This is a genomic window from Paenibacillus sp. Y859, assembly GCF_056786405.1.
The window spans coordinates 1-57,671 of sequence record NZ_JBXCIZ010000008.1 but is presented as its reverse complement, the minus strand read 5'-3'; the positions used below and the strand labels follow the sequence as shown (position 1 = coordinate 57,671).

General features: G+C 40.5%; 55 protein-coding genes and 1 riboswitch (1 of these 56 running past the window's edge). Of the genes, 46 read left to right on the top strand and 9 right to left on the bottom strand.

Features of this window, described 5'->3' with window-relative positions:
* The 3 genes from AC1TO8_RS16460 to AC1TO8_RS16450 all read left to right on the top strand — a co-directional run.
* A protein-coding gene (locus AC1TO8_RS16460) for a DUF2178 domain-containing protein (protein WP_482056722.1) crosses the window boundary here: on the top strand, nucleotides 1-145 show its 3' end. It extends 206 nt beyond the left edge of the window; only the last 145 of its 351 coding nucleotides appear in the window; the start codon falls outside the window, past its left edge; the stop codon is at nucleotides 143-145.
* Nucleotides 146-191: 46 nt separating this feature from the next.
* Nucleotides 192-467 (top strand): ATP-binding cassette domain-containing protein, encoded by a 276-nt coding sequence (locus AC1TO8_RS16455; protein ID WP_482056721.1) that lies wholly within the window; start codon nucleotides 192-194, stop codon nucleotides 465-467.
* Nucleotides 468-640: 173 nt separating this feature from the next.
* The gene (locus tag AC1TO8_RS16450; RefSeq protein ID WP_482056720.1) at nucleotides 641-1,411 is read left to right on the top strand and encodes a hypothetical protein; all 771 of its coding nucleotides are present in this window, start codon (nucleotides 641-643) and stop codon (nucleotides 1,409-1,411) included.
* A gap of 240 nt (nucleotides 1,412-1,651) precedes the next feature.
* Here AC1TO8_RS16450 and AC1TO8_RS16445 read toward each other — a convergent pair whose 3' ends face one another.
* Nucleotides 1,652-1,996 carry a helix-turn-helix domain-containing protein gene (locus tag AC1TO8_RS16445; protein ID WP_482056719.1) on the bottom strand — a complete coding sequence of 115 codons (345 nt, stop codon included), beginning with the start codon at nucleotides 1,994-1,996 and terminating at the stop codon, nucleotides 1,652-1,654.
* 216 nt (nucleotides 1,997-2,212) lie between these two features.
* Between AC1TO8_RS16445 and AC1TO8_RS16440 the strand changes: the two genes are divergently transcribed.
* Together AC1TO8_RS16440 and AC1TO8_RS16435 are read left to right on the top strand one after the other, a co-directional pair.
* Nucleotides 2,213-2,656 carry a hypothetical protein gene (locus AC1TO8_RS16440; RefSeq protein WP_482056718.1) on the top strand — a complete coding sequence of 148 codons (444 nt, stop codon included), beginning with the start codon at nucleotides 2,213-2,215 and terminating at the stop codon, nucleotides 2,654-2,656.
* Between the two features lie 147 nt (nucleotides 2,657-2,803).
* The gene (locus AC1TO8_RS16435; RefSeq protein ID WP_482056717.1) at nucleotides 2,804-3,136 is read left to right on the top strand and encodes a nucleoside triphosphate pyrophosphohydrolase; all 333 of its coding nucleotides are present in this window, start codon (nucleotides 2,804-2,806) and stop codon (nucleotides 3,134-3,136) included.
* A 6-nt stretch (nucleotides 3,137-3,142) separates the two neighbouring features.
* Here the strand turns inward: AC1TO8_RS16435 and AC1TO8_RS16430 are convergent, their stop codons facing one another.
* Both AC1TO8_RS16430 and AC1TO8_RS16425 read right to left on the bottom strand, forming a co-directional pair.
* Nucleotides 3,143-3,877, bottom strand: a complete 735-nt coding sequence (locus tag AC1TO8_RS16430) for a YqjF family protein (protein WP_482056716.1) — start codon at nucleotides 3,875-3,877, stop codon at nucleotides 3,143-3,145.
* 90 nt (nucleotides 3,878-3,967) lie between these two features.
* Nucleotides 3,968-5,080: a hypothetical protein gene (locus tag AC1TO8_RS16425; protein ID WP_482056715.1), complete on the bottom strand. Its 1,113-nt coding sequence runs from the start codon at nucleotides 5,078-5,080 to the stop codon at nucleotides 3,968-3,970.
* Nucleotides 5,081-5,753: 673 nt separating this feature from the next.
* Between AC1TO8_RS16425 and AC1TO8_RS16420 the strand changes: the two genes are divergently transcribed.
* Complete coding sequence (locus AC1TO8_RS16420) at nucleotides 5,754-6,278, top strand: DUF4241 domain-containing protein (protein ID WP_482056714.1); 525 nt, start codon at nucleotides 5,754-5,756, stop codon at nucleotides 6,276-6,278.
* A 16-nt stretch (nucleotides 6,279-6,294) separates the two neighbouring features.
* Here AC1TO8_RS16420 and AC1TO8_RS16415 read toward each other — a convergent pair whose 3' ends face one another.
* The gene (locus AC1TO8_RS16415; protein WP_482056713.1) at nucleotides 6,295-6,417 is read right to left on the bottom strand and encodes a DUF418 domain-containing protein; all 123 of its coding nucleotides are present in this window, start codon (nucleotides 6,415-6,417) and stop codon (nucleotides 6,295-6,297) included.
* 54 nt (nucleotides 6,418-6,471) lie between these two features.
* Entirely contained in the window at nucleotides 6,472-6,978 is a 507-nt protein-coding gene (locus AC1TO8_RS16410; protein ID WP_482056712.1) for a DUF3231 family protein, read from the bottom strand.
* A gap of 195 nt (nucleotides 6,979-7,173) precedes the next feature.
* Here AC1TO8_RS16410 and AC1TO8_RS16405 point away from each other — a divergent pair, with 195 nt between their 5' ends.
* The 21 genes from AC1TO8_RS16405 to AC1TO8_RS16305 all read left to right on the top strand — a co-directional run bounded on the left by AC1TO8_RS16405 (nucleotide 7,174) and on the right by AC1TO8_RS16305 (nucleotide 30,789).
* Entirely contained in the window at nucleotides 7,174-7,959 is a 786-nt protein-coding gene (locus tag AC1TO8_RS16405; protein ID WP_482056711.1) for a tyrosine-protein phosphatase, read from the top strand.
* A gap of 584 nt (nucleotides 7,960-8,543) precedes the next feature.
* Complete coding sequence (locus tag AC1TO8_RS16400) at nucleotides 8,544-8,831, top strand: hypothetical protein (RefSeq protein ID WP_482056710.1); 288 nt, start codon at nucleotides 8,544-8,546, stop codon at nucleotides 8,829-8,831.
* 257 nt (nucleotides 8,832-9,088) lie between these two features.
* The gene (locus AC1TO8_RS16395) at nucleotides 9,089-9,838 is read left to right on the top strand and encodes a YveK family protein (protein WP_482056709.1); all 750 of its coding nucleotides are present in this window, start codon (nucleotides 9,089-9,091) and stop codon (nucleotides 9,836-9,838) included.
* A complete protein-coding gene (locus AC1TO8_RS16390; protein ID WP_482056708.1) occupies nucleotides 9,819-10,511 on the top strand; it encodes a CpsD/CapB family tyrosine-protein kinase in 693 nt (230 codons plus the stop codon). The genes AC1TO8_RS16395 and AC1TO8_RS16390 overlap by 20 nt, the downstream gene beginning before the upstream one ends.
* Before the next feature lie 380 nt (nucleotides 10,512-10,891).
* The gene (galU, locus tag AC1TO8_RS16385) at nucleotides 10,892-11,794 is read left to right on the top strand and encodes a UTP--glucose-1-phosphate uridylyltransferase GalU (RefSeq protein WP_482056707.1); all 903 of its coding nucleotides are present in this window, start codon (nucleotides 10,892-10,894) and stop codon (nucleotides 11,792-11,794) included.
* 1 nt (nucleotide 11,795) lies between these two features.
* The gene (locus AC1TO8_RS16380) at nucleotides 11,796-12,485 is read left to right on the top strand and encodes a sugar transferase (RefSeq protein ID WP_482056706.1); all 690 of its coding nucleotides are present in this window, start codon (nucleotides 11,796-11,798) and stop codon (nucleotides 12,483-12,485) included.
* A 22-nt stretch (nucleotides 12,486-12,507) separates the two neighbouring features.
* Entirely contained in the window at nucleotides 12,508-13,623 is a 1,116-nt protein-coding gene (locus AC1TO8_RS16375) for a glycosyltransferase (RefSeq protein WP_482056705.1), read from the top strand.
* Nucleotides 13,616-15,040 (top strand): hypothetical protein, encoded by a 1,425-nt coding sequence (locus AC1TO8_RS16370; RefSeq protein WP_482056704.1) that lies wholly within the window; start codon nucleotides 13,616-13,618, stop codon nucleotides 15,038-15,040. Before AC1TO8_RS16375 ends, AC1TO8_RS16370 begins: the two co-directional genes overlap by 8 nt.
* Entirely contained in the window at nucleotides 15,037-16,206 is a 1,170-nt protein-coding gene (locus AC1TO8_RS16365; protein ID WP_482056703.1) for a glycosyltransferase family 4 protein, read from the top strand. Before AC1TO8_RS16370 ends, AC1TO8_RS16365 begins: the two co-directional genes overlap by 4 nt.
* A complete protein-coding gene (locus tag AC1TO8_RS16360; protein WP_482056702.1) occupies nucleotides 16,207-17,328 on the top strand; it encodes a glycosyltransferase in 1,122 nt (373 codons plus the stop codon).
* A gap of 4 nt (nucleotides 17,329-17,332) precedes the next feature.
* The gene (locus AC1TO8_RS16355) at nucleotides 17,333-17,905 is read left to right on the top strand and encodes an LbetaH domain-containing protein (RefSeq protein WP_482056701.1); all 573 of its coding nucleotides are present in this window, start codon (nucleotides 17,333-17,335) and stop codon (nucleotides 17,903-17,905) included.
* A gap of 81 nt (nucleotides 17,906-17,986) precedes the next feature.
* Entirely contained in the window at nucleotides 17,987-18,136 is a 150-nt protein-coding gene (locus AC1TO8_RS16350; protein WP_482056700.1) for a hypothetical protein, read from the top strand.
* Nucleotides 18,133-19,161, top strand: a complete 1,029-nt coding sequence (locus AC1TO8_RS16345) for a glycosyltransferase family 4 protein (protein WP_482056699.1) — start codon at nucleotides 18,133-18,135, stop codon at nucleotides 19,159-19,161. Before AC1TO8_RS16350 ends, AC1TO8_RS16345 begins: the two co-directional genes overlap by 4 nt.
* A 6-nt stretch (nucleotides 19,162-19,167) precedes the next feature.
* Nucleotides 19,168-20,067, top strand: coding sequence for a glycosyltransferase (locus AC1TO8_RS16340; protein WP_482056698.1), 900 nt, complete (start codon nucleotides 19,168-19,170; stop codon nucleotides 20,065-20,067).
* 9 nt (nucleotides 20,068-20,076) lie between these two features.
* Nucleotides 20,077-21,429, top strand: a complete 1,353-nt coding sequence (locus tag AC1TO8_RS16335; protein ID WP_482056697.1) for a lipopolysaccharide biosynthesis protein — start codon at nucleotides 20,077-20,079, stop codon at nucleotides 21,427-21,429.
* A gap of 7 nt (nucleotides 21,430-21,436) precedes the next feature.
* Nucleotides 21,437-22,465, top strand: coding sequence for a polysaccharide pyruvyl transferase family protein (locus tag AC1TO8_RS16330; RefSeq protein ID WP_482056817.1), 1,029 nt, complete (start codon nucleotides 21,437-21,439; stop codon nucleotides 22,463-22,465).
* A 297-nt stretch (nucleotides 22,466-22,762) separates the two neighbouring features.
* The gene (locus AC1TO8_RS16325; RefSeq protein ID WP_482056696.1) at nucleotides 22,763-24,133 is read left to right on the top strand and encodes a sugar phosphate nucleotidyltransferase; all 1,371 of its coding nucleotides are present in this window, start codon (nucleotides 22,763-22,765) and stop codon (nucleotides 24,131-24,133) included.
* Between the two features lie 34 nt (nucleotides 24,134-24,167).
* Complete coding sequence (locus tag AC1TO8_RS16320) at nucleotides 24,168-25,502, top strand: UDP-glucose dehydrogenase family protein (protein WP_482056695.1); 1,335 nt, start codon at nucleotides 24,168-24,170, stop codon at nucleotides 25,500-25,502.
* 39 nt (nucleotides 25,503-25,541) lie between these two features.
* Nucleotides 25,542-29,069, top strand: coding sequence for a hypothetical protein (locus AC1TO8_RS16315; RefSeq protein WP_482056694.1), 3,528 nt, complete (start codon nucleotides 25,542-25,544; stop codon nucleotides 29,067-29,069).
* 74 nt (nucleotides 29,070-29,143) lie between these two features.
* The gene (locus tag AC1TO8_RS16310) at nucleotides 29,144-29,752 is read left to right on the top strand and encodes a hypothetical protein (RefSeq protein WP_482056693.1); all 609 of its coding nucleotides are present in this window, start codon (nucleotides 29,144-29,146) and stop codon (nucleotides 29,750-29,752) included.
* A 59-nt stretch (nucleotides 29,753-29,811) separates the two neighbouring features.
* The gene (locus AC1TO8_RS16305) at nucleotides 29,812-30,789 is read left to right on the top strand and encodes a hypothetical protein (RefSeq protein WP_482056692.1); all 978 of its coding nucleotides are present in this window, start codon (nucleotides 29,812-29,814) and stop codon (nucleotides 30,787-30,789) included.
* A 1-nt stretch (nucleotide 30,790) separates the two neighbouring features.
* Here the strand turns inward: AC1TO8_RS16305 and AC1TO8_RS16300 are convergent, their stop codons facing one another.
* Nucleotides 30,791-31,150, bottom strand: coding sequence for a helix-turn-helix domain-containing protein (locus AC1TO8_RS16300; protein WP_482056691.1), 360 nt, complete (start codon nucleotides 31,148-31,150; stop codon nucleotides 30,791-30,793).
* 332 nt (nucleotides 31,151-31,482) lie between these two features.
* Here AC1TO8_RS16300 and AC1TO8_RS16295 point away from each other — a divergent pair, with 332 nt between their 5' ends.
* From AC1TO8_RS16295 to AC1TO8_RS16255, 9 genes are all read left to right on the top strand, one after another.
* The gene (locus AC1TO8_RS16295; RefSeq protein WP_482056690.1) at nucleotides 31,483-32,859 is read left to right on the top strand and encodes an ABC transporter substrate-binding protein; all 1,377 of its coding nucleotides are present in this window, start codon (nucleotides 31,483-31,485) and stop codon (nucleotides 32,857-32,859) included.
* Between the two features lie 136 nt (nucleotides 32,860-32,995).
* Nucleotides 32,996-33,838, top strand: coding sequence for a carbohydrate ABC transporter permease (locus AC1TO8_RS16290; protein ID WP_482056689.1), 843 nt, complete (start codon nucleotides 32,996-32,998; stop codon nucleotides 33,836-33,838).
* The gene (locus AC1TO8_RS16285; protein ID WP_482056688.1) at nucleotides 33,838-34,677 is read left to right on the top strand and encodes a carbohydrate ABC transporter permease; all 840 of its coding nucleotides are present in this window, start codon (nucleotides 33,838-33,840) and stop codon (nucleotides 34,675-34,677) included. Before AC1TO8_RS16290 ends, AC1TO8_RS16285 begins: the two co-directional genes overlap by 1 nt.
* A gap of 38 nt (nucleotides 34,678-34,715) precedes the next feature.
* Complete coding sequence (locus AC1TO8_RS16280) at nucleotides 34,716-35,747, top strand: LacI family DNA-binding transcriptional regulator (RefSeq protein ID WP_482056687.1); 1,032 nt, start codon at nucleotides 34,716-34,718, stop codon at nucleotides 35,745-35,747.
* A 209-nt stretch (nucleotides 35,748-35,956) separates the two neighbouring features.
* The gene (locus AC1TO8_RS16275; protein ID WP_482056816.1) at nucleotides 35,957-37,222 is read left to right on the top strand and encodes an extracellular solute-binding protein; all 1,266 of its coding nucleotides are present in this window, start codon (nucleotides 35,957-35,959) and stop codon (nucleotides 37,220-37,222) included.
* A 71-nt stretch (nucleotides 37,223-37,293) separates the two neighbouring features.
* The gene (locus AC1TO8_RS16270; RefSeq protein WP_482056686.1) at nucleotides 37,294-38,169 is read left to right on the top strand and encodes a carbohydrate ABC transporter permease; all 876 of its coding nucleotides are present in this window, start codon (nucleotides 37,294-37,296) and stop codon (nucleotides 38,167-38,169) included.
* Nucleotides 38,170-38,190: 21 nt separating this feature from the next.
* A complete protein-coding gene (locus AC1TO8_RS16265) occupies nucleotides 38,191-39,018 on the top strand; it encodes a carbohydrate ABC transporter permease (protein WP_482056685.1) in 828 nt (275 codons plus the stop codon).
* A 58-nt stretch (nucleotides 39,019-39,076) separates the two neighbouring features.
* Nucleotides 39,077-40,828, top strand: a complete 1,752-nt coding sequence (locus AC1TO8_RS16260) for a sensor histidine kinase (protein ID WP_482056684.1) — start codon at nucleotides 39,077-39,079, stop codon at nucleotides 40,826-40,828.
* Between the two features lies 1 nt (nucleotide 40,829).
* Nucleotides 40,830-42,422, top strand: coding sequence for an AraC family transcriptional regulator (locus AC1TO8_RS16255; protein ID WP_482056683.1), 1,593 nt, complete (start codon nucleotides 40,830-40,832; stop codon nucleotides 42,420-42,422).
* A gap of 33 nt (nucleotides 42,423-42,455) precedes the next feature.
* Here AC1TO8_RS16255 and AC1TO8_RS16250 read toward each other — a convergent pair whose 3' ends face one another.
* Genes AC1TO8_RS16250 through AC1TO8_RS16240 form a run of 3 tightly spaced genes read right to left on the bottom strand, consistent with a single transcriptional unit; the run spans nucleotide 42,456 to nucleotide 46,865 of the window.
* Entirely contained in the window at nucleotides 42,456-43,421 is a 966-nt protein-coding gene (locus tag AC1TO8_RS16250; RefSeq protein WP_482056682.1) for a sugar ABC transporter substrate-binding protein, read from the bottom strand.
* Nucleotide 43,422: 1 nt separating this feature from the next.
* Entirely contained in the window at nucleotides 43,423-45,042 is a 1,620-nt protein-coding gene (locus tag AC1TO8_RS16245; RefSeq protein ID WP_482056681.1) for a response regulator, read from the bottom strand.
* The gene (locus AC1TO8_RS16240) at nucleotides 45,039-46,865 is read right to left on the bottom strand and encodes a histidine kinase (protein ID WP_482056680.1); all 1,827 of its coding nucleotides are present in this window, start codon (nucleotides 46,863-46,865) and stop codon (nucleotides 45,039-45,041) included. Before AC1TO8_RS16240 ends, AC1TO8_RS16245 begins: the two co-directional genes overlap by 4 nt.
* Nucleotides 46,866-47,128: 263 nt before the next feature.
* Here AC1TO8_RS16240 and AC1TO8_RS16235 point away from each other — a divergent pair, with 263 nt between their 5' ends.
* The 10 genes from AC1TO8_RS16235 (at nucleotide 47,129) to AC1TO8_RS16190 (ending at nucleotide 57,309) form a co-directional block, all read left to right on the top strand.
* Nucleotides 47,129-48,172 carry an ABC transporter substrate-binding protein gene (locus tag AC1TO8_RS16235; RefSeq protein ID WP_482056679.1) on the top strand — a complete coding sequence of 348 codons (1,044 nt, stop codon included), beginning with the start codon at nucleotides 47,129-47,131 and terminating at the stop codon, nucleotides 48,170-48,172.
* Between the two features lie 94 nt (nucleotides 48,173-48,266).
* Nucleotides 48,267-49,793 (top strand): sugar ABC transporter ATP-binding protein, encoded by a 1,527-nt coding sequence (locus AC1TO8_RS16230; RefSeq protein ID WP_482056678.1) that lies wholly within the window; start codon nucleotides 48,267-48,269, stop codon nucleotides 49,791-49,793.
* Nucleotides 49,786-50,823, top strand: a complete 1,038-nt coding sequence (locus tag AC1TO8_RS16225; protein WP_482056677.1) for an ABC transporter permease — start codon at nucleotides 49,786-49,788, stop codon at nucleotides 50,821-50,823. The genes AC1TO8_RS16230 and AC1TO8_RS16225 overlap by 8 nt, the downstream gene beginning before the upstream one ends.
* Nucleotides 50,816-51,781 carry a galactofuranose ABC transporter, permease protein YjfF gene (yjfF, locus tag AC1TO8_RS16220; RefSeq protein ID WP_482056676.1) on the top strand — a complete coding sequence of 322 codons (966 nt, stop codon included), beginning with the start codon at nucleotides 50,816-50,818 and terminating at the stop codon, nucleotides 51,779-51,781. The genes AC1TO8_RS16225 and yjfF overlap by 8 nt, the downstream gene beginning before the upstream one ends.
* A gap of 196 nt (nucleotides 51,782-51,977) precedes the next feature.
* Entirely contained in the window at nucleotides 51,978-53,006 is a 1,029-nt protein-coding gene (locus AC1TO8_RS16215; RefSeq protein WP_482056675.1) for an ABC transporter substrate-binding protein, read from the top strand.
* 89 nt (nucleotides 53,007-53,095) lie between these two features.
* A complete protein-coding gene (locus tag AC1TO8_RS16210) occupies nucleotides 53,096-53,317 on the top strand; it encodes a hypothetical protein (RefSeq protein WP_482056674.1) in 222 nt (73 codons plus the stop codon).
* A 260-nt stretch (nucleotides 53,318-53,577) separates the two neighbouring features.
* A complete protein-coding gene (locus AC1TO8_RS16205) occupies nucleotides 53,578-53,730 on the top strand; it encodes a hypothetical protein (RefSeq protein WP_482056673.1) in 153 nt (50 codons plus the stop codon).
* Between the two features lie 96 nt (nucleotides 53,731-53,826).
* A complete protein-coding gene (locus tag AC1TO8_RS16200; RefSeq protein ID WP_482056672.1) occupies nucleotides 53,827-54,192 on the top strand; it encodes an IDEAL domain-containing protein in 366 nt (121 codons plus the stop codon).
* Nucleotides 54,193-54,673: 481 nt separating this feature from the next.
* A complete protein-coding gene (gene hflX, locus AC1TO8_RS16195) occupies nucleotides 54,674-55,933 on the top strand; it encodes a GTPase HflX (protein ID WP_482056671.1) in 1,260 nt (419 codons plus the stop codon).
* A 92-nt stretch (nucleotides 55,934-56,025) separates the two neighbouring features.
* Nucleotides 56,026-56,220, top strand: a riboswitch (FMN riboswitch).
* 129 nt (nucleotides 56,221-56,349) lie between these two features.
* Complete coding sequence (locus AC1TO8_RS16190) at nucleotides 56,350-57,309, top strand: DMT family transporter (RefSeq protein WP_482056670.1); 960 nt, start codon at nucleotides 56,350-56,352, stop codon at nucleotides 57,307-57,309.
* Nucleotides 57,310-57,671: the final 362 nt, after the last annotated feature.

Genomic DNA, 57,671 nt, shown 5'->3' with positions numbered 1-57,671 from the left:
CTATATGCTGGTGGTAATTGTTCTATGTGACATAATTTTTCCGAAAGAATATATGTGGAACATCTTTTTCTTGTTCAAATATACGCTAGCATTTTTCGCTGGTGGAATTTATTTGGCCGTCCAATATAAAAAGGATTTTTCATAAGGAAAGGTCGAGACGCGAGGCCCAGCCATGGATGGAGGATTAGATAATGCTGATAAATATGCTAACTAAGCGATATGGAAATTCAATAGTTATAAAAGATCTCTCTTTGAATTTCAACCAAGGAGAAATCGTTGGTCTGATTGGAAGAAACAGCGCTGGAAAAAGTACCCTGATGAAGATTATAACGCAAAACATTCCGACCGATGATGGAGCAGTTGCGGACAATCATCAGGTAAGTTACTTGATCGAGGAACCAAAGCTATTCAATAATAAGTCAGGATTATTCCACTTAACTTATTTTTCAGGAATTTACTTACACTAATCGTTTTGTTTGTGATTGTCCCTATAAAAAGAAAAAAATCGAAGTATACGAATCGTTTACTTGTTCTGGGGAGGAAATCGAATAATCGATTAGAGGAGGGGCAAAACATTAGGATAGTAATCAAAAGTCAATCGCCAAAAACGGTTCTTATCATTCTTTTTTTCCTGTTTTTAGTGTCGATATACGGGTACCATCGACTAGAGAAAGACTTAGTATATTCGATTGTGCCTGTAGAGATCAAGGCCGATTTTTTATCGGAGGCATACTTTTCTGAACTCTCAGAGCAGTATGATCAAATTCGCTCTGAGCATCAAAAATGGTATATATTTGATACAACCAAAGCGATTGCATCACACGCAATCCTAACGCATATGATGCATGATTTGGTGGTAAATCAAAAGCTTCTGAACGGACATAAGCAATTTGATATGTTTTTTGAGACATTTGATCAACATGTCAAACAACTCCCTTATATCACGGAAGAGATTCATTATTTTCGCAATGAACTGAATCGATATGGAGAGGCGCCTGAACAATTAGAAGAAATAATTGAACTAGTGGCATGCGGCAAATGGCAGCTATTCACTGCTAGATATCACCGATATGAAGTAAGCGAATATGACGCTGCTTATAATGTGAAGTTTATATCATCAAATGGTCGCTTTGAAGTTGTCTATCATGCTGAGACGGGTCAGATGGTAAACGATCTGGTAAACATGGGCACGTATAATTATGCGCCGGGGAGTATCCATCCATGGAAGTATTACCAGCACCATAAATACGATAAAGTTCCCTGGAAGAAATGGGGTAATGCTAATCAGATTTCATACAAGGAAATTACAAAGAGGCAGTCAAGGCATGGCTCAACGGAGCAAAGGAAAAGTACAAAAGAACTCCATAACTTAATCAAAAACAAAATGTCAGATTCACAGAAGTGTCGATAAGGATCTATACTGTAGGATTAATTATAAAAGGACTGTTCCCCTTTTATAATTAATCCTATCTTACTACCATATCTCCGCATTATATAGATGATCGCATATCCTGATCGTTTATTGGATGAACTAGATGGAAAATACGAAGGTCTCTATCCAGAACACAACAAACAGAAAAGACACTGATGAATACAAATCAGTGTCTTTTTGCTATATAGATTGTTTAATAGATCTGTCAGTTACAGTAGATCACTTATTATTAAATATCTCTCTCAACACATTCTTTGCCATAGCAATTTGCTGAGGATCTGATTTTCTGAGCATCATTATAATTTCATTAACATTTGCATCTGATTCTGTCTGCTCGTATTCTTCATTTACGTAGGTAAACAGCTGAGTAACATTTACATCTAATGCGTTTGCAATTTTATCAAGATTCAACAAGGCTACGTTTTTTTCTCCTCGTTCAATCTGTCCTATATATGAAAAATGAAACCCTCCTTTTTCTCCAAGGGATTCTTGTGACATTCCTCTTTCTTTTCTCAAGACTCTAATTCGGGCACCAACTAGTTTAAGAATTTCTTTCTCCTTCATTTACTACACCCCTCTATAATCAAAAGTGTAGTCAAGTTTTGGAGTGATAAACATTGTATTATGAATATCATTGATATTTATAGGTATCAATATGGTGTATAATGATGGTAATGTTAGATTTTATCAAATGTAACAAGTGTTTGATGATATAGGTTTGGAAAATACAAAGTTTAGTATTAGGTCTCTATTTTTAAAATAATTCAAGAAGGTGATTCTATGAACAGTATTCCCAACAGTTCGGACTTCAAATCCAACCAATCCTCCAAGGTCCGTAGTTATTATGAACTTTCCAAGTTTTATATGGACATTGGCTTAGTGTTTCTTGAAGGGGGATTGACTTCGCATTGTTTGAACATAGGTTATATGTCCATAAAGGCTATGCTAAACGCAGTTTATTTACATAGTGGTGGAAGGGAAATGTATATGAATCAGATCTCTTTCGATGAACTGTTATTGTTCACACGGGAGAGGAATATCATTGATCTGGATGCAGAATTATTCTTAAGCAAAATATATTTCTTAACGAGCCAAGAAAACATATTAACTACACAGAATTTAGGGGAAGAGCATGCCATTAGTATTTTAAATAGAATAGAACTATTATTATGTACTTTGTCTGAGAGAATAGTTGATTGTGAGACATACCAACCCATATTCTAAGCAACAATGACGATAACCTCCCTAACTTTTTTCATAATGATATAATTACATAAAGGAATTACGAGTATAGAGCAGTAATAGATATGTTTTGGACAAACACTCATCTACCTGCGCACTATTAGCCATACAACCGGAAAGGGTGTTCCTATGTCTACATATAATAAGTTGGTTCGTGATCGCATTCCATTTATTATTACATCGCAGGGGAAAGAGTGCAGAACTCGCATTCTGGATCCTGAAGAATATACAGAGGAATTGAAAGTGAAGCTTAGTGAAGAAGTTGAGGAGTATACCAAGGCGGATAATGATCAAGACGCTCTGGAAGAGCTAGCAGATATGCTAGAAGTAATAAGGGCATTGGCTGAAGCTCACGGGTCGGACTGGATGGAACTTGAAAGCATACGGGCAGATAAGGCGGAAGCACGGGGCGGGTTCCAGGAAAGAGTCTATCTAATCGATGTCGATGATGATTTGTTTTGAGAGGTATTATTCCTGACGATCCTTCTCAAGCGCCTTCAACGGCCAGACATGTACATCGATTCTCTTGCAATAATGCGCATACAATGGTTCTGACACTTCGATGCCCGGCATTTGAATCATCGAATTTTCGCTAATTTCATACGATGCCTTTTGCAAATTCCACGGTGCATGATTAATTTCAGACATGAATATTTGACCGCGATGCTCGCTGTATAAACAATATCTTTCAACTAACCAATAATCCAGTGTTCCCTCTAACGCCTGATAGACTTCAGATGTGGGGTGATAGCTTCCTTTAAACTTGAAATCACCCTCATTTCTCGAGCTTTCATATACAATATGGTCTGCCTGATGAACAATGCTCATATCGGAATAGAAATAAGGTAATTTAAAAAATATTCTTCCAAAAAATACTCCCAACAAACTCTTCGCATCCAAACTGAAAAAATACACACCAGGTTTGTCACCGACGGTAACATAAGTTCTGACGTTCAGTTCTGGGAATTTTGACAAATAAGGTGCAGATGGGGTTCCTTTAAAACGGATCCCGCTCATCCAAAAGGGTACAATGCTTATCCAAGCATCTCCATTAATCGTATCTAATTCCATTCCAGAAGGCACATGGGGTCTAAGAGCATCTGGGTTTATGGGGTAATGTAAGAACAATAGATCGCGCCAGCTTTGCTTAATAATCCATGGGCTACTTGGTGCAGACCAAGGTCTTTGTGAATTGGTGATCATTTGCTCTCTTCCTTTCATCTCATGATAACTAATCAGCTACTGCAATTAGCTCATTGGAGTATATTCATTATTTAGTATGAACAGAAACGGTTAGAACTGATTCGTTACTTTTCCGGTGGAACGATCAATCTCGTACCATTGGATGGTTGAGGTATGCTCATCGGTCTCGTCGTTTCGTACAAGTTCATAGTGATGGATGGTCACGAACTGGTCATCCATGTGATCAACTTCATAAATGAAGACAGAACCCATATTGTGCTGATCACGTTGGTTATCCTGTACACGAGTTACGCCTTGGGTACCCGTTAAGATGTATAATGCATCAACATCTGTGAGTTGGAGTTCATCCCAGTTATTGTTCGGAACTTCACCATCGTCAAATTTCTGCATTTGGACTTCTCTATATCGATCAGCAATATCTTTGTTCAAGAGTTCATAGATGAGATCAGGATCTGTCTTCAGTTCCTCAAGCTTACGATATTGTTCTGGAGAATCGAAGCCTATGATCTTACCCAAGACATTGAAATGTTGAAGGTTAGGGTCATAAATGACAAGATGCTGTTGAGCTACTGCCGTGCTGTCTACATGACTCTTAGATCTTACCAATAGAGCTAGAGAAGACTCATCGAATGGATAGCTTAAGACATCGGTGAGACCGTGACGATAGGCATCATCGAGTTGAAGTTGATCATATAGAGTGGAGAGGAAAGGAGCGTCCGTGTGACCTGAGTTCTGTAAGTAAAAGATTCCTCTCGGTTCTGCATTCATGCCACCAAAATGTTGATCATCTGAATAATCGATGGTTAGAGAATGATCCGTAAAGGATAGTTGAATATCTTGATATTCCTCATCCGAATATACAGCATTTTTGCCATCATAGTTGAAATTAACTTCGATCTGACCCGTATGGTGAGTAACTCCAGAATGAATATTCACACTTAGGTGATATTGATTACCTTGTAATTGAGTTACTTCTGCAATGCCTGAGTACATCGGATTGGCATTAGGACGACTGAAGGTTCCTATAATGACAGAACTGTCTTCAGATGGGTGTTCCACGGATGGCTTTTCTGTTGCTGGCGATTGAGTCTCGACAATGGGAGTAGAGGAAGTAGGTGAATCTCCGTTACCGTTCGATGACGATTCATTTGAACAACTATTAGTGAGTAACAGTATACTCATTAAGATGAATAATTTATTCACAATAAGACCTCCACAAGTTAGTATAATTGGATGATGCAAGGTTTAAAAAGGAAACAACAAACTCAAGTATACTTCTCATAATGGGTTTATTATACCGGTATACGGTTAAATTTCAGTAATCTTTGAAGAAGCTTGCATGGAAAGAGACATTACTCCAACAAATCGTCATAAAGAAATTGATTTTGGAAAACCAGAGGGGAATGAAGTTTATTGAGTATTCCAGACCGTGGAGATTTTTAATCAAGCTCCCATTTCAGTTACACAAGAAGTTTTAGACAAATTCCACACTTTTCTGGGGTGAATATTCGGATGTCATTCACTTGAATAGGCATAGAATGACGACGTTAGAGTTACGAACAATGCTTCGCGCATGTACGTAGTGAAGGTGAGGCTAGATTAGCTGTATAAAGTACATTTAAATAGCAGGAAAAGTTGGAAAACAGATAATTAGTTGTAAAAATACACTTAAAAGTGGCGAAAACGGTGAAAAGCGAGGGTTCCAGCAATCTAGATGTACTTTATGCAACTAAAATTAGTGTAAAAGAGGATTGACCAAATCTAAGTGTACTTTTTGCACCTAAAAGTGAATGATGGAGGCGGAAGGTGATGAATGGTGATCGTGGATGGTGTTACAGCCCAATCCGCGAAATGAACTTATATCGGAGGAACTCTTATGTTAATTCAATTAGGTAATTTTGAAGTTGCGTCTGGCCAATTGGTCGTATCGGATCCTTGTTATGAACTAGATACGGCAACCATTATTATGGGTGTGTTAGACAATGTGTTAAATGGGACTTGGATTGGTCAAGTGGAGAAGACGGAAGTGAGAGATTGGGGCGAAGCTTGTTCTAAATTAACGGCATGTCATAGTTCAGTCGTGGAACAAGAAGAATATTTGGAATGGGTGAAGTGTTCATTTATCGTAGGAGTGGATAGTGGACAAGCAGGGATCTTTGATATTAACAAGTATCGAATCCCTGATTCCAATACTCAGGATAGAGGTACGGATACAGATAGTGAGTGGTATTTATCTTGTTGTAACATAACCGAGAGTGGTCATGAAGCTGGAGTTCTAGATGGCGGTGTCGTGTCACATACAGGTATGGGAGATGGTGCTTATGGGGCATATATCGCCACAAATAAGCAGGATCAGATTGTCGGTGTAAAGATTGTATTCCTAAAGTCTTCAGAATTCTAGAATCCAGTCAAGTTGCCTACAATTTAATCCTACCGTATGTTCCCACACGCCATATATATTCAACAGGTCCCATTGAGAAGTGTCGTAACCAGATAATTCCTAGAAGCGCGAATCCGCGCAGAATATCAAGAGTAATCATTACAAGAAATCCCACTCCATGAGTGGGATTTCTTGAATGGTATCCAATTGGAGATTACTCTGGTCTCTTTACTTGTAGTGGGGGAGGAATGAGCCATCCCTTTTCTTTATTCATTTTAAGTATTCTAGCTCCTAATGCAGCCATAGTAAGCTGATATTTGGCATATAATGCGGCGACATCTTCTCGAATACATTGTCCCATCGCTTGGCTACAAGCGACCAAACCAATAGCAGTGTCTGCTGCAATTTTAGCAGCTATTTCTGGGTCAGTAAATCTTGCCCCTACAGGGATGTCTTCAATCTTCACTTGAGGGCGATCTGGCAGAATTGGAGCGGGAGCAACGCCATTATCTGTGAGCAATTTATCTAATTCCTTAATTTCCAGCTTGGCTTGATCAATTAGAGCTTCTAACACTTTCTTAAGATCCTTGTCTCCAGCATGATTTAAATAGGCTTGATAGCAGGATACAGCTCCTTTAGCAACCGTCGAAGCAGACCAAATGCTGAATATCTCACCATAATGTAACGGTTCATCTTTTGGATTGCCATTCAAAATACCCATGTATGCACACACCTTTTCCTTTATTTCACTTCTACTTTATGATGTCCAAACAATAAGTGAATATGTATCTTGAATGAAATTTATTAAAAATGTTGGTACATCTCATGCGATCTATTAGGGAGTGCTTGACTAGATATACTTAATGAAATACGTTTAAGAGAAAATTATGAATTCTTCTAGGAAATGAGGGCTGATATGATAGACATTCATACACATATACTCCCCTTCGTTGATGATGGGGCTGCGAATTGGGATGATACATTGAATATGGCTAAAGCGGCTGTAGCTGAAGGTATTACTACGATTATCGCAACACCGCATCATGCGAATGGGAAATATATGAATGTGGCAGAGAAAGTTGTAGAGCATACCCGTCAACTGAATGAGAGGTTAATAGCAGAAGGTGTTCCAGTTACTATTTTGGCCGGACAAGAAATTCGGATACATAGCGATTTACTAGAAGCTTGGTTCAGAAAGGAATTACTTCCGCTGGGAAACTCTCATTATGTGCTGATTGAATTGCCATCCTCTGTCATTCCGAAGGAGATGGATGAGTTGATTTACGAGTTGAATATTATGAAATTAAAACCGATCATTGCTCACCCTGAACGAAATGCAGAAATTGTTAAGCATCCAGAGAGGCTGGCTAAGCTCATTGAGAGAGGCGCCTTCGCGCAGGTTACAACGCATTCCTTGCTTGGCAAATTTGGCAAACGAATTGAGAAATCAGCATGGTCATTATGCAGAAGCGGACTCATTCATATCGTTTCATCGGATGCTCATCATGTTGAACGCAGAGGATTTCAACTGCGGGAAGCTTATGATGTTATCCGGGATCGTATGGGGGAGCCATGGGAGAACTATCTTCTAAACAATGCGCAGTGTGTGATTGAAGATAAGCCTTTTGGTCGAATGCCAGAATTAAAGTCTTCGTCGGAGCGAATTATATACCGTTTATTACCCTTTTTCATAAAAAAATAACATTTTATGACCAATAAAGCCGATTTTTTCGGATATTTTTGGTCATTTTTTTATTTATGAGTTGCAAAAAATGTCGAAAAACATCATTTAATTCTTCTTTTTTGGGACGGTGACCAATAGTCCCTGTTTTCGATATTATAAACAACTAAAGAGAGCATGAATAGAGCTTAATTTGCTCTAACTTCTAAATTTCAACAAGATAATTGGTAGGGAACATCCTAGATATCATAAGGATGTAAGCGAATTATGGTGGCATTTGAATGAGTCAGAATAAAGAACTACCAAAAAAAAACTGAATAAAAACTAATTCTTACAATATTGCCCACTTTATGACCTGAAAATTGAAAAAAAATATTTATAATTCGACAATGATTAGGAACACGTACCTATGGTAAAGTTTTGAAGATGAGCAAGATTATCTAAATGCTTCTATGTCTTTATTCTCTCAAGAATTAATTGGATTTGTGGCATACTGTTTATACAATAGTTAAGATTTTGTCATATGTTGAATGGGTAGCAGACAAGAATGGTTAAGTTCCATGAATCAATGTAGATAAACGCCACTTGATGAATGGAGGATGTAAATGAAGACAGACACGAATCTAAGTCAGAAGAAGATCAAGTTGAAGAGATTTTTGGCCAAACTATCGGAAGACCCTGCACTACTGAAACAGGATGATGTTGTAGAATCTAGGGCAATATCTGAATATCTGATATTAACAGGTTATCGCCCGAAGGACGGACTTATTAATATGGCAGAACTAGTATCATTAATGCTGAGGAAGATTGATCTTGAAGCCGATTCAGAAGACTTGATGGAATCCGTTATGAAGGGCGGGTCAGTCGATCATTTCATGAACACAAGGAAGTAAGAAGCTAAATCGTCGTCATTATTGATCTGGTATTGACCTAAATGTTTCTATGAAAAACTATGCCCGAATATTCGCGAATTGAATAATTATATACATATATCAATTCATTAGGAATAGTTATTCATAGAGATTTACACATTTATGGGTAAACCACGCCCTCATGTTCGCGAATTGAATAACTATTATTATTTGTTATTCGAAATGAGTAGGGCGTATTGAGAATACATACAAAATTGAATGAGTTCGGAGGAAATAATGTGGAATTGAAACAATACTGGTTCATCATCAAAAGAAGGCTGTTATTGATTGTATTGATTATTGTAGTAAGTTGTCTATCCATCGGCATCTATTCCTATTACCTCATTACACCACAGTACGATGCTTCAGCTAAATTAATCGTCAACCAGACCAAGGATAGTAGCTCATTAATACCGAGTATAGACCTTGGCTCCATAAACACGACGATCGGGCTGATCAAAACTTATAAAGAAATTATCAAAACACCTCGATTGATGAAGATTGTCGTCAAGGAATATCCAGAGCTCGGTGTGACACATGGTGAACTCATCGGCAAAGTAAGCGTAAGTTCTGTTAATGAAACGCAAGTGATGTCCATATCTGTCAGGGATAATTCCTATGAGAAGGCAGCGAATATCGCCAACGCGGTAGCAGTCGTATTTCAACAGAAGATCCCTGAACTGATGAAAGTCGATAATGTTTCAGTTCTAGATAAAGCTGATCCAACAGAATCTCATAACCCAGTAGCACCCAATGTGAAGCTCAATATTGCTGTGGCATTCATGTTGGCATTGATGTTTGGAGTAGGTATTGCCTTTCTACTCGATTATTTAGATGACACGGTGAAGACCGAGGAAGATATTGAGAAACTGCTTGGAGTTCCTGTATTAACTTCAATTCCAGGATTTAAAGAAAGTGATTTCACGGATCGGAACAATAACACTCCGATACCGGTTGGGAGGGAAAACAATGTCTCACTTGATGCCTAAATGGAACCTTATTACGGAGAGCAATCCGATATCTCCAATCTCTGAAGGATACCGAATGCTACGGACCAATATCGAGTTCTCGACATTAGATCGACAGCTACAAGTCATAATGATCACTTCTTCTAATCCGAATGAGGGGAAGAGTACGACCAGTGCTAATATAGCCGTGTCTTTCGCTCAAGCTAATAAACAAGTACTGCTCATTGATGCGGATCTACGGAAACCATCGCAGCATCATATCTTTGGGAAGTCCAATCGGAGTGGCTTGACCACCGCTTTATTTAAACAGAAGGAGTTAAGTGAGATCATCCAACAGTCCAATACGGAGAACCTTTCTATCCTTCAAGCTGGGCCTACTCCACCTAATCCATCAGAGTTACTGTCTTCTAAACAAATGGCTACTCTGCTTAACACAATTAGGGGAATGTACGATGTGATCATTATCGATACCCCACCTATCTTGTCCGTAACAGACGCTCAAATTGTAGCGACTTTAAGTGATGGTGTTGTGCTTGTCATTGAATCGGGGAAAGTGAAGAAAGAAGTGGTGCTTAAAGCGAAAGCATCCCTTATGCATGTGAATGCCAAGTTAATCGGTGTAGTTCTTAATAATGTTAATCGAAAACAATCAGATTCCTATACCTACTACTACGGAGAAGAAAACGACGGTTAACGTCAATTCATCCTAATGTGCGAGTTCAAAAAGTCGACTTTTCAGCACCGAGAAGATTGGATGAAGCCAAGGGAGTGAGGAGCGGAGCGTAGGCAGTACCTACGTGAGCACCGGAAGGACCGGCTGAATTCAATCTTCGAAGTCGAGTAATCCTCTTGATATGCTTCGTGATCAAAAGGTGACTTTTTGAACAACCTCTTAATGGTAGGCGAGATAAATAGGAAGGTAATGTCTCCTGCACCTTTATCACTGGAGACACTCGGTCATACTGTGGGTCAGCCGACCTTAGACGTACTTCGTCAAGGGTGTGATGTGAGGAAGGGTTCAATGCCCTTGTATATTTTGTTTGTACATAATAAAAAAGATAGGGTGAAATCAAAATGAAAAAAGTAACGAAAGCTATTATTCCTGCTGCTGGACTAGGTACACGCTTCTTACCTGCAACAAAAGCAATGCCCAAAGAAATGCTTCCCATTGTTGATAAGCCAACCATTCAGTATATCGTGGAAGAAGCTATTGAATCGGGAGTCGAGGATATCATCGTTGTAACAGGTAAAGGGAAGCGGGCGATTGAGGACCACTTTGATATCGCATTTGAGCTCGAACATATTTTACAGGAAAAAGGGAAACTCGACATCCTTGAGAAAGTCAGAAAGTCATCCAATGTGAACCTTCATTATATAAGGCAAAAAGAAGCGAGAGGATTAGGACATGCCGTCTGGTGTGCACGTAATTTCATCGGCAACGAACCGTTCGCTGTTCTCCTTGGAGATGATATTGTGGAGGCCGAGGTTCCATGTATTAGGCAACTGATAGAGCAGTATGAGCGTACTGGACGTTCAGTCATCGGTGTTCAGACGGTAGGTGTAGATCAGACGCATCGTTATGGAATTGTAGATCCGGGTGAAAGAATGGATAACTTGTATCAGGTTAATCGTTTCGTCGAGAAACCACCGAAGGGACAAGCTCCTTCTAATCTAGCAATTATGGGTCGTTATGTGCTTACACCTGATATCTTTGAATATTTAGGGAGACATGAGTTAGGCGCAGGTGGTGAGATTCAGCTTACCGACGCGATTCAAAAGCTAAATGAGGATAAAGGTGTCTACGCCTACGATTTCCAAGGGACTCGGTATGATGTTGGAGAGAAGCTCGGTTTCATTATGACGACCATCGACTTTGCACTCCGAAATAATGAACTTAGGCACGAACTGTTGTCAGGCCTTCAGGAAGTAATGGATCGTGAGGTTGGTAAACAATTGATTGCTGGAAGGAGAGATTAAGATGACTTATACACAATATCGGGATGAATATGTTAGAGGTGTCTCAGATTACTATTCGAATAAATGGGCTGAGCAAGAAGGTCTATCGTTGTATTCGATACTCAAACGTACGATTGATATCATCGGAGCGTTGGTAGGTTTAATTTTATTAAGTCCGCTGATGGCCTTTATCATTATTCTAATTAAATGGGAAGACCCTTCAGGCTCAGCTTTCTTCTATCAGACGAGGGTCGGCAAGAATGAGAGATTGTTTCGGATGTACAAGCTTCGTTCCATGTATAGTGATGCCGAAGATAAACTGAAAGATCTTCTGGATCAGAATGAGATAAGCGGTGCTATGTTCAAAATGAGAGAAGATCCTCGTGTGACGAAGGTCGGAAAATTTATTCGAAAAATGAGTATTGATGAACTTCCACAATTAATCAATGTACTTAGAGGAGAAATGTCATTAGTAGGTCCGAGACCTCCTCTTACGAGAGAAGTTGCGGAATATACGTCTTATGACAAGAAGCGATTGTCTGTTATACCAGGCTGCACAGGGCTGTGGCAAGTTAGTGGAAGGAATAATCTCTGCTTCAAAGAGATGGTTGATCTCGATATTTCTTATATTGAGAAAAAATGTATATGGTTCGATATTAAAATTATGTTCCGAACGGTGAAGGCCGTGGTTGGCTCCCAGGATGCATTCTAACTAAGAAATGGAGGGGGAGGGAATGGCAAGAATCCTTCATATTTCAGAGTTTACAAAGGGCGGTATTGAGACCCATCTTCATGAAGTATTGAAGTACCAATCTGATAATCATGATATTTATTTGATGGCATCGCATCAGGATTCGAACTTAGATTCACTTTCGCTCGATCCTGATCGATTGCTTCTATACCCTTATAAAAGAAGCCCGAAATATTTCCTCAAAACGATGCAAAGTATTCAAAGAATGATCAAAGAAGTTAATCCAGAGATCGTACATGTGCATGGAACGTTTGCAGGATTCTTCCTACGAACGTTATTTTTGTTGAGAAAGAAACGTCCCATTGTCATTTATTGTTCACATGGTTGGGCTTTTCTAATGGACACACAGTCATGGAAGAAGAAGGTGTTTGCAGGAATAGAGAGGTTCCTGTCATTGCGGACAGATTACATTATTAACATATCGCAGTATGAATATCAGATGTCGATGAACTACGGCTTGTCTTCCAAGAAATCGGTCGTTGTCTATAACGGGGTATCTGATGCGCCAGATAATCACTTATTGCCCTTCAGTGTCAATAAGGACAAGATTAATCTGCTTTATGTAGGTCGCTTTGATCGGCAAAAGGGTTTTGATTTGTTACTCGAGGTATTTAACGATTATCAATTCATGGAAGTTACTCTGTATTTAGTGGGTGATACCGTATTGAAGGAATTTGATTATGATTATCCGAGTAATGCTGTAAAGATCGGTTGGGTGGACAATTCAGAGATCGACCGTTATATAAGGGCATGTGATGCTGTTATCGTTCCATCACGCTGGGAAGGATTCGGTATCGTTGCCATCGAGGCATTGCGGAATAAGAAGCCGGTTATCGCAAGCAACCGGGGGGCACTTCCTGAAATTATCCAGCATGGTGTCAACGGGTATATCTTTGACTTCGACAACAAGGAAGAGTTGGCGAATATTATTCAAGGTCTGAACAAAAACAAGCTAGAAATGATGGGGCAAACGGGAGAGAAGATCTTTTATGAGAAATTTCATTCGGATAAGATGAACAAACAAATCGAGCGAATATATGTAGACGCTTTGAAGAAACAAGGCGATTTGTATCCCGTAACCGTCAATAAATATGTCTAGTTATATGGGGATGAAAGGAATGATGAATGTAAGTTTAATTGGAAATCAGGGGATCCATACCAATAAAGAGTTACCCAAGAAATCGAGTGGGAATCAAGTTGTTCTCGCATGTTATCTTATTTTCTTACTAATTCTGACGGTCTATCAGGATTTCCCACTCGTTAATATTATTGGTGAAATAGGAAGATCACCTATTATATTGCTATTTCCTCTTTTTATATTTTGTGAGATTGCGATGTTATCTAAATATAAGAAGCTGATGAATGTGACCAAGCTCCAGAAGCACTTGTTCGCTTTTATTATCTATTTAAGCTTTATCAGTATGGTCTATATTCTCATTCAATTCCTGCAGGGTAATTACAGTTTTGCGTCCGAGAACCTCCTTGGTAAGGCGATAAAGGTGTTGACTTATTTCGTTGTTATCTTGCTGTATATCAGGCATATGCAACTTGTCTTCACGAGAATCAACAGTTTTAAGTTACTATATAGCTGTTTTTTTGTGGTGATGAGCCTTTTGATAGCCATTATGATTGTGGAATTGGTCAGTATGCCGAATGCCCTTACTTTCTTGCATTCTGGAAATCACCCCTATTGGAGGGTGAGGTTACTTACTTCAGAGAGTAGCACAACGGGATCTATTATCGTCGTGTACTGCTCAATTCTTATTTATCTGTCTCAATATTTAAACCGCGTTGCTAAGACGCTGTCCATTGTATATGCCACTAGTTTTTTTCTGTATTGTTTATTCGTTACAGGATCGAAAGGTTTCTTGATCGTCATTCTGCTAACGTTGGTCGTGACCATGATTAAATTTCTCGATTTCAAGAAGAAAAGAAACTTTATTGTGCTTATAACGGTTGTCGTGGCGATGTACTTGTTTATTGCTTATTTCTCGGCAGGTTTGCTTAGTTCTTTTAGTAACGATATTCAGAATTACACCTCATCCTACACGCGAATGGGCACGATCATTATCTCACTTGCGACCGTCTTTCATCATCCACTGGGGGTTGGTACTGGAGCCTATCTCATCTATTTCGATGAATATATAGCTTACTCTATTCAACTGATGTCTCGTTTCTATTATAACGTTTTCGGAATGAGTCAGATTAATGTGGGAGAGTTAATGCAATACTCAGGTTCAGATAAGAATTTGGGTGTTAAATCGGGTTTCTTCCAATGGGTGATGTTTGGAGGGATTTTCTCTGTCGTATTCTTTTATCTGTTAGCTAAAGATCTTATCGTGAAAGTGAAATCGAACTCTATCCTGTTTCTGTCACTCGTGTTTGTCCTATTATCACTACTCTTTGTAGTACTTGAGATTAAATATGAAGTATGGCTACTATTTGCCTTTATCAGTTCCTTTCTAGGAAAGAATGAAGTAAACCAATCCAATATATCGGGGGTTATTAACGAATGAAAATGCTTGTTGTATGCAGTGATTTTCCATATCCCGCCGATCATGGCGGCAGGGTGGATACATGGGGGAGAATTAAGGTTCTAGCCGAGCTTGGATGGAAGATCCATCTCGTCGTTTGCGGCAAACAAATGCCTTTGGATGAGGATATGAAAGTGGTATATCGCTATGTCGAAGACATCAAGCTGTGTGAGAGAAGAAGCAAACTCGTCGATTTGCTATATGCTATCCCTATGCAGGTGCAATCAAGAAACGAGCTTCGATACGTTAATATCGATCAGGACTATGATTATGTGCTGCTTGAAGGTGATTATGTGTATCCCATTCTAAGTAACCCACATATCAATCATAACAATGTGATTCTACGGGTTCATAACGATGAGGAAGTCTACTTCAAGGCGCTAGCTAGAAGTACCAAGAATAGAATTCACAAGCTCTATTACCATATGGAAAGTTGGAAGTTCAAGACATTGCAAAAGAGAATGATGCGGAAGGTAGACAAGTATTTGTTTATCTCCAATAAAGAGTTTGAAATCTTTCAAAGTCTACATCCTGCAACAAAAAGCTTATTTCTACCTCCACCAGTCACAAGAGATGCCTTTCTTGAGAACACGTTTCAAAGTAAAAACGTCATATTTATTGGATCATTGTTCATGCCAAATAATCGTGAAGCGATTGAATGGTATCTTGCACATATTCATCCGTTGATGTTGAAGGAGCCCGATTACAAATTCATTGTGGCTGGGAATAGTCGGAAACAAAGTTTAAGTTGGCTCGATCCTTATGATATGACGAATGTAGTTGTATATGATACGCCGGAGAGTCTGGACGATATATACAGCAGTGGTTATCTATTCGTTAATCCGATGCGCAATGGTGCTGGTGTGAAGCTCAAGACCATCGAAGCAATACAGAATGGCTTACCGGTCATCTCGACGTCCATTGGCTATGAAGGTACGGGGCTTGTTCATAATAAGCACATTATGGTTGCCGACAAGCCAACGGAATTCTATCACAGCATGAAGCAGTTATTCGATAATCCTGCTCAGGCGCAAGCATTGCTAGAGTCGTCCCAGAAATATATTAGGAATCATTATGATCATAAAAAGGTGCTAAAAGGCTACATAAATTCGTTGAATGTTAGTGTTCAAATGGAGCAGGTGTTGTGAATGGTTAAAGAGAGAATCCGTGTCTTATTTGTTACCCACGCGGAGAAAAAAGGTGGGGCTGAGCAAAGTTTGATTCATTTAATAAATTATTTGGATACGTCAGAATATCAGATATTTTTATTAAGTCCCAAGAATGCCGAATATCTAGATGAAATTAGAACCAAGTATGAGCACTTTCCGCTCCAACTAAATAGCATTAAGAAGAAACTAGGTTTTGGCTATTTGGAAACTGTATTTCGCATCAGGGCATTCGTGAAGCGACATCAGATTGATATTATTCATGCCAATGGCTGGCGGGCACCCTGGTATACTGCACCACTCAAGTTTCTAACCGATTGCACATTGGTTTGGCATCATCGTGACTATACCCATTTGCGGATGTTCAACTATGTGTTGCCGCGATTTTTCGATCAAGTTATTTGTATCTCACATTTTGTGGCGAATTCGATTCAAGGCTACAATAAGACGATTATATATAATGGTGTTGATCCCGAACTTTCCTTGACGATGAAAAGCCGGGGGTTCATGGAAGACGATACACTTATTATGGGAACATTCGGGCGCATCGTAGAGTGGAAGAGATATGATCTTGTGATCGAGGCTGTGAAGAAGTTGGCTGATCATAAGAAGTATAATTGGAAACTGCTGATTGTGGGTGATACATCTGTTGATGGATCAGAGAAGTATTACAACGATATGGTCCAGAAGGTCATTGAATATGGCTTGGAAGAGAATATTATCTTTTATGGATATAGTAAAAAGCCACTTGATCTGATGAAGGAATGCGATCTGACGATTAACTTCTCTTTGAATGAGCCATTTGGAAGAGTGATTATTGAATCTCTGCTCGTCCAAACGCCTGTCATCGTATCAGATTCTGGCGGAGCACCTGAAATTATTCATCTAACGGGTGGTGGATTTATTGTGAAGGATGGGGATGTGGACGAGCTGTATCAGACGATTCAGCGTGTCTATGACAATGCTATTAACCATAAGGAGCTTTCAATTCAGGGACATACGAACGTAATCAATGACTTCAATATGAATACAATCGCTCGAAAGGTAGAGCACACCTACCAATTGTTAATAGCAAAAAAGTTAAAGTCGGAAGTGGTGAGATGATTCTATGGGGTTCTCATACAAGCAATTGAGTATTGGTAAGATACTCGCTGTTCTGAAGGGAGCAGCCATGTTGCCAATCATGACTAATTCTGTAGGTCGATTAGGACGGATAGCAGGTAGGCTAACTGTGAGCAATAAAGGCGAATTCATCGTTGGAAGGAATGTGTCCTTTCATGCTAAGCCATTTCCATCTTCCATTTCTGTCGATAAGCAGGCCAAGCTGTGGGTGGGAGATAACGTATTTTTCAACTACGGTTTAGATATTGGTTGTACGCAATCCATTGTGATTGGTAGCAATACGATCATAGGCCCAATGGTTAACATTATTGATACGAACTTTCATCCTGTAGATACGGAGGATCGTTCCCATAGTAAAGACATTGTTATTTCCGATAATGTTTGGATTGGTAGGGGTGTGCTTATCTTACCTGGTGTAACGATTGGACATAATGCGGTGATTGCAGCAGGTAGTGTCGTAACACGTGATATTCCAGCCAATGTATTGGTCGGGGGTACACCAGCGAAGGTTATCCGTGAGATCAATGTTCCGAGTAAATGGATTCGCAGATACAACTGAAGTATTAAGGTGGGATAGAATACCGGTTCTCATATTATTTCGAAATGCAGTCATACGAAGCTGATTATTAGCAACACGGTCATGCTCTATGACAAAGTAAATTTCTATCTGAATCAGCCAGGGGCAGAAATCGTTATTGGCGAAGAAGTATGGATCGGCTATAAATCTACCATTCTAAAAGGAATATCCGGTGGACTTGATTCTAGAAAGGGTAGGAGAGTAAAGAGATGAAAGTATGGATGTGGCCTAAATCAAGTGATTTGAATTTCTACAATGATTTATTAACCGATTCGTTATGTGATGCAGGTATGGACATTATGGACTTGAGGCATGGCAAGCTGATGTTGAAGGTCGGTCAAGTGAAGTCCGGGGATATTGTCCACATTCACTGGATGCATCATGCTTATCAGAATCGAAATCTGCTGGTGTTCATCTTGAAGTCATTCATCTTTATTTGGACGATGCTGTATTTGAAGATAAGGAACGTACAGTTGGTATGGACGATACATAATCTGTATCCGCATCATGTGAAGTACCCTAGAATGGAGAGGTTCATTAGAACGATCATATGCCTATTCTGCAACAAGTTGATCGTTGCCTCTGAATCCATCAAGAGGAAGGTCATGAAGGAGTTCAATGTTCCAGAAAGCAAGCTGTTCGTGGTGAAGCATGGTCATTATTTGGGCGTGTATAAGTCGAAGGGAATAGACTTTCGGCTCAAATATAATATTAGTGAGAACGCAGAAATATATTTATTTCTTGGTGCAATCATTGCGTATAAAGGCATCGAGGATTTAATACAAGCCTTTAATACAATCAAGACGAAGCGAACATACCTGATCATAGCTGGGAAAGCGGACAGTGAGATGAAGTCCTATTTGGAGCAGGTAAAGGATACTGGGAATATCATTCTGGACATACGTTTCGTCCCCAATGATGAGGTTGCTGATTTGATTAACACCGTGGATGTGATGGTGATGCCCTATAAAGAAATTACGACTTCCGGTTCAGCGATACTTGGACTGTCTTTCCAGAAGTTGATTGTTATGCCAGACAATGATTTCATCCATGAATATTTCAAAGAAAACATGGTTGTCCACTATGATCCAATGAGTGAGAACGGACTCGGCAACGCGATGAAAGAAGCTTTAAATGTTAAGAACAAACAAGAAACTCCAAAGTACGATGAGGTGCTAAAGGAATTAGAGTGGAGCGCCATTGCGCAAAAGATCAAAAACGTTTATCGGGGAGGGTGATGAACGATGAAGGTGACAGTGGCCATTTGTACTCATAACCGCGCAAAGGATACAGGAGAGGCAATTGAAAGTGTGATTGCTCAGAAGTTCGCTAAAAGTGACATTGAAATTGTCGTTATTGACAATCAATCAAGTGATCATACGGCTGAGGTGGTGCAAGATCTACAGCATCAACACGGACCAAGGATACGATATATTCTCGAAGAAAAGCTCGGACTATCCGTTGCCCGTAACAGAGCGATTAAGGAAGCACAAGGAGATTATATTCTATTTCTAGATGATGATGCATTGGCCTCAAGTCAGTGGGTGCAGGAAATTGTGGACGTATTTGAAAGCGATCCGACTATTGGGTGTGTCGGTGGACGAATTGATCCAATCTGGGAGAGTCAGGAACCGGACTGGGTTCCGGAGGAGTACCGTTCTGTATTCACGATTCTCGATTATTCGAATGTAGTGAAGGAAATGCCATCTCCTTCGATTCCATATGGAGCAAATGTAGCCTTTCGGATAAGTGTATTTCATCATATGAAGCCATTTCGCGAGGATTTGGGACGGGTTGGTACCAACCTATTGTCAAGTGAAGAAAGTGAGCTGATCGCAAGGCTCCGCGAGAATTATAAGGTGTACTACACACCGTTTGCATCTGTTCAGCACAAAATTGCGAAGGGGCGAACGACCAAGAAGTGGTTCCTGAAACGAATGTTCTGGCAAGGTGTAAGCGATGCGGTGAAACGTCAGGATAGAAGCCTGTTGGTAGTTGTGAAGCATACGGTTCGAATGCTGATGGCGATTCTATCATCTCTGCTTACCATCTTCCATTTCAAAACATGTATTCGGCAGATCATGAAAATTTGTTACCGCAATGGAGCACTTATGGGCATTCTGCGCTATAACATTAGGAGTTGAACATAAACCATGGCACAACTCGCATTTCAAAAAGCATGGAGGGGGAATGGACTTCTACAAACGATTCTTCGCACGAGCGCGACTAATCTTCTAGTTATGGTCATTAGTACTTTGACCTCTATTGTGACAGCGCGCATGTTCGGAGTGGTTGGTAAAGGGGAGTTCTCGGCCATCCTATTTTGGCCAACGCTACTCGCAGGGCTCGTCGGGTTCGGACTTCCTACCTCTCTTATTTATAATATGAAGCAACGCCAAGATCATGGGGCACATTTCGTAAGAGCGGGCTTCCTGTTTCAAATACCCGTCAGCCTGATCGTCGGCATTGTTGCTTGGATTTACTTACCGACATGGCTCGGAAATTATCCTGAATCGGTTATCCAAACCGCTAGATGGTATACAGTAATCATGCTACCTATATTGCTCGCGGTCAATTTAATCCAGGCTCTTGCGCAGAGCACAGGTAAATTCAATGTCTACAACGGTGTTAGATTGTATTTCCCATTACTGAATTTAACGGGACTGATTGTACTTTGGGCTATTGGTAATCTAAGTCTCCATTCTGCTGCACTGGTATTTCTAATAACCAGTGTATTTGTCATAGTATGGGCCTTGTACAGCGTAAGAGATGAGATGCGAATTAATTGGTTTAAGGGTCTAGGGAATAGGCTAGCGGCCAAGGCGTTGTTCGGTTACGGAAGTAAAGTATTCGGTGTAGAACTACTTGGGACATTATATTCTCAATTCGATAAACTAATCATTCTCTCTATGCTGACAGCAAGAGATTTAGGGTTGTATACGGTTGTTTATGCCTTGTCTCGTGTATTCAACGTCGTACAGACGGCGATTACGAATGTCATATTTCCTAAGGTAACGGGTATGGACAAGGACAAGATTATTGCAACTGTCGGTCGGGCATTTCGATTGTCCATGCTTCTGATGACGATCGTGGTCATTCCAAGCATGTTCGTGGGTCGTTATCTAATGGGGGTACTGTTCGGTGCACCCTTTCTTGAGGCAAGTGGTGCATTCTATTTGTTGTCGTTCGAGTGCATTCTCGGAGGAGGGTCTTGGATTCTAGCCTCTTCGTTTAATGCAATGGGGCGACCCGGACTTGTGCTAGTCAGACAGCTTATCGCATTAGCAGTAACCATCGGATTATTCTTTGTGCTCACTCCGCTGTATGGACTGAACGGTATTGCGCTTGCTTTACTAATCGGTGCGATTATCCGTTTGGTGGTTACAATGGCGGCGATGCGAATTGTCTTTCAGGTGAAGCTGAGAGGGATGTTGTTTGATAAGAACGATTTTCAATTTCTAATAGAGCGGATTAAAGATAGAACAAAAACTAAAGGAGTGAGATGACTTGGCAATGAAACCGAATGTTCATCCCATGGACGGATTGAAAAATGAGCTTCGTAAAATTCTGAATGTGATATCTCCGGGATCGAGTATTTGTTATATAGATTACCCTGTCTACAACAACGGCGGGGATTTACTGATTATGAAGGGTACGGAAGCATTTTTCAGAGATAATAATATCCACGTTAAAGCACGATACAGTGTCCTAGATTTTCCTGATAAGCTAATCATTCCGAAAGATCAAATTATCGTTCTTCAGGGAGGAGGGAATTTCGGAGATCTGTATCCGGTGCATCAGAAATTACGCGAGAAAGTCGTTGCCGAGTATGGTGACAATCGGATTGTTTTACTTCCGCAGACGATCTTTTATAAGGATGAATTGAGATATGATGCCACGGCACAACTTTTTAATAGGCATAAGGATGTTCATCTCTTTGTAAGAGATACATTGACTTATGAGACTGCCATCCAGAAATTTAATAGCTGTAACGTCTATTTATCACCTGATATGGCGCATCATTTATGGCCGATTTTACCGAAAAGAAGCCCAGACAAAGATTTACTATGTTTCTTACGCACAGATATCGAGAAAACAAGAGAGCAGTTGCAGTTCGAATTGGAAGGACAGGGGGATCATCTGGACTGGGCTACCTTATACAACCGGTTCGAGAAAAAGTCGATTAGTCTAATCGCTAAAATGATGGAAAATGGTAACAGGATCTTGCCATTACATGCAATATGGGATAAGTATAGCGATTACTTGGTAAACAAAGCGGTCATTCGATTTAGTTACTATCGTAATGTGCAGACATCAAGATTACATGGTCATATACTAGCCTGCTTGATGGATATGCCTAATGAGCTACTGGATAATTCATACGGAAAGAACTCCAACTACTTCCATACATGGACCAGCAGAATCGAATCCGCTCAACTTGTCGTGAATAACCAATCCTATGAAGCGAAGCCTCAGGGGGTAAGCTTTGTATCAAAAATATATCAAGAACAGTTGATCCACAAGGTTAACTCTATGCTTTGAGGTGATGATAGATGACCGCTACGTGGACGGATTATCCTTACGATCGCTGTTGTCCTCAGATTTCCTGATTATATACCGCTTATAGCGGTAGAAATCCGAGGACAAGCGTATGCTTTCGAAGTAGTTTCCTACGGAAACTTGTAGCGAACGCTAACGCTTCTTCAGGACAATTCCGTCCTCTTCGCTAGTATCTGCATAATCAATATACAAAACTTAAGCATATGCTTCCGAAGCGAGTTTTGTATGAAGTTGTATCAGGAAGTAAATCATCATCCAAAACTTTTAGGAGGGTTCCATATGAAAATTGTTCTTCTATCAGGAGGATCAGGCAAGCGGTTATGGCCTTTGTCGAATGAGTCACGTTCCAAGCAGTTTCTGAAAGTGCTGCGAAATGAAGTTGGTGAGCGGGAGTCGATGGTCCAGCGAGTCTGGGGCCAAATAACCAAGGCGGGCCTAAGAGAGCATGCATATATCGCAACTAGTAAACCACAAGTTGAGATGATTCAGAGCCAGCTAGGTAATGAGATTGAAATTATCGTCGAACCGGAAAGAAGAGATACCTTTCCAGCGATTGCACTGGCAGCTACCTATCTATATTCAATACAAGGAGTCAGCTTAAATGAGACGATTGTCGTTATGCCGGTCGATCCTTACGTGAATGAATCCTTCTTCCATAAGACGAAGGAGCTTGAGCTGATTCTGAACGAATCTGGAGCAGACTTGGCGCTTATGGGTGTGAAGCCGACGTATCCATCAGAGAAATACGGTTATATCGTTCCGAATAAAGGGACCCAAGTTGAAGATCCTTTTGTAACCGTTCATAGCTTCAGAGAGAAACCCCGCGAGGAAGAAGCGGTAGCCATGATACAGCAGGCTGCACTTTGGAACTGCGGTGTTTTTGCGTTTAAGCTCGATTTCCTCATTAACATATTGATTGAGAATAATTATCCGATTCATTACGACGAGATGACCAGACATTATAGTAAACTTCCGAAGAATAGCTTCGACTATGAGGTTGTGGAGAAAGCGGGCCATATTGTGGCGCTTCCTTATGCTGGTGAATGGAAGGATCTTGGAACGTGGAATACACTAACGGAGGAGATCGAGACTTCGTTAATCGGTAAAGGGATTATTGCTGGTGACTCTCATAATACACATGTCATTAATGAACTTGATATTCCGATTACACTGATTAACTTATCTAACGTAGTCGTCGCGGCGAGTCCGGATGGTATTCTGGTGTCGGACAAGGCATCAAGCCCGATGATCAAAGAAGTAATGAAACATTCGGATCAAAGACCTATGTATGAGGAGCGGCGCTGGGGGCGTTATCGTGTGCTTGATTATTTGAAGTATCCGGATGGAAAAGAAGTGTTAACGAAACGAATCTGTGTCTCCCCTGGTCAGAATTTGAGCTACCAATACCACTTGCTTAGGGATGAAGTGTGGACGGTCGTATCCGGTCACGGTGAAATGGTTCTAGACGGCAAGCATTTATTAGTAAATTCCGGAGATGTCTTGGTGATATCCAAGGACAGTCGGCATAGCCTGCGGGCGGAGACAGAAATGGACATTATCGAAGTACAGACTGGAACAGAGCTTATTGAAGAGGATATCGTCCGGCTTGCGTTTGATTGGAACGAGATCATGCAATTATGCAGCGTATGAATAAATGAATGAATTTCATGAAGGAGCGAAGAGAATGAAGATTACGGTTATCGGAACCGGTTATGTCGGGCTTGTATCAGGCATCTGTTATGCAGAGCTCGGGAATCAGGTTATTTGTGTGGATAAGGATATTTCCAAGATTGAAATGTTGAACGCCGGAGGCATTCCCATCTATGAACCAGGTCTGAAGGAATTGGCTGCGGCGAATCGCACGAAGGGCAGACTTTCCTTTACGACCGATATATTCAGCGCTGTAACACAATCGGATATTATTATACTAGCTGTTGGAACACCCCCATTGCCTAATGGTGAAGCGAATCTCGAATATATCGATCAAGCAGTTCTTGAAGTTGCGCAAGCAATGAACAATTATAAGATCATTGCTGTGAAGAGCACGGTGCCAGTCGGAACGAATGAGCGATTGGCAGCATTGATTCGAACCCAAAGTAATAAACCATTTGACTCTATCTCACTGCCGGAGTTTCTACGAGAAGGCTCAGCAATACAAGATACATTATATCCCGATCGAATCATTATCGGAGCTGACTCTCAGGATGCAGCGAACACCATGACTCAGTTGCATAAGCCATTGACAGAACAGATTGTCGTGACGGATATTCGGAGCGCAGAAATGATTAAATATGCATCGAACGCTTTTCTTGCAACGAAGATTTCATTCATTAACGAGATTGCTAACATCTGTGAGAAAGTTGGTGCAGATGTGACGAAGGTCGCGGAAGGAATGGGCCATGACAAACGGATAGGACCGTCATTTTTGAAGGCCGGTATTGGATATGGAGGTTCTTGCTTTCCCAAGGATACAAGTGCACTTATTCAAATCGCTGGTAATGTCGATTACGAATTCAAGCTACTACGTTCGGTTGTTGAAGTAAATCGGGATCAGCGATTTAACGTTATTAGAAAGCTTGGGGCGATTTTTGAGGGTGAGTTGAAAGGGAAGACGGTCGCTGTGTGGGGATTAGCATTCAAGCCGAATACCGATGACGTACGCGATTCGCCAGCTTTGGAGATTATTCAGCATTTGGTTGATAACGGCGTTGAAGTAAAGGCTTATGACCCGATTGCAATGGACAACTTCCGTGCTCTATTTGGTAAGGATGGGGTGGAATGGTGCAATAATGCGATGGAAACCGCTCAAGGTGCGGATGCACTTTGTTTGCTCACAGAGTGGGAAGAATTTACTGAGGTTGATCTCGCACAGCTCCAATCGGTACTGAAGAGTCCTATACTTATCGATGGACGAAATGTATTTAACGAAGAGGATTTACTAGGCACGGATTTCATTTATTATTCAGTTGGCCGTCCTAGCTTAAATAAAGGCGTGAAACAGCCCATGCCCGTTCTTTAATGTAATGTAAGACCCAAATCTATGATAGAGGTGAAAAACATGACGTTTAGAAAAAAAATGACCGTATCTGCTCTTACCGTATCTATGATTACTGCATCGCTTGGAGGATTACCACTTAGTCAGAAGGGTTTAGCACAAAACTTGGGCATAGTTCATGTTGCTAATGCAGCGGATTCGGGTCTACCACCGAGCTTATTCGAAGAGCTTATGAATGAACTGAACGCGGCGGAATCAAAGTTGCCGCCAAGTGTATTCTTAGACTTTAAGAGTAGGCTGGAAGCTGCAAGAACGGAACTGCAACCAGGCATTTACTTAGAGCTTATGGATGAGTTGCGCGCCGCACAGTCGGTATTGCCACCGAGCCTTTTTGAAGATCTTAAGGATAGATTGGAAGCTGCGGAAGATGTGTTGTCGCCTAATGTTCCTATCGAGGATCCGGATGAGTCGAACGCTGTGCAATCGGATCTTCCGTCGAGTGTCTTCTTAGAGCGTATGAATGCGCTAAATGCGGCACTCGCAGCGGGTGATCCGGCAGATGTGCAGGACGTAAGAGATCTACGGGATGAAATTAGAGGGCTCGATGAATCTACAAATTTGCATCTGATTGATCCAATATGGAATAAAATAAGCTTGAAGCTTCCGGAATCTGTAAATCAAGCAGAGCTTAAGGTCAACTTATTCCGTATTGTCAAAGATGTAGGTTCATTGCGCTATGACTCAGGGGCGACGGAACTGGAAGCAATACGTACGAATCCTGAATATCGTTCAACGCTAAATACGATCGCTGCCGCATCTGGCGCTGGTGAGACTGTAAATATAGTTGATCTTCTCGTGTTTATGTTCGGTGATGGTAATAGCCGCAAGGGTATAGAAGGGACCATAAGCAGTGAGATTCAAAAGATGTCGTTACAGGACTTAATAATCATGCTAGGTAATAAACAAGGAATTACTGCGGTCCTCCTTCAATCAACAGACAAGTTGCTAAGTGCAACGGATGATTACACAATCAGCTCGATATTTAATAAATTAAATATTACACCGCAAGATATTAGATCGATGGTTCTAGGCTTCCAAGTTACATTGCAAAAGGATGAACCAGCTATCAATGCTATGACCGTAGCCTATCTACGCACGGTCACGAAGGAAACAGCTAAGATAAGTGAGGATGGACTTCAACATACGTATAGCTTAAGGGTCTCCAACGTGGACGTTCCGGGTATGGTGTTGCAGTGGAGTAAAGTGTCCGGTAGCAACGATGTAAAGGTAACTACCGCTGGTGTTGTGACCATTCCAGAGGGTATTGAAAGTGCCTCAGCTGTGATCCAAGCGAAGCTGATGAATCCCTATGGAGGAGCAGCTAAAGTTATTTTTGAGAAAGAAGTGACTTTGACCGCAACGGTTAAAGAAGGAGAAACACAGTTCCCTGTAGAGCAGTTCCTTGAGCGTATGAACAAGTTACATGAGGCGCTTAGAGCAGGAGATCCGACGGATCTTAAGGCAGTTCAAAGCTTGCGGGATGAAATTCGAGGGCTTGATGTCGTCTTAGATCAAGCGTTGATTGACCCGATATGGAATAAAATCGCGACCAAACTTCCGGATTCTGTTGATAAGACGAAGCTGAAGGCGAGTTTCTTCCAGTTGATTAAGGCTGTGGGATCGATCCAATATGATCCAATGGCGACGGAGCTTGAGGAAATTCGGACGAACCCTGAATATCGAGCGACGTTGAAGACAATTGCAGCAGCTAGTGGCAATTCTAATCTAGTCATAGATGATTTTCTGATGTTTATGTTCGGTGACGGGGAGACCCATAAAGGTATTGAAGGTATCGTTCGGGATAAACTTGCGAGCATGAGCTCTATCGAACTGCTTAGTCTACTTAGTAGTAAGCAAGAAATGGCAGCACTGAAGCTTCAAGTGGTGAAGGAGTTGCTTAGCAATACCGAGGATTATAAGCTGAGTGCTATTCTAAGCTCTCTAGGTGTTACGCCGCAGGAACTAGGAATGACCATACTGGGCTTCCAAGTTAAGTTGCAGAATTATGAGCCTGCTAGTTACGCTATGACGATTGCCTATATCCGTGCAGAAGCAATTGCAACGGAACAGATAAGCGAGAATGGTCGTCAGCATGATTATAGCCTGAAGGTATTGGGAGTAGATGTTCCAGCGTTTGTACTGACATGGAGCAAGGTATCGGGAAGTGAAGATGTGACTGTGCTGCCGAATGGTTCAGTTACGATTCCACGAGGTGTAGCAAATGCTACAGCAGTTATTCAGGCAAAGCTTGTGAATGGAACATCTGCCAAAGTTATTTTTGAGAATGAAGTGACGTTAACAGCTCTGGAGGAGGAAGGGAATATCTTCCCGGCTGAGCAGTTCCTAGAGCGGATGAATCTGCTGCGTGCTGCACTTGTTGAAGGAGGCGCTTCGGATGTAAAGGATGTTCGTAAGCTTCGGGATGAGATTGCGGGACTTAGGGTTACGAAAGATCTATCGTTAATCGACCCAATATGGAAGCCTATTGAGGCTAATCTTCCGGGTACAACGAATAAAGCAGAATTGAAGAAAGGCTTATTCGAGATTATGAAAGCCGTTGGTTCGATTCAATACGATCCTGATGCATCGCAACTTGAAGCGATTCGGACAAATCCGAAATTCCAAGCGACACTAGAAACGATCGGGAAGGCTGGCGGAATTTCAACACTTGCGATCGATGACTTCCTCATTCTAATGTTCGGTGATGCCGGCGAGAACCGAGGAGTTGAAGGGACGATGCTTGATCATATCGCAGCTATGGATTCTAATGAATTTACTAAGTTATTAAAGAATAAGAATGGGCTGACAGGTGTCAGAAGTGAAGCGTTGGCTACTATTCTATCCGATACGCAAGGCTATGCGTTGAGTGAAGTCATGTACAATCTTGGCGTCAATCCTGTAGATATGGCCTCTATGGTTCTTAAATTTAAGTCGAAACTAAAGCATGATGAACCGGCCATCAAAGCAATGTCTACAGCCTATATTCGAATGAGTGCTGAAGCAACCGTGGAAATTACAGATAGCGGACGCCAGCATGTGTATGGTTTGGCAGTGCTTGGGGTAGAACTTCCTTCATCTAGCTTGAAATGGAAGAAGGTATCTGGCAGTAAGGATGTTAAGGTAGACTCAAATGGGAAAGTAACCATTTCGAAAAAGGTATTGGAAGGAACGGTTGTTATTCAAGCCACACTCAACAATTATTTCGGAGGTAGTTCTAAAGTGATCTTCAAGCAAGAGATCAAGCTTGTTAATGGAGATGGAGTTATTGACCCAGAAGCTGATGTGAAAAGAATTGTTGAGTCTCTAAAGGAACAAATGGATGATATCTCAATAAGACTTACTTCTGCTACGGATGATTTTGTGAAAATAGATCTATTAACAGAGGTAATCAAAGCTCGTAATGAAAGTATCGAGGAAATTAACAAAGTAGAGAATGTTTCTAAAGCAGTCAAGACAAAAGCGATTAACAACGCGAAAAGTTATGCTAAAAAGATAATGAATCAAATTTTTAACGATTTACGTAATTTTTAAATAGAGACCAGCCCTCTTTCTAACTTTAGAAGGGGGCTGGTTTATTTCTATTGGTATGGAAAGGTGGATCATTCATGAAGCGTAGAAAACGCCTGAAATGGATCATATGGTGCTTGGGGATTGTCCTTGTCATAGGCATTTGCGGTTTGTTTGTAGTTGATTATACAGTTCTGAAATTGATGAACGTCCTTACTTCTGAATCAGAGGAGACACGGACACCTCTTAATACTTTACAAGAAGATCCTCTACCTCTGAAGGAATTAGATGAGGCCGTTGCTAGTCGTGACAATCAACCCGTGATGGAGAGTGGGAAAGATTCGCCTGAACAGCGGACAGATGTCACACAAGAGAATGACAAAGGCCAGGTTAATAACTTTAGTCAGCCTACTGGGACCGTAACAGATCAACAGGTGAATCAAGTGCAGGAAAGCTTAACTGCAGGAGATAAAACCAACATTATTTCCATCATGGCAAGTAATTTAGACAAATCAAGTTCGGAGAAACTGTGGAATCTAGCCAAAGGAGGTCTGACTGTAGCAGAAAAACGAGAAGCAAAAGAGCTACTTCTAGCAACCCTATCTTCTGAAGACTATAATAAACTATCGAAAATGGCTCAGAAATATGGGATTAGTAAAGGGAAAACATACGATGAGGCCAAACGTGAATTGAACTTGCAACCATAACCCTATGCTTATGAAGTTACAGCCCATATATTTCATGAAAAGGTGGTGTCACAATAACGATGGAAAAACAAAATAAAGGCCGGAAGAGAAGACGTCGATTCTATAAAAAAGATGCTCCCGTAGTAATTTTAGCATCCCTTACTCTCATATTACTTTGTGTGTGGGGAGGCTTGTATTGGAGTGAATCCTCAGAGAAAGCACTCATTGCAGACGGGAATGTGAAGGAGCCGAGCCAGCAGATATTGCAGAATGAAGAGGTACTCTCTATCGGAGATACTGAAGGAACAATAGATATACAGGCGAACGAACAGCCGTCAGTGATAGACGAGATGGAGCCCATGGATTCTACAGTGACAGCTAATGAGGAACGGGAGATCAACACAGAATTGTCGCCATCTGCAGATGTTCCGAACAAAGCGGAGCAAACGGTCACGAAATCTGACAAACAATCTGTAACGAAACCAGATCTTTCAAGCACGATGCGCTCGAACACACAAAGCTCAACGAAGTTAGATGAGCAGAGCCCAACGAAGTCAGATGAGCAGATCTCAACGAAGTCAAATGAGCAGAGCCCAACGAAGTTAGATGAGCAGAGCCCAACGAAGTTAGATGAGCAGATCTCAACGAAGTCAGATGAGCAAAGTCCGCCGATGTCAAATACACAGACTCCGATGACGAGCGTGAATCAAGTTGAACCTGCAGTAAATGTAGCACAGAAATATGAACAAGAGATCATAACGATTCATGCGAAGTGTACGAAGGATATGAATGTGGTGCTAAGTGGAGCGGATGTGAGTTTTCGGCAACTCGATTTGGGGAATCCCCTCAACGTTCATGAATGGAGAGAGAAACTAACGAAGGAGATTGCAACTGCAGAATCCAAGTGTGGAGATGCATTTCAAGAACAAATAAACAACGCCAATGATGATTCAGTATCAGAAAAGGTTATTGAGGAGTGGAGAAACTCATACAACTCTTTAAAGGCGAATCTTAAAAAAGAGTCCGAAGCGAAGCTACAGCAATTAATGGGAGGATAAGTCATTCATCCTTTGACAAAGGGCGGTCTCGGAGCACACGTTCAAGTAAGTTACGTATTAATTCGAGATCGTCCTGCTCCAAAGGAACACCGTCCCAGTGAAGCTTCTCGTAATTTAAATATTCTTTTGCATTATGATTTAGTTTCTCAGGTGGTTCAGGGTAATCCGTAAGCCCCAAAAGATAATCTGCAGATGTGCGCAATTTTCGAGATATGGTATGAATGGATTCTAACGTCGGTTGGCGGTATCCAGATTCATACCCTGCATATGTACTCTTTGCAACCCCCACGTAATCGGCAACTTCCTGCATGGTTAATTTCCTCTGTTTGCGCAACTGCTTTAGTCGCTTTGCGAACATCATCCGCCCCCCCCTTCCAACGTTATAGTGTATTTTTTTCGTTAAGGTAAGATACGCTTATATCCACTCCTAGTAATTGGAATCATAAGTATAGCATGTTCATCAATTGTGTGCACAATGTAAAAATGGAATTAATATAATAAAGAGATAATGATTAATATAAAAATATATTGCAAACAATATAACGGTATGTTACTCTATAACCACAGATTGGAAACGTTACCGATAACGCTTCCGATGATTAAAGTAAGCGTTACCACAATCTTATTTTGAGTATTAGGGGTTATACGAAGAAAGAAGAAGTACAAATCTCAAAGAAAAGAAGGGGAACAACAATGAAAGTAAAAAAGATATTAGGACTTGCTTTAGCAGCAACACTAGTTATTGGCGCACTAAGCGCATGTGGCACTAACAACGATAAGAATGCTACAGATACAAATACCGCACCAGGTAAAGCAGGAGAAATTTATTTCTTGAACTTTAAACCTGAAATTGCAGAAACATACAAAGCGATCGCTAAAGATTATGAAGCGGAAACAGGCGTTAAAGTAAAAGTTGTAACAGCCGCGGCAGGTACGTATGAAACAACATTGAAGTCTGAAGTTGCGAAATCAGACGCTCCTACCATTTTCCAAATCAATGGTCCAGTTGGTTATGATGCTTGGAAAGACTACACTTTAGATCTAAAGGATACTAAGCTTTACAGCTACTTGTCAGATCAAAGTCTAGCAGTATCTAGTGAAGATGGTGTGTATGGTATCCCTTATGTTGTAGAAGGATATGGTATCATTTACAATGACGCTATTATGCAGAAATACTTTGCATCAGCAGATAAAGCGGTTACAATTTCTTCAGCAGCTGAAATCAATAACTTCGCTACATTACAAGCGGTTGTTGAAGATATGACTGCTAAGAAAGACCAACTTGGAATTAAAGGTGTATTCTCATCTACTTCTTTAGGAGCTGGTGAGCAATGGAGATGGCAGTCTCACTTAGCTAACATTCCTTTGCACTATGAGTTCAATGATAATACTGAATTTGATAACAGCACTTTAGCTGGTTTAGCAAGTGATGAAATTTCGTTTAAATACGGCGAGAACTTCAAGAATCTTTTTGACTTATACATCAATAATTCTGTTACTACTGGTAAACTTCTAGGAAGTAAAACAGTGACAGATTCTATGGCTGAATTTGCTCTTGGTCAATCGGCTATGGTTCAGAATGGTAACTGGGCATGGGGACAAATCGGTGAAGTAGATGGTAACACAGTAGAGGCTGATAATATTAAGTATCTACCAATGTACACAGGTATGCCTGGTGAAGAGAAACAAGGTCTAGCTATTGGAACAGAGAACTACTTCTCCATCAATAGTAAAGTATCTCCTGAGAAACAAGCGGCATCTGTGGCTTTCTTGGAATGGTTATTCTCAAGTGAAAAAGGGAAGAGCTATGTAACGAATGACCTAGGATTCATTGCTCCATTCAATACATTTACAGATGCTGAGAAGCCAGCGGATCCGCTAGCTAAAGAAGTATCCACTTGGATGGAAAAAGATCTTGTATCCGTACCTTGGACATTCGCAGCATTTCCAAGTGAAGAGTTCAAGAATTACTTCGGTGATGCATTGCTAGAATATGCTCAAGGTAATAAAGCTTGGGATGATGTTACGAAGATCGTAGTAGATTCATGGAAGTCTGAAAGAACGAAATAATAATTTGTAAATACAATTGAATGAATGCTTTGCAAATTTCAATTGTTATGCTAGTGAAATTTATGCCACTGAGTACCACGTTTTAGGTGCTCAGTGGCATGCACTATTTTCGCATACTGAGATAGGAGAAGACCAAATGCAAAAATCATATAAAAAATACTTTGCACTGTTTGCATTGCCAACGCTACTAGCCTTTTCGGTAGTATTTATTATACCTTTTCTAATGGGAATATTTCTGTCTTTCACGGAGTTCACTACGGTAACGGATGCCAAATGGGTTGGCTTCGATAATTACGTAAAGGCTTTTTCTAACCCGGAATTCATAAATGCTCTTTGGTTTACAGTTAAATTTACAGTATTATCTGTCCTCACTGTTAACGTATTTGCATTCTTGATTGCAACGCTACTAACAAAAGGAATCAAAGGTACGAACCTTTTCAGAACGATATTTTTTATGCCGAACTTAATCGGCGGTATTGTACTAGGTTATATTTGGCAGTTAATTCTTAATGGTGCTTTATTGTACTTCGGGGTTACTTTGACTTTTGATGCTCAGTATGGATTCTGGGGATTGGTCATACTTATGAATTGGCAATTAATAGGGTATATGATGATTATCTATATAGCAGGTATTCAGAATGTTCCTAAAGATATAGTAGAAGCAGCGAAGATCGATGGTGCAACACGTTTTCAGGTGTTACGTAATGTGACCCTACCGTTAGTTATGCCAGCAATCACCATATGTTTATTTCTTACACTATCTAACTCATTCAAATTATTTGATCAGAACTTAGCTTTAACGGCAGGTGCTCCCTCCAAACAAACAGCGATGTTGGCACTCGATATTTTCAATACCTTCTACAGTAGAACAGGTTATGAGGGTGTAGGCCAAGCCAAAGCAGTTGTGTTCTTCCTTCTGGTCGCAGCTATTGCGTTAATACAACTTGTCCTTACTAGAAGAAAGGAGATTGAGAGCTAATGGAGACTAACACAAGGAAACTAAAGAATGGAATTTTAACCATATTCCTATCCATTCTATCCTTAGCATTTTTGGCACCTATATTAATCGTGTTTATGAACTCTTTCAAAGGGAAGTTCTATATTAGTGATGCTCCATTCCGTTTTCCTGACAGCACAACATTCGCAGGGATGAAGAACTACGTTAGTGGGATTGCGAAGACGAACTTCATGAGTGCATTTGGAATGTCTTTGTTCATCACAGTATGTTCTGTAGCTGTTATTATTTTATTAACTTCGATGACAGCATGGTACATTACAAGGGTGAAATCGAAGTTCAATAATGCGTTGTACTATGTATTCGTGTTCTCAATGATCGTCCCTTTCCAAATGGTCATGTTCACGATGACTAAGGTAGCTAACGTGTTACATCTGGACAATCCGTTTGGGATTATACTAATATATCTAGGATTCGGTGCAGGATTATCCGTATTTATGTTCAGCGGGTTCGTGAAATCAATTCCTATTGAGATCGAAGAAGCTGTTATGATGGACGGATGTAATCCGGTTCAGGCATTCTTCAAGGTTGTATTACCTATTCTTAAGCCGACAGCTATAACGATATCGATTCTAAATGTGATGTGGGTATGGAATGATTACTTACTCCCAGCGTTAGTTATTGGTAATGAATATAAAACAATTCCTGTTGCTATTCAGTATCTTAAGGGTGGATTCGGGTCTATAGATATGGGAGCAATGATGGCTATGCTCGTACTTGCAATTGTGCCTATTATCATATTCTATCTAACAAGCCAGAAGTATATTATTGAAGGCGTTGTTGCTGGTGCTGTTAAGGGTTAAAGGATTTATTATTATCCAGACTGCGGGGAAGAGTGACTATGGATAGAATTACAATTATCGATATTGCAAAGATGTGTGGCGTTGGTGTAACCACTGTATCTAGAGCGATCAATAATCATCCAGATATTAATGTAGAGACCAAAACAATGATCATGCAGGTCATTAAAGAAAATCATTATGTTCCCAACAATAGCGCTAGAAATCTGAAACGTGCTGCTTCAAAGACGATAGCTGTATTGATCAAAGGGATCACGAATCCCTTTTTCAATCATATTATTAAGGTGTTTGAAGAAGAGATTAAAAGGAAGAAGTATTCATTCATATTGCAACGAGTGGACGAGAATCAAGATGAGATCGATGTTGCTATTGAACTCGTGAAAGAGAAAAGGCTGAAAGGCATTGTATTTCTCGGGGGGTATTTCTCACATTCAAAGGAGAAACTAACCCAGTTAACGGTTCCATTCGTGCTAAGTACGATAGGGATGACAGAAGAGTTTGAACCGAATGCTTATTCTTCGGTGTCCGTTGATGACTTCAAAGAAAGCTATAAGATGGTAGATTATTTATGTAATCAAGGACATCGGAAAATTGCTATCATTACCGCGCATATGGAAGATGCGAGTATTGGTAAACTAAGATATGAAGGCTATAAGAAAGCTTTAAGTGATCATAGCATAGAGTTGGACTTAGAATTGGTACGTATTATGAAAGAACAAATTGAAAGTTATACGATGGAAAACGGGTATATCGTTACGAAAGAATTATTAGAGTCAAATAAAGAATTTACAGCTATATATGCCCTTTCGGATAGCCTGGCGGTTGGAGCATGTAAAGCTATTTTTGAAGCTGGCAAAAGAGTGCCGGAAGATTATTCAGTAGCTGGCTTCGATGGTCTAGATATTTCTTTCTTTTACAATCCTTCGATTACGACAATTAGACAGCCAGTAGTAGAAATCGCAGAAGAAACAATAAAGATTCTATTTGATCTGATCAATAAGAATATAACGCATTCACATAAGATCTTCCCGGCTGAATTAATAGTCAGGGATTCGACTAGGTCTTTATCATAATGCCGGATAAAAAAAGCTGATAGCAATTGTATTCAGCTTTTTTTGTTATATATCTTATATTTGCCTACCTTATAGCTGTAATTTGACCCCTAACAAATTGAAAGCGATTCCATTAGTATGGAATTAAGTTACTAATCATTACTAAAGGGAGGTTCAAACAGATGAATAAATTCACGAAAGCTACTTTAGCCGCCATGATGTCTGCATTAATGCTAATTGGCTGTAGCAATCAAGGAGTTACCAATAACGGAGATAGCTCAGGGGAGAAAGTGACATTAACGGTTTGGCATAACTGGACAGGTCAGGATGCTAAGTCTATAACAATGAGGAAATTGTTAGAGGATTTCCAAACAGCTCACCCTGAGGTCACCCTAGAAGACGAAGGACTTCCAACGGATGGATTAAAAACACGGCTTAGAACTGTGGCAGCAGCGGATGAGATGCCTGATTTATTCGTGATGTGGCCCGACGCAATGACGAAGGAATTCCAAAAAGGTAATCTACTACAACCTATTAACGAATTTCTAGACAGTAAACCAGAATGGAAAAATAATTTCATTCCGAATGCGCTTGATGGATATACGATAGATAATAATATTTATTCTGTTCCCATGAATTTAGCGCCAAGCTCTTTTCTTTATTATAATAAATCTTTGTTTGATCAATATAATGTTTCCGTCCCTAAGACATGGGATGAGTTGCTAACAGCGATTGATATATTCAACAAGAATGATATCATTCCTATTGCCTTAGGGAATAAGACGAATTGGGTGGCACAATCAACCATCTTTAGTACGATAGGAGATCGTGTAACCGGAACGGAATGGTTCTTAAAAGCTGTTAATCAGGATGGTGCCAAGTTTACAGATCCTGAATTCGTCAAGGCTTTAACGGTTCTACAGGACTTAGGTAAAGCCAATGCATTTCAGGATGGATTTAATGGTATTGATGAAACTCAGATGATGCAGCTCTACTTCCAAGGTAAATCAGCTATGGTTATTAATGGCGGATGGGCACTTGCTAACTTAGTGAGTAATGCGCCTAAGGAAGTGCTAGACAACACACATATTACCATTATTCCGTCTATAGATGGGGGCAAGGGTGATGCAAGTTTTACTGCAGGTGTTGTGGGAACTGGACTTGGAGTGAGTAAGAAATTAACGGGAGTTAAGAAGGAAGCTGCTATGGAGTTGTTATATGCACTATCCGGTCCAGAGGGACAACAGGCAACATTGGATAGCAGCACGTTGGTAAGCTATAACATTGAACTAGACCCAAGTAAAGCCAATCCTCTATTCGTAGAACTATATGAATTAATGAAGAATGTAAAGATCAGCCCTGTATATGATTCGAAATTAAGTTCTGCTGCGGTTGAAGTCACGAATAATGGCCTACAGGAATTACTGAATGGAGGCAATCCAGAAGATATAGCTAAGAAAATACAGGATGCCCAAGTCAAGGCTCTTGGCAAATAGATATCTTAATATCATAACCAACCCTCCCTGTTGGGAGGGTTCACCTTTATTATAAGGGAAGTGAAACTTGGATGAGTACACTCCGGAATCGACGCTTTATTATAATCGGTCTACTGCCAGCTCTTCTGATTTATGCACTATTTGTATTTGTACCTGTTATTTGGTCGAGCTACTATGGCTTTTTCAGTTGGTCAGGTATGGGTGCTTCTACCTTTATTGGTCTAGAAAATTATGTGGAAATTATACAAGACCCTATATTTTGGCGTGCGCTAAAGAATAATTTGATCTTTGTTGGAGCAGCCGTTCTTGGTCAGGTACCACTCGCACTTATATTAGCTATTCTTTTGAGTAAAAATAATGGGCTACAACGTTTCTTACGCTCGGCTATCTTCTTACCCATGGTACTATCTACCGTTGTTATTGGAATCATATGGCAGTATATATATCACCCGCAAATTGGTATTCTCAATTTTTTCTTAGACTTTATAGGTTTGGAGAGCTGGAAACTACAATGGTTATCTGACGATAAGATCGCTATCTTCTCACTAATCCCTCCGTTAATTTGGAGTTTCGTAGGATTGTATCTCATTATCTTTATGTCCGCTCTACAGAATATTCCTGGAGAAATTCATGATGCAGCACAGCTCGACGGTGCAACTGGATTTAGAAAGTTAGTATCGATTTCCCTTCCCATGATTTGGGGGACGGTACAAGTTGCTCTTATTCTATGCATTTCAGGTAGTCTGAAATCATTCGACCTCGTTTATATCATGACTAAAGGTGGACCTGCACATGCCACGGAACTCCTTGCCACATACATGTACAATTCTACATTCACCTCTTACCGTTATGGATTTGGTAGTGCAATCTCAACGACGATTGTGTTAATAAGTCTTATATTAATTGGGACTAGTCAATGGATTACCAGTAGAAAGTCCAAACAGTAGGTTGGAGAGGAGGAGTTCATCATGAACATAAATATAATGAAAAAGGGATTGTTTTGGACGATACTAACGGGATATGGTATTTTTACCTTATACCCATTCTTCTGGCTCATCATCAGTGGCTTTAAGAACAATGAGGATTTCTATAGCCATCCCTTCGGACTGCCGGAGACCTGGCACTTTGATAACTTCACTCGCGCTTGGGAAAGTTCCAAACTGGGAACAGCCTTTTTTAACTCGACCATAGTATCCGTGGGGTCATTAATCATGACGTTATTTATCGCGTCATTGGCATCTTTTATACTGGCAAGATTTCAATTCAGATTCAAAGGTTGGATTATGACGTTCTTCGTGGTAGGGATGTTGATACCTATTCACAGTACATTGGTTCCACTGTTTATTCTAATGAAACAAATGTCATTACTGAATACGTATTGGGCTCTTATATTACCATACACAGCGTTTGCCCTTCCAACGGCGATATTCGTACTCACAGCTTACCTAACAACGATCCCTAAAGAGATTGAAGAGGCTGCCTTTATTGACGGCACAAGCTTATGGGGATTGTTCACCAAAATCATTCTACCGATTTCTGTCCCCGCCTTGTCTACGGTTACGATCTTAAGCTTTCTACATTCGTGGAATGATTTCTCTTTCGCATTAGTTCTCATTAATAAAACGAGTTTGAAAACACTCCCTCTGGGCATAGCAAATTTTGCCGATGGGTATCAAACGGATTATGGTCTCACGCTTGCTGCAATGACCATCTCTGTGATTCCAACTATACTCATTTATCTAATATTTCAGGATCAAGTGATGAAGGGGATGACGGCAGGAGCGGTTAAAGGTTAGTTGGTGTAACGAAGAGAATCTATCATAGATGTGAAACGAGGATGGAGGAACAAGTACGGTGAATACATGGATACAGGCTTCTCTGCGACGCAAACTGTTTATTTTAATGCTCGTTTCTATCTTGGTTCCTCTGTTATTTCTAGGTGGATTTTCTTATGTTATTTCATTACGAATTACGGAGGATAAATCGAAGCTTGCAGGAATTGACATGCTAAGTCAGATGGATGGGAATCTACAATTTATAATACAAGATGTCGAGAATATCTCCCTATTCCTCATCGGTGACCGTGAAATACAACAGTGGCTTGGTTCTGCGGATGACAACAATAGTAAAATACCGAATATCGTAGGTATGCTCACTAATCTAGCGAGTTCCAAGCCTTATCTATCAGATATCACCATTTATCCTTTTAATGGTATATCAGAGATATCAACTACGTCGTTGTATGAATCTGATTTATCAAGTCAATTAAATATTGAGGAAGTGAAAGAGAAGAAATGGACGGGAGTATATTCTGTTCGTGATTATGCAGGAACTAACAATATTATTACGTTCATAAGGCCTTTACGGAGTATACATGACTATAAACCACTAGGCTGGTTAGCTATCAGTTTAGATGAGAAAGTGATATCAGAATATTGGTCGCAGCCACAGCTTGGGGATGGACAAGGGCAAGTTGCATTAGTGAACGATCAGGGTGAAATCCTGTCTGCTACGAATAAAAGCTGGCTGTCCATGCCGATGGATACCGTATATCCAGGAATGATACAGGAATTAAGTGAAACCAAGTTCGGGAATAACACCTATGGTGAAGGACATGCGAAACAAACGATTCTACACTATCGTCAGCAAGAATTAGGTTGGATGTTAATCGGCACGATTCCGTACGATTTATACAGCTCACAGAATCGATATATCTGGCAGCTTACCCTTGTTGCGGTTGCACTCTCTGTAGTTATCAGTGCGGGTTTAATTTTGTTTGTCGTTCAGCGAGTGACCAATCCACTTAGAGTACTCACGAGATTGTTAACTAGGATTGATCCAGAGCGTCCGCTACCTATATTTCCAAGTAGTTCGAATGACGAGATTGGTATGCTTGGTAAAAGCTACAATATGCTAGGCAAACAAATCGCTATCTTAAAGGAACAGTTGATCCGGGATGAGGTTCGGAAGAAAGAGGCCGATATCCGGGCATTGCAAGCACAGATTAATCCACATTTCTTATATAATACATTATCTTCTATTCACTGGATCGCACTCATGGATGATGATAAGCGTATTGCCAATATGGTTCAAGCCTTAAGTGATTTTCTGCGTATCAGCCTAAATAGAGGGAAAGATTACTATCCAGTTCATCAGGAGTTAGCACATATTAGAAGTTATGCACAAATACAATCTATTCGATTTCCCGATCAATTTGATGTCGATTTTATTATTGATCCTGAATTGAATGATAAGTTGATGCTGAAACTTCTTATACAGCCGTTGGTAGAGAATGCAATGATTCATGGAATTCAGAAGATAGATGGGAAGGGTACGATTACGATATTTCTAGAGAGAAAAGAGAATTTATTGATTTTTCTCATACTTGATAATGGAATCGGAATGACAGTAGAGCGACTAGATAAAGTGAAAAGTGATCTTACAAGTACAGAAGATATACCGCTTGAAGGAAGCTTGGGATATGGTTTACGTAATGTGAATGAACGTCTTATTCTCCATTATGGATCCGCTTCACAGCTGAATATCCAAAGTGAGTTAAATAAGGGAACTCGTATAGCCTTCTCCATTCCCATCAAGGAGGGATAACATGAGAATATTGATTGTTGATGACGAAGTCATTATTAGAAAAGGGATAGCAAAAGTGATTAATTGGACTGAATTAGGTTTAGAGCTGCTTGATCCTGCAGCATCTGCTGAAGAAGCGTTAGAGAGAATCCACCAAGAGAAACCACATATTCTTTTGACCGATATTAGAATGACTGGGAAAAGTGGACTACAGCTTGCAGAGGAAGTGAAATTGATTCTTCCTGAAATAGAGATCATTATTTTATCTGGGTATGATGATTTCGTCTATACACAGCAAGCTATTCGCCAGAATATCAGTGATTACATTCTCAAGACAAGTCGCCCAGAAGAGATTATTGATACCGTTCTAAAAGCGAAGCAACGGGTCGAGGATCGCTGGGCTACTAATAGCCAAGAAGTTATTACCAAGTCGGAAGAGAATAACCGAATGTTTCAGCGTTGGGTCATTGATGGGGAAACAATTCAGAGCAGTACATATAATCAGAAAGTCCTCCTACGCCATTTATATGATTGTAACGAGAATGAGAACGCTAATATGCAAGTTGTAATCATTGAGGCAGAAGGCTGGAACCACGCTGAAGATAGTAACTCATTACTTATCTATGCCGTACAAAATATTTTGCATGAGTTATTAATGTGTGTCACTTTGATTCAGAAGAACCGTATCGTTGTCATCGCTCATACCCATCGGTGGAGTAGTGATTTCCAACATGATTCATTCATCTGTCACAAAATCGAGCGATTGCTAAAATGCACGCTTTATGTAGCCGTAGGGGTATCTGTGAAATCCTTAGAAGAGCTTCATGATTCCTATATATCTGCTGATTATACCATTGGGTATCAATCATTTATGCCTAAGAAAATATGGAGTTATGATGAAATCAAGCACCGCGTAGGTGGTAAGAGCATTTGTACGAGAGAAGAGGAACAAAGTCTATCTACGATCCTTCTAGAGAATGACGTGGTTGGTCTGAAGAATTGGACTCAGCAGTATTTGCAGGAATTGATCAATGACCCACAATTGACCGTTGAATCATTAGCTGCTTCTTTACAATCGGTCACGATATTATCACAACGCTGGTTAGATCGATTATTAAAGATCACGGGACGTGAGGATATTCTAAAGGACTATTTAGTAGAGCTGCAATCCAATATGGCGACTGTTTCTAAAGATGAACTATTTCAACAACTGTATAGAGTCATGAGAATATATCATACTTATATTGCTGAAGGTCAAGCCGTACATATCAACAAAGCAAGAGCCTTCATTGAGGTACATCTAGAGAATGATGTCAGTCTTAATCGAGTAGCGAAACATGTTCATGTACATCCGAATTATTTAAGTGATGTATTTAAGAAGGAGACTGGTATTACCTTTGGAGAGTTCGTAACTCGAATCAAAATACAACGAGCTATGGAAATTATTTCGGGTTCACCTGTGAAAATCAGTGAAGTAGCAGCACAAGTTGGGTATGGCGATGTTAAATATTTCAGTAAATTATTTAAAAAACATACGGGTACAACGCCCAGTGAATTTCGCTCCAATACAACTCCCGATTCTCTATATCATGGATGCATATCGCGATCTCTGTGATAGGTGCGGAGGGTCGCATTCATGTACCAGATCTTATCTAATCATCACATTGATTTCCGTTATACCCGTGTTATCGAATGGCGGAATGGACTTCCCTTCAGATGCTTGAAGCAGCCGCTCTACAATAAGCGTCCCCCATTCCTGTTCATTCTGGGACAGAGAGGATGTGATTTGGCCATTATGAATAGCTTCTATAATATTAGGTGTCATTCCGAATGTGAAGGCATATCGATCAAGACCTTTCGCTTTCCATACGAATATGGAAGCGGAAGCGGAAATGAAATCGAGGCCCACAAAAGCGTCGAAGTGAGGATGGTTATCAATCATTAACTCAAGATCGGCCGTGGCAGTTGCTGATTTGCCTTCGTTATAACGTACATTGAGAACCTGAATTTCCGTATGTTCATTTAAGTAAGTTAATAATCCATCCAACCGCTCGCTTAAGCTGTTCATCTCAGACATACCTGTCTCGACCAATATCATTCCTTTATTGTTCAATAAAGAACTGATAATAACCCCCATTTGCTTACCAGAATAATAGTTATCCGAACCGATATATGCGAGGCGTTTGCTTCCAGGAGAATCCGATTCGAAACAGATGACAGGGATTCCTGAGTCCACGGCCTTGTTAATCATTGGAATAAGAGCAACAGAATCGATGGGATCGATGGCGATCCCATCGACCTTCTGCCGAATCAAAGTATCCATCATGCGAATTTGTTGCTCTGAACTGGTTTCGTCAGGTGCTTTTACAATCAGGCGAACACCATGTTCATTCGCGGTATCTTCTGCAATTTGTGTAATCATTCCATAATAGGAATGTGCCATAGGATAAATGATACCGAACGTCTTCGTCTTTGATACAATCTCACGGTTCTTAGACGTAGAAATTGGACTGTCTGGAGTGGATGAATCTCCTTTGAAGTTAATGACAATAAGAAGCGAGCATAATGCTAGAAAGCACAGTATCGTGGTGATCATCGTAGTCGTTTTTAGCATGCTATGATCCTTCCGTTCCGGAATCCTGGATAGAGAATGTGTCATTCCGTCGAAATTCCTTGGTGGTCATTCCCGTTGATTTCTTGAATAGGTTAGAGAAATAATGAGCATCATGATAACCGACCTGATAGGCAATTTCATAAGATTTGGCATGGGTTGACCTCAAGAGCTCCATCGCTTTACGAATACGAATATATGTTACATATTCTATAAATGTCTGGCCGGTTTCCTGGCTAAATATTTTACTAAGATGGCTCGGGCTTACACAGACAGATTCGGCCGCATCTAGAAGCGATAATTGATTGTTATGGTAATGGCAACGAATATATTCTTTCACTTGTTCTAGCATTCCCGTATATTTATCGGCAGCATCTCTACGCTTTAACCAGTATTGTTCTGCAAGATTTGCTAGGTAGACGAAGGCCTTTTCCCAGTCATTGACGGTTTCTATTTGTTTCTGCAGCTTACCCTGTACTTCGGTGACTTCGGTTGAATTTCGAAATGTCCCTTTTACACTTTGGAATACTTTGTAGGTAAGATCGTTCAGAATATAGTAGCCGTAAAAAGATGAATTCCAATTTAATCGTTTCAAGCCAGCAGCAAATTGTTCGATGAACGTCTTCATGTCGGCCTGCGATCCGAATTTCAGAAACTCGATGAACACATGATGATCTAATGAAATCGTATGATCTGGGGAGTCTCCGTTCATAGTACCGAAATCATGTCGATTCTGCTTGGTAAGTCTACGCCGATGCTTATCTTCTTCCGCTTCTAGGTAGGAATCGTGAATACCCTGTAACCGATCTTGAATGTTACCGATACCAAAGGATACCACGATCGGAAGGTTTACCTCATCAAGATGACCATAATCCTCCTGAATAGAATAGATCGCAAGCTGAAGTTGTTCTTCGGTGTTTCCTTGTAGCACCCACACCTTTTCTGTACGTATCCGTTTAAATGCTAGAAATTCAACTTGTTTCTTTAAGTCGAACTCAAGCTTTGTCTCAATCTGTGCTAGAAGGGATGTATCCATGGATAAGTCGTCTTCGCGGCTGCGAAAATCAGTGATCATGACGGTATAATATTTAGCTATAAGTTGAAGGGAGAGTAATGAAGCTACATGGATGGCTTCAGCCGTTGTTATGAAGCCACTACACAGATCTGCAAGTAGCATATCCTGTGTGCGCAGCGTCTGATTAGTGATCATTTGTGTAAGTTTATTAATCCGTTCTTTCTCCTGACGTTCTGAATCAATCTTCTCACTGATCTGATGTAGTTGTTGGATAATATCAGCGGCACTAACGGGCTTCATACAATACTCATCGACACCGATTCGAAGCGCAGATCGAGCATATTCGAACTCGTCATGTCCACTAAGAATAATAATTTTAATGTCAGGCATCACTTTACGAACGATAGAACTGAGTTCCAAACCGTTCATGAAAGGCATTTTGATATCGGTAATGAGGATGTCAGGCATCCACTGCTCAATAAGGGGTAAGGCTATCTCGCCATCCGAGGCATCACCGCAGTATTCAAAGCCTTCTTGTTCCCAATGAATGCAGTCGCGTATACTTTCTCGGAACAATATTTCATCGTCTACTAGCATAACTCTCTTCATGGATTTTCCCTCCGTTCTATCGGAATACATAAGGATACATATGTCCCCAGAAGCTCCACACTTTCTATGGCCACTCCGTAGTTACTCCCATAATATAGCCGGACCCTCTGATGTACGTTATATAGACCGAATCCGATGATTCCGTCCTCTTCTGTTAGTTCTTGTGAGGATGATGTGTTTAGTCTTTTACGAATCTGTTCCATACGTACGGGGGTGATTCCGATTCCATCATCTTCTACTACTAACTTGAAGTTCCCATCGATTTCTTTCTGTGCGCTGATCCGAATGAGTCCCTTTCTTCTTTTGTTCTTAATGCCGTGATAAAGTGCATTCTCCACAATAGGCTGGAGTGTCATTTTTAGAATAGGTGTATCCAATAAAGAGGGATGAACGTCAATTTCGTATTGCAATATATCTCGATAACGCATTTGCTGAATAATTAAATAACTTTGGACATGTTCAAGTTCATCTTTTAAAGGAATCCAGTCACGGCCCTTGCTTAGGCTTATGCGGAAAAAACGCGAGAGAGCTTGAACAAGCTGTATGACTTGGTCATTCTTATTGGCTTCTGCCATCCATACAATCGAATCCAATGTATTGTACAGGAAATGTGGGTTAATCTGAGCTTGCAACGTTCGCAGTTCTGCTTTTTGAATTTGCTCTTGTTCGTTGATACTTTGTTCGAGCAGCATTTTGATTTGTTCCAACATCGTGTTGAAGCTTCTACCTAGATCAGCAATTTCATCTTGACCTGATGTCTTTACTTTTGCTTCGAGAAAACCTGATGCTGCTTGGCGCATTTGCTTCTTCAATAATTGGACAGGTCGAATCAGCCATTTGGTCATAAAGAAATATAGTGTCATCGTAAATAGAATGCTCAGTGCAACACTGATAATAATGACTTGCCTGATCTCGTTGGCTTCCTCAACAATTTCCTGCAACGGCGCAGAGCCAACGATGATCCAATTCGTCTCCTTAGAAGTGGTATATACAATGAATTGGGGTTTGCCATGGGAGGCTTCCACAAAGCTACCTCTTTGATTAATGAACTGATGTTGTAGCTCTGTTTGCTGAAGTTGAGATGCCTGAATCTGATTATCTGGCTGTGAAGGCACAAAAATAGGCTTACCTTTCTCATCTATAACGTGGAAGAATCCCGTTTGTCCAATCTTGGTATTGTCTATGAATTGCTCGACGATGGAATCGTCTAGGTCAATGACAATAAACCCGATGACCTCGTGTGTGATTTGCTGTTTGACCGCTGCCATAATGGAAATGACGTTGGTTTGCTTGTATTGAAATCCGTCTAACCTATCTAGCGGATCAGCATTAGTAGGGGTAATATTCAGCGCTTGATCGGGATGGTTAAGTAGTTCGGTGAAATGAGAGTTACGGAGCGGGTTAACGTCAAGTTGGAATACACCGATCTGCTCACTAATCCCTTTCCCATACAAATTCACCATGGAGATGTTGAGAACACTTTCGTACTTATAGGTTTCTCTGTACAAATCAAAGGTTGTTAATATTTCTTTGGCATCCTCATAAGTCTCACTTTGAGAATACAAGAAATGATGAACTGTCGGATTATTACTCAATTCGAGTAACTCTCCAACGTCTTGGAATAGAATGTCGATATCTCGGCCTAGCTGATCAGCAACCATCAACGTTGCTGTCTTACTGTGGCTGCTAACCGTATTGAACGACTTCTGATAGGAAACCGATCCAACTGCGATCAAAGGTATGGAAGTTAGAATGACGAATAGGGTCAGCAGTTTAGCGCGTACGCTTGAATTAATCCATTGCAATAATCTCATATGGGTCATGTAACCCTTCTATAAATAATGTAAGCGATTCCAGTGTTCGAGAATTATCATATCAAAAAATCGACTCATTTTCTATGGATATAAAGAAAGACCATAAAATCACAATTTTCAAACAAATAATCAAACAAACATAAATGAATATAAGAAAAATAAACAAAAAAACATAAGAAATACCTAAGGACCTCCGTATAATCAAGAAATGAAAGCGCTATATAATGAGAACACGCCAATGATTGGTGATGACAAGGGGAGGTATGAAATAAATGAGAAAAGCAAAAAAGATAGGGGCATTTACAGTATTCATGTCATTGATGTTATTGGTAGCTGCTTGTGGTGGGACTAATGATGCTGCAAATAACGGCAAAACGAATCAACCTGCTAAGACGACAACGGTGACGGATGCAGCAGTCAAAGATACATCTTCAGATAAGAAGATTGTAATGGGTTTCTCGCAAGTAGGGGCAGAAAGCGGCTGGCGTACGGCGAATACGACTTCCATACAGGAATCTGCTAAAGAAGCAGGTATTGATCTCAAGTTCTCTGATGCACAACAGAAGCAAGAAAACCAAATCAAAGCGATACGCTCCTTTATTCAACAAAAGGTGGATGTGATTGGTTTCTCTCCGGTAGTTGAGTCCGGTTGGGATACGGTTCTGAAAGAAGCCAAAGACGCAGGGATTCCGGTCATTCTGACGGACCGTTCTGTCGATTCAACGGATACCTCACTTTATGTAACGTTTCTAGGCTCCGACTTCGTGCTCGAAGGGGAAAAGGCAGGTGCATGGCTTGCGGATCAATATAAGGACGCTACTGAACAAGTGAATATTGTTGAGTTACAAGGAACAACAGGATCTGCTCCGGCGATCGACCGCAAAGAGGGATTTGAGAATAAAATCAAAGATAATGCAAATCTGAAGATCATTGCTTCTCAAACAGGAGATTTTACCCGTGCAAAAGGAAAAGAAGTCATGCAAGCATTCTTGAAAGCGAATAAGGATATCGACGTGCTTTACGCTCATAACGATGATATGGCTTTAGGAGCAATCCAGGCTATTGAAGCTGCTGGTCTGAAACCAGGTGAAGATATTATCATCATCACGGTTGACGGAATTAAAGATGGCTTCCAAGCTGCAAGCGAGGGCAAGATTAACTTTATCGTGGAATGTAATCCATTGTTTGGTGGGCAATTAATGCAAGCTGCTAAAGATGTTGTCGCTGGGAAAGAGGTACCGAAACGAACAGTAGTAGAAGAGGGCACATTTACGATCGATCAAGCGAAAGAAGCACTTCCTAACCGTATGTATTAACTTGTTACAATAGTTGGAATGATAGACCACTTCATCGTCAAAGGTCCTTTGGCCGAAGTGGTCTTAAACAACAGAGTGGATAGGAGAGAGGATTATGGAGCAGCAACGACCTATTGTACAAATGACTGATATTCATAAACAGTTTCCCGGAGTAAAAGCACTCTCTGGCATTAACTTTCGATTATTTCCTGGAGAAGTGCATGCGTTAATGGGAGAGAATGGGGCTGGAAAGTCAACTCTTATCAAAGTATTAACTGGGGTCTATGCGATTGATCAAGGTACGGTCGATTTAGAAGGTAGGACAGTATCTATTCAAAACCCACAACATGCTGTGGAAATTGGCATAAGTACCGTATATCAAGAAATCAATTTATGTCCGAATCTGTCAGTTGCGGAGAATATCTTTATCGGTCGCGAGCCTCGTCGCTACGGTCGGATCTTATGGAAAGAAATTAACCGAAGAGCTACACAATTACTCAAAGAGCGATTGCAGTTAAATATTGATGTAACCAAGCCTTTGCAAAGCTATTCAGTGGCGATACAGCAACTTGTTGCGATAGCGCGTGCCTTGGATGTTTCGGCTAAAGTTCTTATTCTGGATGAACCAACGTCCAGCTTGGATCAGAATGAAGTGAAGCAATTATTCCAGATTATGAACCAATTAAAGAATGAAGGACTAGCCATCCTATTCGTTACTCACTTCTTAGAACAAGTATATGAAATGTCAGATCGTATAACCATTCTCCGTAATGGAGAATTTGTTGGGGAATATGTAACCAAAGATCTCCCTCGAATAGAATTAGTATCGAAGATGATAGGTAAGGAACTGCATATGCTTGAAGATCTTCCGAAGACGAAAGAAGGCCGAGAGGGAATAGATGAAGTATTAATGGAGGCATCTGGGCTTGGAAGAAAGGGATACATCGAGCCATTCTCCTTACGTATCGGACAGGGAGAAGTCGTCGGACTTGCAGGACTTCTCGGTTCTGGAAGAACAGAGCTAGCACGACTATTATTCGGAGCTGATCGTGCCGATCAGGGGAATCTTAAGTTCGGTGATAGCGGGGGATCCGTACATTCTCCTAAGCAGGCGATTGAACAAGGCGTCGCCTTCTGTTCTGAGAATCGAAAAACGGAAGGCATTATTGAGAATTTAACGATTCGAGAGAATATCATTCTTGCTCTTCAGGCTAACCTTGGTTTGTTTCGAACCATTCCCGTCAAGAAGCAAGAAGAGATTGTAGAGGAATATATTAAGAAGCTCAACATCAGTCCCCCGAATCTAGAGCATCTAGTCAAAAACTTAAGTGGTGGCAACCAACAGAAGGTTATTCTAGCCCGGTGGTTATTAATGCAGCCCAAGTTACTCATCTTAGATGAGCCTACGCGAGGGATTGATGTGGGGACGAAAGCAGAAATTCAGAAATTGGTTATTACCTTATCGCGCGAACAAAAAATGTCTTTCATATTTATTTCCTCCGAATTAGAAGAAGTCGTTCGTGTTAGTGATCGCATCGCAGTTCTCCGGGATCGCAACTTAGTACAAGAAATGAAGGGCGATGAAATAAGCCAACACTATGTATTACAGGCAATTGCGGGAGGTCATTCAACCGATGTCTAGATTAATGAAGCATCATATATTCTGGCCAATAACGATGTTGGCGGCACTTTTATTATTTAATTTATTCTATTCTCCTGATTTTTTCTCAATTCAGGTACGTAATGGCCATCTGTATGGAAGTCTGATCGATATATTGAATTTTGGTGCACCCCTCATTGTGGTGGCTATCGGAATGACTCTAGTCATTGCGACCAAAGGAGTAGATCTATCCGTCGGTTCCCTTGTTGCAATTACAGGGGCATTAGCTTGTTTGACGATTAGTAGAGGTAGCGATCAGAATACATTTACCTTAGTAATGCTTGCAATAGTAATTTCGCTTGTTTTGGCTTTGGTATTGGGAATATGGAATGGGTTATTAGTGTCTTTGGGAGGAATTCAACCCATTATCGCAACACTTATATTGATGGTGGCTGGGCGTGGAATTTCCCAACTGATCACGAGTGGTCAGATTATTACCGTTTCAAGTCCCAAATTTAATTATATCGGTGCAGGATCATTTGTGGGATTGCCTTTCTCTATTTTTATCGTAATGGCTATATTTATCATTGCATTGTTGCTCACACGTAAATCGGCGTTGGGCTTGTTTATCGAATCCGTTGGTACCAATCCTGAAGCGAGTCGTCTTGCAGGAATTCGATCCAAGGTAATACTAATTTCGGTATATGCATTTTGTGGCGTATGTGCGGGGATCGCGGGTCTAATTCTTAGCTCCAATGTCTCAAGTGCGGATGGGAACAATGCGGGATTATGGATTGAGCTTGATGCTATTCTCGCTGTCGTTATTGGAGGGACATCCATGAACGGAGGTAGATTCTATTTATCGGGGACGCTAGTGGGTGCGCTTATTATTCAGACATTAACGACAACGATCTACATGATTGGTGTTCCACCAGAAATAACGTTGGTTGTTAAGGCGTTTGTAGTCTTAATCGTATGTTTGATCCAGTCTGAGACGTTCCGGAGGATTATATTCGAGAGATGGAAATCTCGTAAGTATACGAGTAAGGCAGGTGTAACACGACATGGCTAAAAAACAATATCTACCTATTATTGTGACAATATCTCTATTTATTGTTATGTTCGCACTAGGATCCTTTCGATATACTGGCTTCTTCTCCGTACAGGTGCTGTTGAATCTATTGATAGATAACGCCTTTCTTTTGATTGTAGCTATTGGAATGACTTTCGTCATCGTTTCCGGTGGTATCGACTTATCCGTGGGGTCAATGATAGCCCTGACCACAATGATCTCCGCAAGTCTTATTCAGAACTTAGGGTGGCCACCATTTATTGTGATTCCGTTGGTGCTGATGATAGGTGCCACTATTGGTTGTGCGATGGGGGCTATTATTCATTATTTCAATATTCAGCCGTTTATCGTAACGTTAGCGGGCATGTTCTTAGCAAGAGGCCTTTGTTATGTGATTAGTATTAATACGATTACGATTAATGATGCCTTCTATACCCGTATGGCACAGACCAAGATCCATCTACCGGGTGGTAACTTCATCTCCATTAGTGTACTTATTGCCCTGATTGCTATTGCGCTTGCTATCTATCTGGCGCATCACACTCGCTTCGGTCGTAATGTTTATGCATTGGGTGGTAGTGAACAATCTGCTGTATTGATGGGACTACCAGTAGCACGTACTAAAATTCTTGTCTATACGTTAAGTGGCTTTTGTTCCGCGCTATCCGGTGTGGTATTTACATTCTATATGCTGTCTGGTTATGGGCTCCATGCTAATGGGCTAGAATTGGATGCCATCGCAGCAGTCGTGATTGGAGGAACTCTACTTACTGGGGGCGTTGGATATATTGTAGGTAGTTTCTTCGGAGTTATGATTCAAGGGGTTATTCAAACGATTATCAGCTTTGAAGGAACCTTAAGTTCTTGGTGGACAAAGATTGTGATTGGACTATTATTGTTCAGCTTCATTGTGTTTCAAAGACTACTTACTTCAAGGCGATCGTCCGGAAGAGGATAACAAGCTAGATGAAAGTGATACCATCCTCCCCAAAGGACGGTATCACTTTTTCGTAGAAATAGGGGTTCTTCCATTTTGAAGCGGGATATGTCAAACTTTTAATAGGAATACAACTAGAGTTTAAGATGACTATGATCCCTAAATCTGCTTATGGAAAGGGAATATGATGAATAGAAGGTTAGTACTCATGATGTGTATGATTGTATTGTTCAGCTTTTCGTTCATAGGCTGCGAGTCTGTTCAGACAGCGGAGACTCCTGTCACCCCCTCAGATACGAGGAATTCGGAGATATCCCTGCAGGACAATGAATCCGTTGAAGTGATGGAGTCATTGTATTCATCTGAGCCGATTAGGCTTGGATTCTCTCAGTTGGGTTCAGAAAGCGATTGGCGCAGAGCGAACACGAACTCGGTGAAGGAATCGGCAAAGGAAGCTGGGATTACACTATTATTCGAGAATGCGGAGCAATCCCAGGAGAAGCAATTTGAAGCGATCCGTTCTTTTATTCAACAAAAGGTGGACGTCATTGCGATTGCACCCGTCGTACAATCCGGATGGGAGCCCATTCTTCTAGAAGTGAAGCAAGCTGGAATACCTGTGATCATAGCGGATCGTTCCGTTAATGTGAGTGATTCATCGCTTTATGTGACGTTCATTGGTTCTGACTTTTATGATGAAGGTCGTAAGGCAGGGAAATACCTATTGGATAAAATGAGGGATACACCTGGACCTATCGGTATCGTAGAACTACAAGGAACGATGGACTCTACTCCAACGATTGAGCGAAAGGATGGTTTCCGAGAGATCATTACTTCTCGATCCGATTTTAAGATATTGAAGAGTGAATCAGCCAACTTCACCCTTGAAGAGGGAAAAGAAGTGATGCAGTCAATCATAGAAGAACAAGGTAAAGATATCGATGTGTTGTTCTCACATAATGACGATATGGCGCTAGGTGCGATTGAAGCTATTGAGGCGGCTGGTTTGCGTCCGGGCATAGATATTGTCATCATATCTGTGGATGGAACACGCAAGTCTTTTGAAATGATGGTCGAAGGGAAGATCAATGCTGTTGTTGAATGTAACCCGCTATTAGGAATGAATCTGATGCAGGCTGTTCAAGAGATCATCGGGGGCAAAAACCTACCGAAACGTATAGTACTCCCAGAGAGCATTTATACTCAGGCTGTTGCGGAACGAGAAGTGAATAATAGAAAGTACTAATATGAGATCCTCCGCCCAGTTATGGGAATGGAGGATTTTTACCTGCATTAGATCTAGAAGATAAGAAGAAATTATTTGAATCCTATGTCGTGCAAGGGATAGTACCTAGAATCTCTCTTAATGAAATTGTAGAACAAAAAGAAATAAATAAAGAAGAATATACATTTGAAGTTAATTTTCTAAATGAAGATGGTTCAGCATTTGTAATCAGGGAAGCTGATTCGATTCGAGATAAAGAGTTTACTTATACCGTGAAAAAAGTCGACGGAAAGTTTAGAGTAATGGAACTTCCCCTTACCAACTCTAAATAGAGTAAGTTAGATATGATCTTATTAAATCTCCCTTAGCGGGAGTTTTTTTAAACAAAATAAATTCGATCCATATTCCATGTAACATCATAAATTCCGGAAGTCATTCAGTGGAATAGGCATAGAGTGGTGATGTTAGAGTGACGAACATTGCTTCGCGCATGAAGGTAGTGAGGATGAGGCTAGAATAGATGTGTAAAGTACAATTAAATAGCAGGAAAAGGAGGGGGAGAGAGAATTAGTTGTACAAACTACAGTTAAAAATGGCGATAACGCTGAAAAGTGGAATTTCCAGTAAATTAGATGTACTCCATGCAACTAAAGTTAGCTTCAGAGGGATTGGGTTGAATTTAGATGTACTTATTGCACCTAATAGTGAATGGCGAGGCCGGTTCTACTTGATAAAAGGAATTTGACAATCATTACTGAAACAATTATAGTTACAGTATAGCTTTCAAAAAGTTATTAAATAGATATTATTCTTAAACTAACTTAAATGGTGGTGATTTGTAATGAATATTGAAATAGGTGATTGGGTCAAGGGAAATACAAATCATGGTGAATTAATACATGGTTTTATCGATTCAATAAATTTGTTAGCTGGCACTATGGGAATACATGTGATTGCCTCGGATCACGAAACGGTGATTGGGACAACTATTGATGTACTTAATCAAGGGGTGAAAAAGCTCCCAGAGAGTTCATTAGATAATATTGAGCAATTAATGAATCTAATCGATATCGCATTATTGACTAAAGATGAACAATGGTTCATGGAATTAACCGATCAATTAAACTCAATTAATCATGCATCCAATTCACATATTGAGGATTATTTGATGTCAGATATGAAGAGCAATCGATTAGGAATATTATAAATGCACAAGATCCTGCCAATGGATACCGGTATTTCGGCATAGCCACCCTTGCACATTCAGATTGTGAGATGGGTTCATCTGTGTTAATATGGAAATAACTATAATGATCGGAGGGTTCTCGAAGAGATGAATGATACAATCCGCTTTCAACCTTTGTACCACTAATTGAATAGTGCAAAGGCTCTGCTACTGTGCAGGGCGAACGGGATTGGTCTGTGTATATTTCTAGAGAACTCCATTTATTGCGAATAATCGCATCAATAAAGAGGAGGGCGACCCCGCCCTCTTTTTGTTGTATTTATGGATAACCACCCAACAATCATCCATACCATGACTTATTAGGTCGAAGGATCTTTCATTTTTGTGTATACATAAATATGAAAGGTCACCCTTTTGGTAAAGATGGATATATCCCGTTCGCTTAACCACAGGAGATTAGCCTGAGGTTTTTTTATTATGAAGGTAAAGGAGATTAAACTATATGGAAGAATTGCAACAGCGAGCAATCCTAGTAGGTGTCAATGTGAAGCATCAAGAGGATTTCGAATACTCTATGGAGGAATTAGGGAATTTAGCTTCAGCTTGTCATGTCGGAGTAGTAGGGGAGCTAACACAAAATTTAGAGAGAGTGAATAAAACTCACTATATTGGAAGAGGTAAAGTGGAGGATGTCAGGGCGTTGTATGAGGAGCAGGAGGCGAACATGGTTATTTTTAACGATGAATTGTCTCCCTCACAAATTCGTAATCTAGAAGCGGACTTACAGTGCAAGGTGATTGACCGGACGATTCTAATCTTAGATATATTTGAGAAGCGGGCAAAGACAAGGGAAGCCCAACTTCAGGTAGAAGTAGCCCAACTGCAGTATATGCTACCTAGATTAATCGGTTTGCGTGAATCATTGGGTCGGCAAGGTGGAGGTGTTGGGACCAAGAATAAAGGTGTTGGAGAAACGAAACTTGAGCTAGATCGCCGTAGAATCGAGGATAAGATCAGTGTATTGAACAAAGAACTGGAGACACTCGTATCTCAACGCCAAACCCAACGCAAGCAGCGCCAAAGAAATAAGCTTCCAGTTGTATCACTAGTTGGCTATACAAACGCAGGGAAATCAACGATTATGAATGCCTTGGTAGAGTCATTCAGTCCATCTGGTAACAAGCTAGTGTTTGAGAAAGATATGTTGTTCGCAACACTGGAAACTTCGGTTCGTAATATACATCTCGAAGATAACAAGTCCTTTCTACTGACAGACACGGTTGGATTTGTAAGTAAACTACCTCATCATCTCATCAAGGCCTTTCGATCTACGCTTGAAGAAGTGGCTGAAGCTGATTTGTTGATTCATGTGATTGATTATTCTAACGATAAGTATGAGAAATTGATGAATATTACAAACCATACATTAGAAGAGATCGGAATTACAAATATTAAAACGATCCTTGCTTATAATAAATGTGATGTGGTGGATTGTGAAGTTCCACTAGTGGAAGGGGATAGTGTTTACCTTGCGGCGAAGCAAAGAGTGGGGATAACCGAACTCGTTGACTTGATTAGGGCACATATATTTAAAGATTATATGCAATGTGTGATGCTGATTCCTTTTGAACAAGGGCAAGTGGTCTCCTATTTAAATGAACATGCGAATATAATCTCTACTGAGTATGATCATGTGGGTACACGATTAACACTAGAGTGTAGAGCGATGGATGTTGAGAAGTATCGTGAGTATGTCGTCTGAAATGTAAGATTGAAGTGATTTACTGAAACAAATCATTGACTAATTTCATTTGGAGTCCTTTAATAGAAGATATAGCATTTAATAAAATGAATATGGATCTTCGGGGTAGGTGAAATTCCTAACCGGCGGTGAGAGTTCTTATTTTATAGTGCGAGTTCAAAAGGTGACTTTTTGAACAACCTCTATATATGAGCTTCTAGCCCGCGACTCGTCATCATGAAGATGGTGGCGACTGACTTGGTGTGAATCCAAGGCCGACGGTAAAGTCCGGATGGAAGAAGATCAAAGCACATGCATGGCGTGGATTTTTTGTTGCGCACAAGCTTATTTGATCAGCCCCCGTAAATGTCGATAACTATCGAATGCGGGGGTTTTCTGTTGTAAGACCCCATATTCAGAACAAGGGGATAGAGAGAGTGGACAATGTAGTGGAGAGTGTAAGTCCTGTTGTGGCGGTTAGAGAAAAGCCTTCAAAGAGTGGGTTTTGGCTAGTAGTATTGGGAGCGGCCCTATGGGGAGTAGATCCTTTATTTCGAATTATTTTATTAGATTCACTTACTTCAACCCAGATTGTATTGCTTGAGCATATTATTATTGTTCTATTTGTTGCTCCGGTGCTATGGAGAAATCGCGATGAACTTCATGGATTGCGACTGCGGCATGTCGGTGCATTGCTCTTTATCTCTTGGGGCGGATCAGCGCTAGCGACGATTCTGTTTACGATAGGATTGTCTAGTGGGAATATAAACGTCGTGTTGTTACTTCAGAAGCTTCAACCGCTGTTTGCAATTATTTTGGCAAGATTACTATTGAAAGAACGACTACCAAAGCATTTCTCGATTCTATTCTCGCTAGCTTTAATAGGTACGTATTTACTCACATTCGGATTTGCGATACCTGTGGGGAAATGGAATGACTTTGTTCAACTGGGTAGTTTATTAGCTCTTGGAGCTGCGGCTCTATGGGGAGGATCAACTGTTATGGGGCGTTTAATGGTTGGTCAGATGAAGTATGAGACCGTGACTTCCTTAAGATTTATTCTGGCATTACCATTGCTACTCTTTATAACTTGGGGTGAAGGTGGAGTGTGGAGTTTACCAATCGGGACGACTGCTATGGTATTGGTCTCTGTGAATCTATTGGGCCAAGCTCTATTACCTGGTTTGCTCAGTCTTTTGGTTTATTATAAGGGGTTAACGACTACGAAAGCATCGGTTGCGACATTGGCAGAGTTGAGTTTCCCAATGGTAGGGGTGCTGATTAATTGGATCGTATTCCGAGAGGCGATCACGCAAGCACAACTTATTGGTTTTATTCTGATTTGGGCGGCTCTGTTTGCAATCTCTAGACAAGATGAAGAGATACTGCCTGTTTAATGACTAAACTATATCCCTTTGCAACCATTAGAATCGATGGGGCGAAGGGATTATATATATTTATATTGAACTTATTAATTGTAAAAAATTATGACTTGCGTTGATAGGGAATGGCATGTTATATTATAAATCCGGTCAGCGAGAAAATAAAAAATGTCTAAACAAAGGCATTAAAAAAAGACTTGCATTATAAAACTGGATGCGATATGATATAAAAGTTGTCACCGAGACACACTGGTGAATAACGAAAGAGAAATTGATCTTTGAAAACTGAACAACGAGTGAGTGGTTTTCACGAAAGTGAGAACAAAACAAATGAGAAATCATTTGGATTGAGAATGTAATATTCTCGTCAGTTTGTT

Excerpts from the sequence above, each read along its gene's own strand:
- hflX (WP_482056671.1), top strand. The coding sequence starts at position 54,674 with ATGGAAGAATTGCAACAGCGAGCAATCCTAGTAGGTGTCAATGTGAAG.
- AC1TO8_RS16330 (WP_482056817.1), top strand. The coding sequence starts at position 21,437 with ATGAAACCGAATGTTCATCCCATGGACGGATTGAAAAATGAGCTTCGT.
- AC1TO8_RS16240 (WP_482056680.1), bottom strand. The coding sequence starts at position 46,865 with ATGACCCATATGAGATTATTGCAATGGATTAATTCAAGCGTACGCGCT.
- AC1TO8_RS16340 (WP_482056698.1), top strand. The coding sequence starts at position 19,168 with ATGAAGGTGACAGTGGCCATTTGTACTCATAACCGCGCAAAGGATACA.
- AC1TO8_RS16355 (WP_482056701.1), top strand. The coding sequence starts at position 17,333 with ATGGGGTTCTCATACAAGCAATTGAGTATTGGTAAGATACTCGCTGTT.
- AC1TO8_RS16410 (WP_482056712.1), bottom strand. The coding sequence starts at position 6,978 with ATGGGTATTTTGAATGGCAATCCAAAAGATGAACCGTTACATTATGGT.
- AC1TO8_RS16360 (WP_482056702.1), top strand. The coding sequence starts at position 16,207 with ATGGTTAAAGAGAGAATCCGTGTCTTATTTGTTACCCACGCGGAGAAA.
- AC1TO8_RS16295 (WP_482056690.1), top strand. The coding sequence starts at position 31,483 with ATGAAAGTAAAAAAGATATTAGGACTTGCTTTAGCAGCAACACTAGTT.
- AC1TO8_RS16415 (WP_482056713.1), bottom strand. The coding sequence starts at position 6,417 with ATGATTACTCTTGATATTCTGCGCGGATTCGCGCTTCTAGGAATTATC.
- AC1TO8_RS16325 (WP_482056696.1), top strand. The coding sequence starts at position 22,763 with ATGAAAATTGTTCTTCTATCAGGAGGATCAGGCAAGCGGTTATGGCCT.
- AC1TO8_RS16455 (WP_482056721.1), top strand. The coding sequence starts at position 192 with ATGCTGATAAATATGCTAACTAAGCGATATGGAAATTCAATAGTTATA.
- AC1TO8_RS16420 (WP_482056714.1), top strand. The coding sequence starts at position 5,754 with ATGTTAATTCAATTAGGTAATTTTGAAGTTGCGTCTGGCCAATTGGTC.
- AC1TO8_RS16345 (WP_482056699.1), top strand. The coding sequence starts at position 18,133 with ATGAAAGTATGGATGTGGCCTAAATCAAGTGATTTGAATTTCTACAAT.
- AC1TO8_RS16405 (WP_482056711.1), top strand. The coding sequence starts at position 7,174 with ATGATAGACATTCATACACATATACTCCCCTTCGTTGATGATGGGGCT.
- AC1TO8_RS16305 (WP_482056692.1), top strand. The coding sequence starts at position 29,812 with ATGGAAAAACAAAATAAAGGCCGGAAGAGAAGACGTCGATTCTATAAA.
- AC1TO8_RS16275 (WP_482056816.1), top strand. The coding sequence starts at position 35,957 with ATGCTAATTGGCTGTAGCAATCAAGGAGTTACCAATAACGGAGATAGC.
- AC1TO8_RS16380 (WP_482056706.1), top strand. The coding sequence starts at position 11,796 with ATGACTTATACACAATATCGGGATGAATATGTTAGAGGTGTCTCAGAT.
- AC1TO8_RS16400 (WP_482056710.1), top strand. The coding sequence starts at position 8,544 with ATGAAGACAGACACGAATCTAAGTCAGAAGAAGATCAAGTTGAAGAGA.
- AC1TO8_RS16335 (WP_482056697.1), top strand. The coding sequence starts at position 20,077 with ATGGCACAACTCGCATTTCAAAAAGCATGGAGGGGGAATGGACTTCTA.
- AC1TO8_RS16445 (WP_482056719.1), bottom strand. The coding sequence starts at position 1,996 with ATGAAGGAGAAAGAAATTCTTAAACTAGTTGGTGCCCGAATTAGAGTC.
- AC1TO8_RS16255 (WP_482056683.1), top strand. The coding sequence starts at position 40,830 with ATGAGAATATTGATTGTTGATGACGAAGTCATTATTAGAAAAGGGATA.
- AC1TO8_RS16235 (WP_482056679.1), top strand. The coding sequence starts at position 47,129 with ATGAGAAAAGCAAAAAAGATAGGGGCATTTACAGTATTCATGTCATTG.
- AC1TO8_RS16290 (WP_482056689.1), top strand. The coding sequence starts at position 32,996 with ATGCAAAAATCATATAAAAAATACTTTGCACTGTTTGCATTGCCAACG.
- AC1TO8_RS16390 (WP_482056708.1), top strand. The coding sequence starts at position 9,819 with ATGTCTCACTTGATGCCTAAATGGAACCTTATTACGGAGAGCAATCCG.
- AC1TO8_RS16205 (WP_482056673.1), top strand. The coding sequence starts at position 53,578 with ATGGCGATAACGCTGAAAAGTGGAATTTCCAGTAAATTAGATGTACTC.
- AC1TO8_RS16365 (WP_482056703.1), top strand. The coding sequence starts at position 15,037 with ATGAAAATGCTTGTTGTATGCAGTGATTTTCCATATCCCGCCGATCAT.
- yjfF (WP_482056676.1), top strand. The coding sequence starts at position 50,816 with ATGGCTAAAAAACAATATCTACCTATTATTGTGACAATATCTCTATTT.
- AC1TO8_RS16200 (WP_482056672.1), top strand. The coding sequence starts at position 53,827 with ATGAATATTGAAATAGGTGATTGGGTCAAGGGAAATACAAATCATGGT.
- AC1TO8_RS16440 (WP_482056718.1), top strand. The coding sequence starts at position 2,213 with ATGAACAGTATTCCCAACAGTTCGGACTTCAAATCCAACCAATCCTCC.
- galU (WP_482056707.1), top strand. The coding sequence starts at position 10,892 with ATGAAAAAAGTAACGAAAGCTATTATTCCTGCTGCTGGACTAGGTACA.
- AC1TO8_RS16430 (WP_482056716.1), bottom strand. The coding sequence starts at position 3,877 with ATGATCACCAATTCACAAAGACCTTGGTCTGCACCAAGTAGCCCATGG.
- AC1TO8_RS16265 (WP_482056685.1), top strand. The coding sequence starts at position 38,191 with ATGAACATAAATATAATGAAAAAGGGATTGTTTTGGACGATACTAACG.
- AC1TO8_RS16375 (WP_482056705.1), top strand. The coding sequence starts at position 12,508 with ATGGCAAGAATCCTTCATATTTCAGAGTTTACAAAGGGCGGTATTGAG.
- AC1TO8_RS16350 (WP_482056700.1), top strand. The coding sequence starts at position 17,987 with ATGCTCTATGACAAAGTAAATTTCTATCTGAATCAGCCAGGGGCAGAA.
- AC1TO8_RS16215 (WP_482056675.1), top strand. The coding sequence starts at position 51,978 with ATGATTGTATTGTTCAGCTTTTCGTTCATAGGCTGCGAGTCTGTTCAG.
- AC1TO8_RS16435 (WP_482056717.1), top strand. The coding sequence starts at position 2,804 with ATGTCTACATATAATAAGTTGGTTCGTGATCGCATTCCATTTATTATT.
- AC1TO8_RS16310 (WP_482056693.1), top strand. The coding sequence starts at position 29,144 with ATGAAGCGTAGAAAACGCCTGAAATGGATCATATGGTGCTTGGGGATT.
- AC1TO8_RS16285 (WP_482056688.1), top strand. The coding sequence starts at position 33,838 with ATGGAGACTAACACAAGGAAACTAAAGAATGGAATTTTAACCATATTC.
- AC1TO8_RS16320 (WP_482056695.1), top strand. The coding sequence starts at position 24,168 with ATGAAGATTACGGTTATCGGAACCGGTTATGTCGGGCTTGTATCAGGC.
- AC1TO8_RS16225 (WP_482056677.1), top strand. The coding sequence starts at position 49,786 with ATGTCTAGATTAATGAAGCATCATATATTCTGGCCAATAACGATGTTG.
- AC1TO8_RS16315 (WP_482056694.1), top strand. The coding sequence starts at position 25,542 with ATGACGTTTAGAAAAAAAATGACCGTATCTGCTCTTACCGTATCTATG.
- AC1TO8_RS16270 (WP_482056686.1), top strand. The coding sequence starts at position 37,294 with ATGAGTACACTCCGGAATCGACGCTTTATTATAATCGGTCTACTGCCA.
- AC1TO8_RS16300 (WP_482056691.1), bottom strand. The coding sequence starts at position 31,150 with ATGATGTTCGCAAAGCGACTAAAGCAGTTGCGCAAACAGAGGAAATTA.
- AC1TO8_RS16245 (WP_482056681.1), bottom strand. The coding sequence starts at position 45,042 with ATGAAGAGAGTTATGCTAGTAGACGATGAAATATTGTTCCGAGAAAGT.
- AC1TO8_RS16250 (WP_482056682.1), bottom strand. The coding sequence starts at position 43,421 with ATGCTAAAAACGACTACGATGATCACCACGATACTGTGCTTTCTAGCA.
- AC1TO8_RS16280 (WP_482056687.1), top strand. The coding sequence starts at position 34,716 with ATGGATAGAATTACAATTATCGATATTGCAAAGATGTGTGGCGTTGGT.
- AC1TO8_RS16370 (WP_482056704.1), top strand. The coding sequence starts at position 13,616 with ATGTCTAGTTATATGGGGATGAAAGGAATGATGAATGTAAGTTTAATT.
- AC1TO8_RS16230 (WP_482056678.1), top strand. The coding sequence starts at position 48,267 with ATGGAGCAGCAACGACCTATTGTACAAATGACTGATATTCATAAACAG.